The sequence below is a fragment of the Citrobacter sp. CK194 genome, from assembly GCF_030333395.1.
Classification (GTDB): domain Bacteria; phylum Pseudomonadota; class Gammaproteobacteria; order Enterobacterales; family Enterobacteriaceae; genus Citrobacter_B; species Citrobacter_B koseri.
The window spans coordinates 115,344-173,014 of the sequence record NZ_JAOWGA010000018.1; the positions used below are offsets into that span (position 1 = coordinate 115,344).

Consider the following 57,671-nt stretch of genomic DNA (forward strand, 5'->3'; position numbering starts at 1 on the left):
CGCCCGTAGCCGCGTTGCGTGGAATACGCCAGCGCCAGCAGATACCCTTCGTCGCCGCGCATCAGCTGTTGCAGGCGTGAGGAGCGCGAACAAGGGTAAACTGGCGGCGTGCGGGTGATGTCATCCGGCACGGCGCCGCTGTCTTCTTCACGCTTTGCCAGCCCCTGGTTCGCCAGCAGAGAAAAAACGTGCGGCGCGGCGTCCTGCATGGCGTCAGCGGTACGCAACGGCGGCGTTTCGCCGTTCGCCAGCAGGGTAAAATCGAGCAGGCGATGGGTGTAATCGTAGGTCGGCCCCAGCAGCTGCCCGCCGGGAATATCCTTGTAGACGGCGGAGATACGGCGCTCTAAACGCATCTCTGCGGTGTTCAGCGGCTCACTGACCGCCAGCTTTGCCAGCGTGGTGCGGTACGCGCGCAGCAGGAAGATGGCTTCGATGTTATCGCCGCTGGCCTGTTTTAAGGCGAGCGCGGCCAGTTCGCGGTCGGCGATGCCTCCTTCGGTCATCACGCGATCCACGGCCAGGTTCAACTGTTGCTCGACTTGCGCCACGCTCAGCTCGGCGAGGGTGTCGTCGCCCCGGCGTCGGTTTTCCTGCAACGCGTGGGCGTTGGCTATCGCCTTTTCGCCCCCTTTGACGGCTACGTACATCAGCACACCTCCACATGGGTGGTTCGCGGAATCGCCAGCAGTCGCTCGCCGCAGGTGAGGATGAGATCGACCCCCAGCGGGAACGGGTGCGGGCGCTCAGTCAGTTCATGGATGAGGCACTCCGGCAGTTGCGGGGCAATCATGCGTTCTTCGGCGATACCCGCCCCGGTCAGGCGCAGCATACGTCCACCGCTCAGGCTGGCGACCTGGACGATCAGGGTGGCGCTGGTTTCCGGCGCGACGGCGCTTCCGGCGGAAAGGGCGTTTAGCTGCTCGCTGCTGATGCGTTCATCGGCGACGGCAAAAGCGGCCTGCTGCGGCTGTTCAACCAGCGGCGCGCTGGTGTGAAAGCGCAGGTTCTGACTGGCAATGTCGTTGTTGATGGACGGCGCGAGCCATACCGGGGTGTCGCCGTCGACCAGAGTGAGCAATACGCTGGTGGTGGCCAGATTCAGCGGCTGCCAGCCGTGTTTCAGTTGATGCAGGGCGACAATCACCCCCGGCTCGCTCATCGCCTTCAGCAGGCGACGAAAACTCTGTTGCGCGTCCTGAACGGGCAGGGTAAAGGCGGTTTGTAGGGTCATGCGTTATCTCCGCGTACCAGCGTAAAGAAGTCGACCCGGCTGGCGTTTACTTCGGCGCGGCGAGCGGTAATGTGTGCGTCGCGTTCCGCCTCCAGCGGGGCAATTAAGGTTTCCATTAAGGTCTGGAAGTGAGTGTGCTCCTGCAACAGCGCGTCGATGACGGCACACTGCTCGGCGTGGTGTTTGTTGCGCCCCAGCAGGTAGCTGTAGCCCAGCGTGCCGCTCTTAAGACGCACCACCGCACGGGTCAGCGTGGTATCTCCGGCGAAAAAGCGGTTGCCGGTGCCGCCCATGCGGGCCTGAATCTGCATCAGCCCGGTTTCCGGGGCGCGAATCAGTTCATATTCCGGCGTGAGTTTCAGCGCCTGCATTTTCACGTTAAGCGCGTCGGCGTTGCTGTAAGCCAGCGCGCGCATCCAGCGCTGGCGAGTGGCGGTATCGAAGTGCATTCCGTCAGTGCTCCATAGTGAATTCGATCATGTCGGCGCGGGTCAGGCTGACGGAGTACTCCGTCGCGTTTTCCTCGCCGTCACGGTGGTTCAGCGTGCGCACGCACAGCAGCGGCGCCATGTTGGGAATTTCCAGCACCTTGCTCTCTTTGGCCTGCGCACGGCGGGCGCTGATGCGCGTCTGGGTGCGCTGTAGCGCCAGACCGCACTGCTCGCGCAGGTAGTCATGCAGCGAACCGTGGTTAAAGCCCTGCAACAGCGGCCAGAGGGCGAGGTCGGAAAAGTAATGGTCGATCAGGCACAGGGCGATGCCATTTACCCGGCGCAGGGTGCGCAGGTGGATGACGTTATCGCCCTCTTTGACGCTCAGCGCATCGGCGATGTGGCTGGATGCCGGGCGCAGCACTGCCAGCAGTTTTTCGCTGGTGGGATGACTGCCTTGTTCCAGCAGATTCTGGCTAAAGCGCGCCTGGGCATTGAGCGGGTAATCGAACGGGCGCATCAGCACCAGTACGCCGACGCCCTGGCGACGCTGCACCCAACCGCGCTCCACGAGCTGGTCGATGGCGCGGCGCAGCGTGTGGCGGTTCACCTCATAGCGGGCGGCAAGCTGATGTTCCGCCGGAAGGTAATCGCCGCAGCGGTAATGCTGGCGAAGCTCCTGCTCAAGTCTCGCGGCAATCTCCTGATAGCGCGTTGGGTAACTGGTCGGATGTGTAGACAAGTACATAGCCATCAATGCCTCGCTAATCAGATAAAGTGCTTACGCAAACGCTGGGAGAGGAAATCCAGCAGGCTGACGGTAATGATGATTAACACCATCAGGGCGCAGGTCTGCGGGAACTGAAAGCCGCGAATCGCTTCCCACAGCGTGACGCCGATGCCGCCTGCGCCCACCATGCCGACCACCGTGGCGGAGCGGACGTTGGACTCAAAACGGTACAGCGAGTAGGAGATGAGCAGCGGCATAACCTGCGGCAGCACGCCGTAGAGGATCTCTTCAATTTTGTTGGCGCCGGTGGCGCGAATGCCTTCAACCGGGCCGGGTTCAATGGCTTCCACCGCTTCGGAAAGCAGCTTGGAGAGCACGCCAGTGGTGTGGATAAACAGCGCCATGACCCCGGCAAACGGCCCGAGACCAACGGCGACCACGAACAGCATGGCGAAAACCATTTCGTTAATCGCGCGGCAGGCGTCCATCAGGCGACGCATCGGCTGGTAAATCCACCACGGCACGAGGTTATCGGCGCACATCAGGCCGCAGGGAATTGACAGAATGACCGCCAGCGCAGTGCCCCAGACGGCGATTTGCAGGGTGACGGCCATTTCGCCCAGATAGTGCTGCCACTGGCTGAAGTCCGGCGGGAAGAAGTCGGCGGCGAAGGTCGCCATGTTGCCGGAATCCTGAATTAGCGTGAGCGGGGCCATTTCGGCGCCCTTCCACGAAACGACCAGGACGGCGAAAAGGATGGCCCAGCTCAGGAGCGAGAACCAGCTACGCTTTGGCGGGGCGACGGTGATGCTTTGCATGTTTAGCTCCGTGCGTCGTTTATTGCCGGATGACGGCGCAAGCGCCTTATCCGGCCTACAGAACATCGTAGGCCCGGTAAGCGAAGCGCCACCGGGCATCAGGTTTACTGCACCGCTTTGGTGACGCTGGTCATCGCGCCCAGCGCGGCGGTCAGGCGGTCGAGATCGTCCAGCTGCGCTTTAATCGCGGAGGTTTTGCTGGTTTTTTCGCTCTCGTTCAGCCCTTTGTTGTCCTTCACGCCCTGCATTTCTTTAAACAGCGCCAGCTGGCGAATCGGCACCAGTTGCAGGTCGCTGGAGGGGCGGAATGGCGCCCAGCCCAGGCGTTCCAGCACGGTTTTCTCTTCCGCTGTTTTGCCGTAATTCATAAAGAAGTCGTACACCTTGTCCTTGGTGGTTTCGGAGAGATTTTTACGCCAGACGATCGGATCGCCCGGGATCAGCGGCGACTTCCAGACAACCTTCAGTGCTTTCAGCTTGTCCGGCGCGGAGGTTTTCAGTTTGTCGAGGTTTTCGGTGTTATTGGTTGCAACATCCACCTGCTTGTTGGCGACGGCCAGCGCGTTGGTTTCGTGGCTGGCGTTAACGGTGCGTTTGAAGTCGCTGGCGGAGATGCCGTTTTTGGCGAAGACGTAATAACCGGGGACGAGGAAGCCAGAGGTGGAGTTCGGATCGCCATTGCCGAAGGTGAGATCTTTACGTTTGGCGATCAGATCGCCCAGGTTATTGATCGGGCTGTCTTTGTTGACGATCAACACGCTCCAGTAGCCCGGCGATCCATCTGCGGCGACGGTCTGGGCAAATACCTGACCGTTAGCGCGATCCACGGCTTCCATCGCCGAGAGGTTGCCGTACCAGGCGATATCCACTTTGTTGAAGCGCATTCCCTGAATGATGCCCGCATAGTCAGGCGCGAAGAAGGCGTTCACTTTGACGCCCAGTTTCTTTTCCATGTCCTTCAGGAACGGGTCCCACTGCGGCTTCAGGTTTTGCTGTGATTCGGTCGAAATAATGCCAAAGTTCAGTGCTTTTTCCTGTTCTTCCGCATGTGCCGGGCTTAACAAGGTGCTGATGCTGAACATGCTGGTGAACGCCAGCGCGGCAACGGCTTTGTAGCTCATTTCCATTCCTCATTGTGGGGATGTTAAGCAGCCTGCGCGTTCTGTTCGACGCGGTTCATGCTGCGGTAGAGATGGTCAAAACGATCGTTATCAAAGTGCTGGCTGCTGCCGTCATAGAACACATGCCCCTGACGCAACGCCACAATGCGTTCGCAGTAGCGCAGGGCGTAATCCACCTGATGCAGCGTGACGACCACGGTGATGCCGTCGGTCTGGTTAATGTCGCGCAGGGTGTCCATCACAATGCGTGCCGACTCCGGGTCCAGCGAAGCGATCGGCTCATCGGCGAGGATCACTTTCGCCTGCTGCATCAATGCCCTGGCGATAGCAACGCGCTGCTGCTGTCCGCCGGAAAGCGTCGATACGCGCTGATGCGCGAAGTGCGCCATCCCGACGCGGGTCAGCGCCTGTAACGCGCGCTGCTTCTGCGCCTGGGTGAACCAGCTAAAACAGGTACGCCAGAACGGCGTGCTGCCGAGCGCGCCAATCAGCACGTTCTCCAGTACGGTCAGACGGTTCACGAGGTTGAACTGCTGGAAGATGTAGCCGGTGTGAGCGCGGCTTTTGCGGATGTCCCGCGCCAGTTTGCCCTCACGCTGTACCGTGCGGCCCAGCAGCTCGACATGGCAGCCCGGCGCTTTATCGCCGGTAATCAAACCGCTTAGGTGACGTAAAAGGGTGGATTTGCCGGAACCGGAAGGCCCAAGCAGAGCCACCATCTCACCGGAAGAGATGTTCAGATCAACCGCATGCAGCGCCTGATGCTGATTGAACGTTTTGGAGAGTTTCTCGACGCGAATAACCGTTTGCATGATGCGGCCTCCCTAAAAAAGTGGCCCCATCGTGGCGGATTAATGTGACGTTTTAGTTAAGGGATGGTTACTTGACGATGAAGAATTGAAGGGGCTTCGATGACAGCACGGGAGGGCGCGCCTCCCGTCGGTTTACTCTGTCGGCTGCGGCTGTTTCACCACATTGATCATCCACGGTACGCCATATTGATCGGTCACTTTCCCGAAACCGTGCGCCCAGAAGGTTTCCTGCCAGTCCATTTCGATTTGTCCCTGTGCGGCTAGGTTATCAAACCAGCGTTTCCCTTCGGCGACATCCTGCGTGTCGAGCACCAGCGTAAAGCCGGAGTAACTCGCGTTCCCCGACGCGACGGCGTCGCTCATCATGATGTCGCTGCCTGCAATGCGTACGTTGGCGTGGGCGATGGAGGTATCAGGGAATTGCATGCCTGACGGGCAACCGTCTTCGCTGCCCTGCTCAGGCGGGGGCATTTCACCAAAGGTGATTTTATAGAGGAGTTCCGCGCCTAACGTTTTGTGGTAGTACGCGATAGCGTCGGCACAGTGACCGGCAAAAGAGATGTAGGGACTTAACGGCATAATCGTGACCTCAGGTAAGAGAAGCCAGTTAAGTGTAGTTATCGTAGGCCCGGTAAGCGAAGCGCCACCGGGCAATAAATACCGGATGGCGGCGTAAACGCCTTACCGGGCCTGGAAAAATCAGTTCTTTTTCACGAACTCAGATTTCAGCTTCATCGGGCCAAAGCCATCGATCTTGCAATCAATGTTGTGGTCGCCTTCAACCAGACGGATGTTCTTCACTTTGGTGCCAATTTTCAGCATGGAAGAACTGCCTTTTACTTTCAGATCTTTAACAACGGTCACGCTGTCGCCGTCTGCCAGCAGGTTGCCGTTGGCATCTTTTACGATCAGCTCGTCGCTGTCCTGCGCCGGTTCTGCGTCGTTCCATTCATGGGCGCATTCCGGGCAGATGAACATGCCGTTATCTTCGTAGGTATATTCGGAGTTGCATTGTGGGCAATGGGGTAATGACATGTCGATTTCCTCAAAAAAGTCAGCAGGGGCAAAAGCGCCCAAAAAATGGCAGATTGCCGAAAAAGGCCGCAATTATACACAAAATCCTTAACGTTGTCGGGACTACTCGCAATTTAAGGATACGACAACCTGTGGCTGAAGGTTGCCGCCAGGGTAAGAAAAATGTCATGACTATTTTTTTAAGGGAAATTGCTACGTTTTACTATTTAAGATAAGGTGAGAGGAACGACCAGACGCGTTATAAATCTTTATCCCTCTTACTTTTACACAGTAAGAGAGACAGGTGTGGTTGATAAAAATATCTCTAATATTAACAATAAGTTATTTTAATAAAATTATTTCCACACGTAATTATAAAAGCCGAAAAGCAAACAAATAAAATCATCCGGCTAAATAAAAGTAATAAAGTTTGCGTTAAGGAAAGATTTTCCATGTACACACAGACAATATATGAATTAAGCCAGGAAGCGGAAAGATTGTTGCTGCTTTCTCTGGAACATCTCCAGTTATTGCAACAACTGCCTGTGGCTTCGCTGGATGGCGCCGCTCAGGAAGGGGGGGAAGGGAATGAAAATACCCGGCCTCAGCCTGTTAGCGGGCGTGACGTGGAGGCTCAGCACGGCACGCTCAATAATGAGCTACGTAAAATAACGCGCCTGGAGATGGTGCTGGCGATTGTCGGGACGATGAAGGCTGGGAAGTCGACGACAATTAACGCCATTGTCGGAACCGAAGTCCTGCCCAACCGTAATCGGCCGATGACGGCGTTACCGACGCTGATTCGCCATACGCCAGGGCAGAAAGAGCCGGTGCTGCATTTTTCTCACGTTGCGCCGATTGATACGCTCATGCAAACGCTGCAACAGCGTATGCAGGCGTGCGATCGCCAGCATCTGACCCAGGTGCTGGAAATCGATAAAGACATGAATGCGCTGCTCCAGCGAATTGAAAAGGGCGTGGCTTTTGAGCGTCATTACCTGGGCGCGCAGCCCATCTTCCACTGTCTGAAAAGCCTGAACGATCTGGTGCGCTTGTCAAAAGCGCTGGGGGTCGATTTTCCTTTTGCGGCGTATGCCGCGATTGAACATATTCCGGTGATTGAGGTGGAGTTTGTGCATCTGGCGGGGCTGGAGAACTATCCGGGGCAACTGACGCTACTGGATACGCCCGGCCCTAATGAAGCCGGGCAACCGCACCTGCAAAAGATGCTTAATGAACAGCTGGCGCGCGCTTCTGCCGTACTGGCGGTGATGGATTACACCCAACTGAAATCCATTTCGGATGAAGAGGTGCGCCAGGCCATTGCGGCGGTGGGGAAATCCGTGCCGCTGTACGCACTGGTGAATAAGTTTGATCAGAAAGACCGCAACAGCGACGATGAAGAACAGGTTCGCGCGCTGATTTCCGGCACGCTGATGAATGGCAGCATTACGCCCGGGCAAATTTTTCCGGTCTCTTCCATGTGGGGGTATCTGGCGAATCGCGCGCGTCACGAACTGCGGGTGCACGGGCGGTTGCCGGATCATCAGGAACAGCGCTGGGTGCAGGATTTTGCCGAGGCCGCGCTCGGCAGGCGCTGGCGGAGCGCCGATCTTGATGATATCGAACATATTCGTCATGCCGCCGATCTGCTGTGGGAAGATTCGCTATTTGAACAGCCCGTACAGCGACTGATTCACGCCGCTTACGCCAACGCCTCACTGTATGCGCTCCGGTCGGCGTCGCATAAGTTATTGAATTACGCACAGCGCGCGCGTGAATATCTGGATTTTCGCTATCACGGGCTGACGGTGGCGCATGACGCGTTGCAGGTCAATATTTCCCGCGTCGAAGAAGATATGCGACAGCTTCAGGTGAGCCAGGATCGCGTGAGCGATGAGGTTGGCCATGAAGTTGAACGGATGATGGAGGCGGCAAACACGTTCCTGAGCCAGCAGCAGGCCGATATTTTGCACCGCATCGCGCCGCTTTTTCGCGAAGAGAGCGTAGTGGCGTGGCTGCCGCGCGATCCCCTTTCCCCTGAGCAGGAGGCGGTGGTCGAGGGCGAAACGCTGGTGCTGCATAACGAAAGGCAGGCGCAGGTCGTTTTAAGCAAAATGCGTGCGTCATGCGAAGCGGTATTACTGGCGGCGCAGGAGAATATTAGCCGCGATCTGGCGCTGCGCTTCGAACAGCTCGAATCGACGCTAAGCCGGGTGTTAAATGACGCGATGCGGCCAATTGAGGCGCGGGTAAAAGACGATCTGAGCCAGGCGGGGTTCCGGGCGCGAATCAGCTTCCCGACGTTTCATGCCAGTATGTTTAACTTCAATACTCAACCGTTGTTTAGCGAGGCGGTCGCTCAGGAGAACCCGCCGGAAGGCGCCGCGCCTCGCGCGGGCGGCGTGCGCGACACCTTTGCGCGCTGGCTGAATCAACCGAACTGGGGATGGAATGATTATGTGGAAGCCAGGACACGCTATGTCATTGATATAACGGCATTGCATAACACTCTGATCCAGCATGTCAGCCATTTCTTCCAACAAATTCATAAAGCTTTAGATGCCCAGGTCGATGTTTCTGTTACGGCAGGTATGGCGACCTTTTTTGCCGATTTTTCGTTGTGTCTGTCGGGATTGCAGGAGAGCTTGCGCGAGAGTCTGGTGACGCGCCAGCAACATGAATCGGTTGTGAACAGACTGAGCCAACAGTTACAGCACAGTATCTCCGCCACCCGGTGGATTCATGAAGATTCCCGCCTGTTACGTGATGATATCCAGACCCTTTTTGCAGCCGAGCACTCATGACGAACGTGTTACTGGAAGGCCCGGGACGGATGCTGGAATGCATCCACCCGAAGTTTATGGTCGATCTGGTTCAGGGAGAAGAGCCGAAGCGACCTGGCGGCAACCTGCAACAGCAGCAGCGTTTTCGCGAACGCCTGACGCAAGAAATTCTGAGCCAGACGCAGCTTCGCGCCTGGGTCATGGCGGGCGTATTCAATGAGCATCTGATGATGCGTCTTAAGCTGGTGGAAAAACTGGCGGGGATGCTCGATCCCGGCCATCTGGCGCTGACGCGCATTTCCCGGCAATTGACCCTTCTGCAACAGACGGAAAGCCCCAGAGGGCAAGCTATTCCTGGCATCACGCAGCAGTTAGCGGCGCTGAGCGACGGGTTTGCCCGGCGCAGCGAACATAAAGAGAAGGCGCTGACCCGGCGTGGATTGACGGTGCAGGCGGGCGAACACAGCGAGCAGATTTTTACCCGCTGGCGCGCCGGAGCCTATGACGGCTGGTCATTGCCGGGGCGCTGTTTTGTCGCGCTGGAGGAGCTGCGCTGGGGGCCGTTTGGCGATGCCTGTCGGTTGGGCAATATGGAAGTGGTCGCGATGCTGAAAGATAATTTGCGCGCGATGGCTACCGATTATCTGGCGCACAGTATTCACGCCGCGCCCACCACGCGTCATTATTACCATCAGTGGCTTCATTCGCCCGCCGTGGCCGGCGCGGGGGAGCACAATGACATGTTGAGCTGGATTGGCGACTGGTGCGATCCCGATAAACATCCGGTGTGCTGGTCAGTGACCCAGCGCTGGCAGACGGTGGCGTTGGGGATGCCAAGGCTGTGTTCGGCACAGCGACTGGTGGATGCGATGATTGAGGAGATTTTTGCGCCGTCCCCTCTCGTGGGCTGAGAGGGGACGTATGACGTTTAGTGATGGAGGGATTCCGTTGGGTTTGCCTCCGCGTTGCCCGGCGCCGGGACGTTGCCGAAACGTTTTGCATACAGGGCGGTGATAATCGGAACCAGAATCGCCGTCACAATCACGCTGGCGGCAACCAGCGCCGTGGCGGACGCGGCGACGGGTTCAAACGCCGGGTTAATCTGCGCGATGATCACCGGGTTCGCTACCGCAGCGCCTGCCGCAGAGGAGGCCGCGACGCCCGCAGTGCCGTTACCGCCGCCAATGACGCGGTCTGCGATAATCAACGGGATACCGGTAATAATGATAACCGCGACACCCAGCAGGATGCCCAGCAGGCCGGTATCGACAATCACGCTCAGGTTAATGGTGTTACCCAGCGCAAAGCCGAAGAACGGGATCAGCACCGGCGTAGCTTTGCTGAAGAATGCGCGCAGGTCGTGGTCCAGGTTGCCTAATGTGAAGCCAATCAGGAACGGCAGCACGGCGCCGACAAAGTGATGCGGTTCGAAAGAGGCGAGGCCTGCGGAACCCAGAATCACCATTGTCATCAGCGGGCCAGATTCCAGAGACATCAGGACGAACGCGCCGGACTCTTCTTTGGTGCCGTACTGGTTCATCAGGCTGGCGTACAGGCCGCCGTTGGTCATGTCCATTGCGGAGACGATCGCCAGTACGGACAAACCGGCGAAGAAACCGGTTTGAATACCGGTATCCGGGATAAACGAGGCGGCAATCATCGCGACCACCCACGCCACGGCTATTTTAGTAATAACCAGCGTACCCGATTTACGTAATACCGTCCCGGTAGCGCGCAAATCAATCGAGGCGCCAATACAGAAGAACCAGACGGCCAGAATCGGCACGGTGCCGCTGATCATGCCTTTTGTAAATGAACCAAAATAGGCGCCGGTATCCGGGGCCAGGGTATTTAAAATTGCGCCGAGCAGCAGAGGGATCAACATCATCCCGCCAGGGATGCGTTCAATCGTGGCTTTAATTTTCATAAAAGTCCTCACATCTTGTCGCGCGGAACTAACGGACAAGTCGATAAATATTATTTAATTTCAATTTGTTATTTCACAAAGAGAACGGCGGGAAACCCTCTTTCTCCCTGCGTGATACATAATCGAATGTGGCATACGTCTGTTTGTCACAATCCTCAGGGATGTTGCGTCGGGTGTTATCTTGCATTCAGTGGAATATTGATTCAATCAAAATAAAACACTGTTTTAGTTATCTTCATCACATATTTTGCGTAAAGGCCAGGGAACGCGATGATTATTAAAAATGCTGTAAATTGTTTGTGAAGAGTTATGGCGGATTTTTTGCTAGCAGCATAATAGTGACGGACGTGATATTTCGAAAAGAATAACGAAATCGCCTCTCATTTATTGTCAATAATGCGCTTTGCTGACAATGTAAAAATACAGATAAAAATGCCCTTATTTACGCCCGCTGACGAAACGGCAATATATGTGTGAAGTTGATCACAAATTTAAACACTGGTAGGGTAAAGAGGTCATTAACCGCCCAATCAGGCGTCAACAGGTTCGGTTGTACAGACCTTGACCAGTCAGTGTAAGTAAACCTGCTACGCTTGTTCTACGAGGAATTGTGCCCGCACGATTCCAACGCTCGACGGTGACGTTAGCGCTTTGTGCGCCAATGAATGCAGTATGTAGCGAGACAGGGCTTAGTCTACGAGGACAGCTATGCTGAAAAGGAAAAAAGTAAAACCGATTACGCTTCGCGATGTGACCATTATTGATGATGGTAAACTGCGTAAAGCGATTACCGCAGCCTCGCTGGGTAATGCGATGGAGTGGTTTGATTTTGGTGTTTATGGGTTTGTCGCCTACGCGTTAGGTAAAGTGTTTTTCCCGGGGGCTGACCCCAGCGTGCAGATGATTGCCGCACTTGCCACCTTCTCCGTTCCCTTCCTGATTCGACCGCTTGGCGGCTTATTCTTCGGTATGCTCGGCGATAAATATGGTCGCCAGAAGATTCTTGCCATCACGATTGTGATTATGTCGATCAGTACATTCTGTATCGGGTTGATCCCCTCTTATGCCTCTATCGGCATCTGGGCGCCGATACTGTTGCTGCTGTGTAAGATGGCGCAGGGCTTCTCGGTCGGCGGCGAATATACCGGCGCGTCGATCTTTGTCGCCGAATACTCGCCAGACCGTAAACGCGGCTTTATGGGAAGCTGGCTGGACTTCGGCTCCATTGCGGGCTTCGTGCTGGGCGCAGGCGTGGTGGTGCTGATCTCCACCGTTGTCGGCGAGGAGAATTTCCTCGACTGGGGCTGGCGTATTCCGTTTTTCATCGCACTGCCGCTAGGGATCATTGGTCTTTATCTGCGTCATGCGCTGGAAGAGACCCCGGCCTTCCAGCAGCATGTGGATAAGCTGGAGCAGGGCGATCGCGAAGGTTTGCAGGAAGGGCCAAAAGTCTCCTTTAAAGAGATTGCAACCAAACACTGGCGCAGCCTGCTGGCGTGTATCGGCCTGGTGATTGCCACCAACGTGACCTACTACATGCTGCTCACCTATATGCCGAGCTACCTGTCGCATAACCTGCACTACTCGGAAGACCACGGCGTGCTGATTATTATCGCCATCATGATCGGGATGCTGTTTGTGCAGCCGGTGATGGGGCTGCTCAGTGACCGTTTCGGTCGTCGTCCGTTTGTGATTATGGGCAGTATCGCGCTGTTTGCGCTGGCTATTCCGGCCTTTATTCTGATCAACAGTAATATTATCGGCCTGATTTTTGCCGGTCTGCTGATGCTGGCGGTGATCCTGAACTGCTTTACCGGGGTGATGGCCTCTTCTCTGCCAGCGATGTTCCCGACGCACATCCGTTACAGCGCGCTGGCGGCGGCGTTTAATATCTCGGTGCTGATTGCGGGTCTGACGCCGACTCTGGCCGCCTGGCTGGTGGAAAGCTCGCAGAACCTGATGATGCCAGCCTATTACCTGATGGCGATTGCGGTCGTCGGTTTTATTACCGGTATTACCATGAAAGAGACCGCCAACCGTCCGCTGAAAGGGGCGACGCCAGCGGCCTCGGATATCCAGGAAGCGAAAGAAATCCTTGGCGAGCACTACGATAATATCGAGCAGAAAATCGAAGATATCGATCAGGAGATTGAGGAGTTGCAGGCTAAACGTTCGCGGTTAGTGCAGCAGCATCCGCGTATTGACGAGTAAGCTTTAGCGCACCGCCTGATGGTGCTACGCTTATCAGGCCTACAGGCTGCGTTTATCAGGTCGACAAATCTTAATGTTCGCTTAATCTTCGTCAGGCATACTCTCCTCCAGACCATCGGAGGAGAGTGTGATGAAAACGCGAATGTATGAAAGTCTGACAACCCTGTTCAGTATGCTGATTGTCAGCAGTTTCCTGTATGTCTGGGTCACGACTTACTGATCTCTTTTCAACAGCACCCACGCGCGGGTTCCCGTCGTTCCCACACGGTTTTGCAAAAAGAATTGCCCGTGGTGCAGCTGCGTGATGCGGGAGACGATGCTCAACCCCAGCCCGATACCGCCATAGCGGCTGTCCATGCGGACAAACGCTTCACTTAACTCCCCGCATTTACTTTCATCAATTCCCGGCCCTTCGTCTTCGACGGCCATCATCGCGTCGCTTTCCGCATTATTGAGGATAATGGTGATGGTTGACCCTTTCGGACTGTAGCGGTGCGCATTTTCCACAAGATTACGCAACAGCATACGCAGTAGCGTGGCATCGCCGCGCACGGTGGCGTCTGCTGTGCTTTCCGGCAGTTGCAGCGTCTGCTGGCGTGTTTCCAGCATGGTGTTCAGCTCATCGTAAGAGGGCAGGATCACGTCATCCAGCAGCTTCACCGACTGGTAATTACCGGATGAGAACGACTGCCCCACGCGTGCTAATTGCAGCAGCTGCGAAACGCTGTCCATCATTTGATCAAGACGCGCAATCAGCGGCGTGACGTTAACGTTGTGCGCTTTCGCCAGCAGTTCCAGATGCAGACGCACGCCCGCCAGCGGCGTGCGTAGCTCGTGGGCGACGTCGGCGGTGAACAGGCGTTCATTCTCCAGCGTTGTCGTCAGGCGAGTGACCAGTTGGTTAAGCGCCGAGACAACGGCTTCAATTTCAATCGTCGAGCTGTGAATGTCGATGGGCGTCAGGTTATCGGCCGTGCGGGCTTCCAGCTCTTTTTGCAGGTCGGCAAGCGGGCGGGTGATGCGCCGGACGGCCTGATAGCAGATCAGCAGCGTCAGGCTGACCATAAACACGGCGGGAACGATCAGGCTGGCGACCGCTTCGCGAACCTCATGCCTGATGTGCCGATCGTTATTCCTGTCCTCCAGCAGCGCCTGCTCGAAAAGCTCAATCTGTTCGGTGCTCTCGTGCCATAGCCAGAAGGTGCTGATCAGTTGCAGCACCAGCAGGATAGAGCCAATGGTCAGCATCAGACGCTGACGAAGGGTCATCGGTCTGTGCAGAAAACGCGTAAGGTTCACTTAGTTTTCCTCAACGGCAACCAGCATATAACCAAACCCGCGCACCGTGCGGATACGTGATTTCCCCACTTTGTCGCGCAGGTTGTGAATATGCACTTCCAGGGTATTGGTTGACGGTTCGTTATCCCAGTTATAGATGTCGTTATACAAGATTTCACGGTGTACCGGGCTGCCTGCTTTGAGCATCAGCCGCGACAGCAGCGCATACTCTTTGGGCGTTAAGATAAGCTCTTGCCCGGCCAGCCACACCTGACGACGCCCCAGATTCAGCATCAGATTGCCGACGGTCAATTCGCTTTCACCCTGATTGTGATGACGACGCAGCAGCGCGCGAATACGCGCATGTAACTCCTCCAGCGCAAACGGCTTTACCAGATAATCATCCGCCCCGACATCCAGCCCGGTGATGCGGTCGTTGAGCGTGTCGCGGGCGGTGAGGATCAATACCGGAAGGGTGTATTTTTTCTGTCTTATTCGCGTCAGAAAATGCAGACCGTCCTCATCAGGCAACCCAAGATCCAGCACGACCAGGCTGTAATGCCCTGTTTCCAGACAGTGTTCCGCCGCCCGGGCGGTAGAAACGCCGTCGCAGGCGTAACCCTCCGTTTGTGCAGCAAGTATCAGTCCCTGTAATAACAGCGTATCGTCTTCAACAATCAGAATTTTCATTCAGTTAGCCTCCTGCAAGGTTGCAGAATATCGTCTGCGGCCTGGTAGTTCCTGGTCTGTACGCCCGTTAATCCGAGCATGGTTGAGAAAAGGTTGTCCTGCGAGAAATCCTCCTGGGCTGCCCGCTTTTGCAAACATGTCAGGTCTGTCCGGTAACGTTTCTGATAATCCTCCGAGAGCCAGAGGAGCATCGGGATATGCTTTTGCGCATCCGGCGCAATGGCGTATGGCAGCCCATGCAAATAGACGCCATTTTCTCCTAAAGATTCACCGTGGTCGGAAAGATAGACCAGGCTGGTGGTGAATTTATCCTGATGCGCTTTTAATATATTGATTGCCTTATCAACAATATAGTCCACGTACAGTACGGTATTATCGTAAGTATTCACTAACTGTTGCTGCGAACAGGTCTGAATTTCATTGGTGTCGCAGGTCGGGGTAAATTGCGCAAACTGCGGCGGATAACGGTGATAATAGGTCGGGCCGTGGCTGCCGATGGTGTGCAGCACAATGACGCCGTCGCCCTGGAGTTTATCGATGTATTCCTCCAGCCCGTGAAAGAGCACTTCGTCGTAACATTCGCTGTTAATGCACTGACCCGGCAATTTCAGCGCGGTCATATCCTGATGCGGCACGCGATCGCAGGCGCCTTTACAGCCGCCGTCGTTATCGTTCCACAGCACGCTAACTCCGGCTCGCTGAATGATGTCCAGCAACCCTTCCTGATGGTGCGCCAGCCCTTCGTTGTAGTGTTTACGCGGCATACCGGAAAACATGCAGGGAACCGAGATCGCCGTTGCGGTGCCGCAGGAGGTGGTGTGCGGGAAGTAGACCACATTATCCTGCGCCAGACGCGGGTTGGTTTGCCGTGAATAGCCAGACAGCGAGAAGTTATCCCCACGCGAGGTTTCGCCGACGATCAGGATGGTCAGATTATGCCGTTTTTCTTTCAGCATCGCGGGATTGCGATGCGCATCTTCGCCAATGCGTACCAAAGGCAGGTTGGCGAGTTGCTCATGTGAATACCACGACCAACTGGCGACCAGGCTGTTCGACGGGCTGAGAGACTTGATCAGCTCTTTGTTATTGCGAAAAAGCGAGGCGTAATCTTTGTAGAAGCAGGCGGCGACCAGCACGATCAGCAGAAGCGAAGCCAGCACGTTGAGGGCGCGATACGCGCCGCTGCGTAATGTCAGAGAGGTCGGTTTGATTTTGATGCTACAGGCGATTACCGCCGCCAGAAGGCCGCTTAATCCCAGCGTAAGCGCCATTTGCGGCGTGACCAGCGCGAACGTTTCTGCCGGTGTGGTATCCATCATGTTGGCGATCATGGAGCGGTCCATGACGATGCCGTAGGTCATGATGAAGTATTGCGCGGCGGCGCCCGTCAGAATAAAGAGGCAGGCCAGCGGGCGGTTAAGCCACAGGAACGACGCCAGCGTCAGTACGATATTGATGACGCTAAACGCGACAAGCGGCATGGATAAAAACACCAGCACGTTGTGCATTGAATCCAGCGGCAGGGCTTGCATCACCTGCTTGTAGAAAGCGATGTTCAGACAGACGGCGATGTAGAATGAAAGGAGTAACAGCCAGGTAATGTGTCCGAGGGTCGGTCTTTTTAAAACGCGCTTCAGCATTATGGTATGTCCATCAACTAAGTGCGCCGATCCTCGCAAAGCAACATTAAGCCAACCTTAAGTTTTTAAGGTTGTGGGGCGACCTGCGATCGTCGCCACAGGACTGATAAACGTAGCGCCATCGGGGGTAAACGGCGTATCCGCCATGCTGTAAATAAAGGGAAAAACGGCCCGACAGGATCGCCGGGCCGGGCAGGTTATTTCGCGCAGTTCGCGCACTGTTTGCTGACAATCTGCTGGAAGAAATCGTTGCCTTTGTCATCCACCAGGATAAACGCCGGGAAGTCTTCCACTTCGATTTTCCAGATCGCTTCCATACCCAGTTCCGGGTACTCCACGCACTCCAGATGCTTGATACTCTGTTGCGCCAGCACCGCAGCCGGGCCGCCAATGCTGCCCAGATAGAAGCCGCCGTATTTGTGGCAGGCGTCGGTGACCTGCTGGCTACGGTTGCCTTTCGCCAGCATGATCATGCTGCCGCCGTGAGATTGCAGCAGGTCAACGTAGGAGTCCATGCGTCCTGCGGTGGTTGGCCCCAGAGAGCCGGACGGGTAGCCTGCTGGCGTTTTCGCCGGGCCTGCGTAGTAGATGGGGTGATCTTTAATGTACTGCGGCAGACCTTCGCCGGATTCGATGCGCTCTTTCAGCTTCGCATGGGCGATATCGCGACCGACGATGATGGTGCCGCTCAGCGACAGGCGGGTTGATACCGGGTACTGTGAAAGCTGGGCGAGGATCTCTTTCATCGGCCGGTTGAGGTCAACTTTCACCACTTCGCCTTCACCGGCCTGACGCAGGGCTTCCGGGATGTACTGCGCGGGATTGTGTTCCAGTTTTTCGATCCAGATCCCTTCACGGTTGATTTTGGCTTTGATGTTGCGGTCAGCCGAGCAGGAGACGCCCATGCCGACCGGGCAGGACGCGCCGTGACGCGGCAGGCGGATTACCCGGATATCGTGCGCGAAGTATTTACCGCCAAACTGTGCGCCGAGGCCGAGCTTCTGCGCCTCTTCCAGCAGTTCCTGTTCCAGTTGAATATCGCGGAAGGCCTGGCCGTGTTCGTTACCTTCAGTCGGCAGACCGTCGTAATAATGCGTACTGGCCAGCTTCACGGTTTTCAGCGTGCTTTCCGCCGATGTCCCGCCAATCACAAACGCGATGTGGTACGGCGGGCAGGCTGCGGTGCCCAGAGTGCGCATTTTCTCAACGAGGAAGTTTTTCAGCTTGCCGGGCGTCAGCAGCGCTTTGGTTTCCTGATACAGATAGGTTTTGTTCGCCGAGCCGCCGCCTTTTGCCACGCAGAGGAACTTGTATTCATCGCCATCAACCGTGTAGAGGTCGATTTGCGCGGGCAGGTTGGTGCCGGTGTTGACCTCTTTGTACATATCCAGCGCGGCGTTCTGCGAATAGCGCAGGTTGTCTTCGATATAGGTGTTGAACACGCCTTTGGAGAGCGCGGCTTCATCGCCGCCGCCCGTCCAGACGCGCTGGCCCTTTTTACCGACGATAATCGCCGTGCCGGTATCCTGGCAGGTCGGCAGAACGCCTTTAGCGGCAATTTCGGAGTTGCGTAAAAATTGCAGCGCGACGTACTTATCGTTTTCGCTGGCTTCGGGGTCATGGAGAATGGAGGCGACTTGTTGCTGGTGCTCCGGGCGGAGCATAAAGGAGGCATCGTGGAAGGCTTGCTGGGCCAGGAGCGTCAGGGCCTGTGGCTCAACCTTCAGTATCGACTCTCCTTCAAATTCGCCAACGCTAACGTGATCGGAGGTCAGGAGATAATACTCCGTTTTGTCTTCCCCCATCGGGAAAGGCGCCTGATATATAAATTCTTTATTCGACATATGCTTCCAGCCTTTTTAATTATCCTGAATTATTTGAATTGTATAGATGGCGTGCCGCGCGATAACGGGCGGCACGCAAGGTGCTGTTACAGGAACCCGTACATGGCGGCGAAGATCCAGCCAAATACACAGGAGACGCTTACGCCAATCAAACCGGGCAGAATAAAGCTGTGGTTAATGACGAAGCGACCAATGTGGGTGGTGCCGGAACGGTCGAACTGAATCGCGGCCAGATCGCTCGGGTAGGTCGGCAGAATGTAGTAGCCATAGCACGCCGGTGCTGACGCCACGATGTAAGCCGGGTCTACGCCGATAGCCAGTGCTAACGGAACAATCGCCGCCAGCGCCGCCGCCTGGGAGTTTACAAACTTGGAGACCAACAGCAGAACAATCGCATAGGCCCACGGATACTCTTTCACCATTTCGCCCAGCACGCTTTCGATTTCAGTCATGTGCGCGCCGAACATGGTTTCCGCCATCCAGGCAATACCGTACACCGCCACAATCGCGATCATACCTGAACGGAAGACTTCATTTTTTGAGATAGAAGCAGGATTGGTTTTTGTCAGGATAATAATCAGCGCGCCGGTCAGCAGCATGAACATCTGAATGACCAGTACCATCGACAGCGGTTTGCCGCCGAAGACCGGACGCAGTTCAGAGAAGGCGCCTAACAGAGCGACAACGGCGATGGCCGACAGGAAGATCCACATGGCCAGCCAGTTGCTTTTCGGCAGTTTTTTATCCAGCAGCGTGGCGGTGTCGCCATACACGTAGTGGTAGTTTTCCGGGACGGAGATGAACTTCTGGAACTCTTCGTCTTTATCCAGATCTTTACCACGGAACCAGCTGAAAATACCGATAGCCAGGATACCCAGCAGGGTCGATGGAATGGTGATGGAAAGCAGGTCAAGGAACTCCAGATGCTTACCGTTAAAGGTGAAGTTACCCAGCATCGCGACCAGCGAAACGACCGCCACAGAAACCGGGCTGGCGATGATCCCCATCTGCGCGCCGATAGAACTGGCTGCCATAGGACGTTCCGGGCGAATATTGTTCTTAATCGCGACGTCGTAGATGATGGGCAGAATGGTGTACACCACATGGCCCGTACCGCACAGGATGGTCAGCGTGCAGGTTACAAACGGGGCGACGATGGAGACGTATTTGGGGTTGCGACGCAGCAGCTTCTCGGCAATCTGCAACATCACATCCAGGCCGCCGGAGGCCTGTAGCGTAGCGGAGGCGGCGACCACGGCGATGATCACCAGCATTACGTCGACGGGCGGTTTACCCGGCTGGAGGTGGAAAACAAAGACCAGAATGACCAGACCGATACCGCCTAATAAACCCAGCGCGATACCGCCTTTTCTGGCGCCATAAAACAAACACACTAATATTATGATAAGTTGTATACTAAATAACATTTATCTACCCTCGCGATAAACCTGTTTAATTTTTGATAAATAGATCACAGTCATGTTCTGTTTTTTGTGAATTGTCCTCAGAGCCTGACGAATATTCGCTTTGTCTGTATTGATGATTAATCTCTAAACATGAAATAAGAATTTTTCAGTAAATCATGAGTCATTCTTGGCTTCTGTTTATGGCGTATTCAGAGAACGAAGCTCCCTGGCGATGGGCTGGTTGACAAAGAAGAGCAGGGCAGGTTGTGTGTTTTGTATTCTATGTCACTGAATTTCAGGAACATATCGTCTGCTCACAAAAATAGCATTATTTTAATTTTTTTTATGTGTCCGGTGAATCCCAGACTACTCCTTTATAGTTAAAAATACACACTCTACGAGTCACATAATACTTAATTAACTTTTGTTACCGTTTTTGAAATTAAAAACAATGTGACGCTTCTGAATAATAAGATGATGAATTAAAACATATTTGTGTTCATATTTGATCTGGCACAAATTCTCTATTTTTGAGGGTGTAACTTGTGCCTTTGTTATTTTTCATTATTGTAATAATTGTTACCTTTATATAACGCATAATGCGAAGCGGCTTCTTTTCTACTGGCAATATTGCTTAAGTAAAGAATAATGTTCGGCCTGAATACGATAACGGTAAACCGGTCTGCCGGTCACGCCATAATGGATGCTGGTAAACAGAATATGGCAATTGACCAGCCAGATAAGATATTTACGGCAGGAAACGCGGGAAATATTGACCTCATTCGCCAGCTCGTCAGTTGAAAATTCCTGGTCCTGGTGCGCATCGATCCACTGACACAGGGTGCGCAGCGTTTGCGGCGTCAGCCCTTTAGGCAGGCGTCGGGTATCCGGCTCATTGGATGCACTGCCGTGAATCAGCCGATCCAGCTCTGATTGTTCATAATACTGGTGTTTCTCCATCGCCGTTTTCTTTTGCAGCCAGCCGGTCAGCGCCTCTTCAAAGCGGGAAGCCTGAAACGGTTTGATCAAATAATCGACCACGCCGTAATGGAGCGAATCTTTGATGGTGGTGGCGTCGGCGGCGGAGGAGATAACGATGACGTCACATTTGCATCCGGCGCTGTGCAGGACGGGCAGCAGGTCCAGCCCGTTCTCCTTCTGCATGTAAATATCCAGTAAAATCAGATCAATATGGTTTTCGCCATCGAAGATAAACGCTTTTGCTTTCTCCAGCGTAGACGCGGTGCCGCAGCAGTGAAAGCCAGCGATCTGCGCAACATAGCGGCGGTTTAACTCTGCTACCATCGCATCGTCATCGACAATTAAAACATTGATCATATGCTGGTCCTCTCCCCGTCCCAGGGTATTTGAACAAAAAATTGTGTGAAGATCCCGGGTTCCGATTCGACGGTAATATTGCCGCCGATACTCTCAACTTGCTGTTTTACTATCGCCAGACCGACGCCACGCTCCGTTCCCTTTGACGAAACGCCTTTGTCAAAAATTTGCTCTATGCGTTCGGGGTCAATTCCCGGCCCGTCATCGTTGACTTCACAATGCAACCAGCCATGCCGATAATGCAAGGATACGCTGATTTCACCGCCGGGTTGTTGACCTAGCGCCTCCAGCGCGTTTTCAATTAAATTGCCCAGAATGGTAATCAATACGGTGATTTGATCTTCATTACGGCTGTCCGGTAATCGACTTTCATTGCTAATCACCAGGCTGTGCCCTAAATCGGAGGTGCGATTAATCTTACTGAGCAAAAAGCCTGCGATAACGGGCGACTTTATTTTCCCCAACAGTGAGCCGATCTCTTCCTGATAGTTATTAGCCGTCTTAATAATATAATCTTCAAGCTGCTTATAACTCTTCAGATGCAATAATCCCAGAATGACATGTAATTTGTTCATAAATTCGTGGGATCGTTCACGGAGTGCATCCGCGTAGTTGACCATTCCGTCCAGACGCTGCATGAGCTGGCGGACTTCTGTTTTGTCCCTGAACGTGGAGATCGCGCCGATGATTTTTCCATTGCTGCGTACCGGAACGGTGTTGATAAGCAGCAGACGATCTTTAACGGTAATCTCTTCATCCCGGCGCGGCGTACCGTCGCGGAGCACGTCGTTCAGATTCACTACCTGCGACCAGGCGTGGCTAAGCGAGGATAAGTGCGCGTCATCCTGCGATTTGCGGTAATCGAGAAGTTCCTGCGCCGCCTGGTTGATTAACGTCACCTCGCCGCTGTCGTCAACGGCGACCACCCCCTCTTTGATGGATTGCAGCATCGCCTGGCGCTGCTCAAACAGCGTGGAAATTTCATACGGCTCCAGGCCGAACAGGATGCGTTTGAGCACCTTCACCAGCACGTAAGTGCCCAGCAACCCCACCAGCGCGCCGAACAGAATCGACCAGATGATGCTCCAGCGGCTGTTGTTGATCTGCTCCGTTACTCTGCTGAGCTCAAGGCCAATCGCCACGACGCCGATCTGCTGATGATTGTCGTCATAAATGGGCGTGAAAACCCGCAGCGCTTTGGCAAGAAAACCGCGATTGATGGCGACATTTTCATGCCCCTGTAGCGCCAGCAGGATGTCGTCGCCTTTAAACGGCTGGCCGATTCGCTGCGCTTCCGGGTGCGAATAGCGAATGCTTTTCATATCGGTAATTACGATAAATAACATATCGTTGCGTTTGCGAACCGCCTCGGCGATCGCCTGAATGCCGCTCTCTGTCGGCTTTTGCTTCATACGCTGGCGAATTTCCGGGGAGTCCGCCAGCGTACGGGCGACCGCCAGCGCTTTGTCTGCCAGCGCGTCGCGCGTCATGTGGCTGATCTGTGAGAAATAAATCAGATGGACGACGAGCAGCACGGAGAACAACACGGCGCTGACCATCAATATCACGGTCGTGCCGAGTTTCATCTGGCGTTTTCGTCCAGCGCGGCGTTGCAGAGAATGTTTCATCGCGATCCTGAGATTACACATTGTGTGGGTATTATCCCTGATGGGACGGGTAATTCAAAGGAGGTAGGGAAAGACAGGGGCATAAGCACGCTACCGCCCGGCAAACAGGTTAACAACCCGCCGCAATATAATCACCGTTCGCACTGATGGGGATCACCGTCAGAAACAGAATGAGGGCAAACAGCACCAGCGCCAGCCCGCCGATGATGCGGATAACCGGCCCCAGCCAGCGCAGGGGGGCATGGTTCCCGGCAAACAGCGCCTGGGTCTGGTTGCGTGCGTAACGTACCGCCAGCGACAGCCCCATAATCGACAGCGCCGTGCCGAAGGACATGGTCATGACGGCGGCAATCCCCCAACTGACAATACCGAGCGCGTTGGAGAACAGTAAAATCATGATTGCCCCGCTACAGGGGCGGGCTCCTGTCGCCAGAATCACGCCGAGGCGTGTTTTCCAGTTGCCGTCGGTGAGTTCTGCGCCCACGCCGTGATGCCCGCAGCCACAGTGTTCGTCGTGGCTGTGCGGCTGGGAGAAACGCGAGAAAATGGGCTTTGGACGCAGGGTTTTTAACGCCTGGTAGATGATAAATAGCCCGAACGCGCCAATCAGGACGGCGCTGATTTTCTCGACGTACCAGCGGCTGGTGCTGAGATCGCCGGCGGCCAGGTTGAAGCCGACCGCCAGAATAAACACGAACAGTATGGCGCTGACGCCCTGCATCAGGCTGCCAATAAAGGGCACGACCCGCGCGGCAAGCAGGCTCTCTTTCGTCGTACTCAGCCAGGTGGTGACGATAAATTTCCCATGCCCCGGCCCAATCGCATGCAGTACGCCATAGAAGAACGCGCCGGTCAGCAGCCATAGCCCGCCGGTGTACTGGTGGTTATTGAGTTGCAGCAAATACATGACCAGATAGCGGTGCAGGGTGATCTGGGCGGCGAGACACCACTGGATAAACGCTTCCCAATGGCTGTGCACGGTGAAACCTGCCCACAGCAGCGTCAACATCAGGAGTCCTGCCAGCGGTAAACGCAGGGAGGGAAGCTGTTTTGGTGCGATCATGATTCCGCCTGGTAATGAGTTTTGCGGAAAGTATAGCCTGAGGAAAGCGATTCTCCGCAGAATTGTCTGCCGGATAAGGCGAAGCCGTTATCCGGCATTTTCCGGTTAAGGCGCGAGGAAGATCTGCGGTCCGCCGCTTGTCGGGTGTGTTCCGATGTGGACTTCCGCGCCGTACCAGCGGGTTAGCGTATCGGCTTGCAGAACCTCGGCGGGTGCGCCTTCGGCAACGATGTTGCCGCCATGCAGCAACACGATTCGATCCGCCCACAGGGCCGCCAGGTTGAGATCGTGCAGCACGATGCAAACATGCAGATGGCCCTTACGGGTCAGCGTTTTCAGCAACCGCAGTAAATGCTGCTGATGGAACAGATCCAGCGCGGAGGTGGGCTCATCAAGAAAAAGCCAGCCGCGTGGGGAGCCGTCGCACCATAGCTGCGCCAGCGCGCGCGCCAGCTGTACGCGCTGCTGTTCGCCGCCGGACAAGGAGGCGTAACGTCTTCCCGCCAGCGACAAACATTCCGTAAGCTGCATCACCTGATGAATCACCGCCGCTTCGGGCTGCTGCGTCCAGGGCATTCGCCCCATGCCGATTACGGCCTCAACGGGCCAGTCGAACCCCATTCGCGTTTGCTGAAGCATGACCGCGCGGTAGCGGGACAGCGTCTGCGCAGGCCATTGCTCAAGCGGTTTGCCGGCCAGCAGGCAACGTCCGTCTGCCGGAGTGAGATAACCGGTGAGCAGCCTTAACAGCGTCGATTTCCCGGCACCGTTGGGGCCAATTAATGCCAGCAGTTCTCCCTGGGTCAGGGAGAGCGAGATATCGCGAATAATTGTTCTGCCCGCAGCGGCGTAGCTGACGCTGTCAGCGAGAAAACGTTCAGCCATACTGACCTCCCCGGCGGAAAATAAGCCACAGGAACCACGGCGCGCCCAGAATACTGGTCAGCAGCCCGACGGGCATTTCAGCCGGGGCAACCAGCGTTCGGGCGATGGTATCGGCAATCAGCAGCAGAAAGGCGCCCGCCAGCACGGAGCCGGGGATTACCGCACGATGGTCTGCCCCTAACCACATTCGTATCAGATGCGGCACGACCAGACCGATAAAACCGATCACGCCGCTGACGGCGACAGCCGCCGCCACCAGCAACGCGCTACAGATCAGCAGGATTCGCTGAACAACCCGGACATCGACGCCCAGGTAATGCGCCTCTTCCTCTCCCAGTTGCAGCAGGTTAAGCGCGCCAGCAAGACGCCAGATGAGAAATACCGTTGGGATCATCAAAGAGGCGACCGCCAGCAGCGTTGACCACTGCGCCTGGCCAAGGCTGCCCATTCCCCATAGCGAGAGCTGGCGTAGCTGCGTGTCATTGCTGATCCACGACAACACGCCCACCGCCGCGCCGCATAGCGCATTAATGGCGATGCCGACCAGCAGCAGCCGGGAGAGCGAACTGTCCCGCTGTCGGCTGAGCAGGAAAATAACGACCGTTGCGATGAGCGCGCCAATGAATGCCGCCAGCATCGGCGCATACAGCATAATAAGGGGAGGCAGCGTGAGCGGAAGGACGACCCACAGCGCAACGGCTAACGCCGCGCCGCTGCTGATGCCGAGTAGTCCCGGATCGGCGAGGGGGTTGCGAAAGAGCCCCTGCATCACGCACCCGGACAGCGCCAGCGAGCCGCCAATCACCAGCGCGAGCAGAACCCGGGGCAGACGAATGTTGAACCAGATCTGGCGTAACGCGTCGTCGCCGTCATGCCAGAGCAGGCTGAGCGGCAGGCGTAATGCGCCAAAACCGCTTGCCACGACCGTCACCACTGCCAGCATCAGCGCCAGCGTATACAGAGAAAGCGTGATCCGCCGTGGCATCAGGGCAATGACTCCGCTTTCGCGCGTAGCTGCTGAATCGCCTGAGGCGTACGCACGCTAAAACCGAGCAGCGCCATATCATCGACCGCGAACACCTGCTTATTGCGCCCGGCAGGGGTCTGCGCCAGTCCCGGTAACTTCCAGAGATTCTCTTCGCCGCCCATCGCCGTTAATCCCTCCTGGGGAATCACCACCAGATCGGGCTGGCTGGCGATCACGCCTTCCTGTGAGAGCGGCTGATAGCGGGAGACGCCCTGCATCGCATTTTGTAGCCCTGCCGCGCGAATGGCGGCATCCGCGCCCGTTTGCTGTCCGGCGGCCATCGCGCTCATTCCGCCGTGGTTAAGAATAAACAGCACCCGCTTATTGAGCGGCGTGGTCGGCAGCGCGGAAATCTCTTTATTCAGCGTCTGGCGCAGCGCCTCGCCTTCAGCCACCCGGTCGGTGGCGTTGGCGATGACCTGCACTTTCTCGTCGATGACGCGCAGGTCGTTGCGGCTCGGTACGGTAATGACCCGAACATGACTTTGCTCGACCTGTTTGAGTACCAGCGAGGGCTGAGCCTGGCTGCTTGCCAGCACAAGATCGGGACGCGTGGCGAGGATACCTTCGGCATTTAGCTGGCGCAGATACCCCACATCCGGCAGGGCAGTGGCCTCCGGCGGCCACTGGCTGGTGCTGTCGCGGGCGACCAGCGAAGACTGTGCGCCGAGCGCGTACACGATCTCGGTGACATCTCCGCCGAGCGCGACGATCTTATCCTGTTTCGCGGCAAGAACCGTCAGCGGCAGGGCGGCAATCAGGGCAAGCAGTTTTTTCATGCCGCCAGCCCTTTTGGCATCAGCGCCTCAATCTGTTTGCGCCACTGTGTCTGTTCTGGTTCGCCTTCCGTACGCTGACCGTAAAGCTGAGCGATTTGCGTGCCGTCATGCGCAAAGAGTTCCAGACTGGTGACGTGGCCGTCTGCGGTAGGTTTGCGGGTTATCCAGGTCTCGGCAATCGTCTCTTCCAGCAGGTGCAGCGTAAACGTCGGGTTGAAAATATTCAGCCAGCCTTTCATCGGCACGACTTTTTCGACCACGCCGGTGAAAATTTGCACGCAGCCTCTGTTGCCGACGAACACCATGATTTCATTGCCGTCTTTAAGGGCAGCGTCGAGGAGCTGCGCCAGCGCGCCGTTCGGCACCTTGCAGGCCAGATCGTCAGCGACCCGTTCAAAAGCCTGCTGGCGGGTCAGGTTGTGGCGCTTGAGCAGCGTGAAGAACTGGTGAACGTCGGTCATCGCGCGCCACTCTCTGTCAACGGTCACGGCATCGGCAGCCGTTTCGTTAACAGGGGTTTCAGCCGCTTTCAGCGCCAGCGGCGCATTCTCGGTCACGATAAAATGTTGCAGAAGCTCGTCCCAGGCGGCGGTATCGGTGTTGTCCGTGGCATACACCTTCAGGAGCGCATCGCCCTGATGATCAAAGAACTGAATGCTCTGGCGCTCGCCGCGGGCGGTCGCTTCCTTAATGTGGAACACGCTGGCCCATTGATTTAAAAATAAGCGCAGATCGAGCGCGCGTGGGTTCAGTACCAGCCCGGCGTGACCGCTCAGGTGTTGATTGGTGAATGCGCCGACCTGCTCGTGTACCGCATACTCGTTGCGGCAGATGCATTTTGTTTCGCCAACGGATTCCAGCGCCGCGAAAATTTCACGCGTGTCGCCGCGCAGCCGCCATGCGTCATGACCGACGCGGGCAAACGTCAGCTCCGCCTCGCTGATCCCCAGTAAACCAGCGATGTCACGCGCGTACTTACCAGGATGTTGTTCTTTTAGCTCAAGCCAGCGTGTGTAGTGGTTCATTGTCTCTTCCTTCCAGTATTTGCCCCGGCGAACCGGGGCGGGTGATTACCATTGATAGCTCACGAAAATCTTGCCGTTGCGCCCGTCCTGCGGGATGCCCTGCGGCGACCAGTACTCTTTATCGAAGGCGTTACCCAACACCAGCGTGGTGGTCATGCCTTTCAGCGCCTGCTGTCCCTGGTAGCTAACGTAAAAGTCGTTGACGGCATAACCCGGCTGTTTGCTGTATTCGCTGCTGATATGCGTTGAGCGATCGGCAAACGTTCCTACCCAGCCAACGGAGAAGCCGCTCTGCGCGACGGGAATATTCAGCTTGCTGGTGACGGTATCCGGGTTAATGCTGGAGATATACTCTCCGGTATCCTTGTCTTTCCCACGGGTGCGGTTGTAGGCCACGTCGAGGCTGAACAGATCAGCGGTATATTTCGTCATCACATCCCAGCCCCAGATTTTGGCGTTCGGGACGTTGTAAGACATAGTGGTCGCGGCGGCGAAATCGACGGTCGTGGAGATGTAATCTTTTGCTTTGGTATCAAAGTAGCTGGCTTTGAACTCCAGCGCATCGTTGGACAGCATCAGATTGTCGAAACGCAGACCAAAACCGTACTCCTGCGTTTCGTTGGTTTCCGGGCGCAGGTTAGGGTTTGGCACCCAATAGTTAGTGTAGAAGCTGCCAATGGAGAAGTGTTTTGCGTCGTTATACATTTCACCCATTGTCGGCGCGCGGAATGCCTGGGCGTAAGAGCCAAACAGCATCAGCCAGTCCGTCGGGCTGACGGTTAACCCGGCGCGGGATGACCATTTATCGGCATCAACATCGTCATAGCCGTCGCTGCTGCCGCGGTAGTTGTCGTAACGCGTGCCGCCCAGCAGGGTGACGGGCAGGTCGCGAAGGGTGATTTCATCCTGCAACCAGCCGGAGCTGAAGTCGATTTTTGCTTCCGGGAAGCCGGTTGTCACGCCGCCGGGTTTTTGCTCCTGACGGTAATACTCTCCGCCGTACGTCAGCAGGTGAGAGGCGAAAGCGTCGCTGAAGAGGCGCGTGCGGTTTTCAACTTTTCCGCCTTTGGTGGTTTGTTTGCGAAATTCGCCCGTGTTATCGACGTTCTGGGCGTTGATGCGCGCTTCAGACCAGTATACTTTGGCATCGGCATTCAGCCAGTCGTTGCCCTGCGGCGCGATCCTGTAAGAGAGCTGCATGTCACGCTGGATGGTCGAGCGATCCACAAGAGGGTTGCTGGTGGAGGCATCAATTGTTTGCGGGTTCTTCGGCTCTTGCGCGTCGTTGTTGTAGTAACGTAATGACCCACTCAGCGCCTGCGCATCGTTAATATACCAGGTGCCTTTTGCCAGCATGTTATTGATCGATTCATCATTTGGCGCCGTAGAACCATCGCCCTGACGCAGGTCGCCACGATCGCGGCTGGACCATGCCACCAGTCCATCAAGGTTATCGGTTCGGCCAAAGGCGCTGGCGCCCATTCCCAGACTGTGATCGCCGGTGCTGCCAGTACCAAAGACGCGGAAACCGCTGTTCTGGCCTTCCTGAAGCAGATCTTTCGCATCGGCGGTTTCATAAGAGATCACGCCGCCCAGCGCGCCGCTGCCGTACAGCAGTGCGGAAGGGCCGCGAACGATCTCAATACGTTTGATCAACGCCGGATCGAGGAAGGTGCTGTTGAGGTGCCCGGTATCGGTTCCCTGACGAACGCCGTCCACCAGAATCAGTACGCCGCGACGATCATAGCCACGCATACTGATATCCTGGCCGTTGGTTCGCCCGCTTCCGCTCAGGGTGATCCCTGGAACAGGACGCAGCAGATCGGCTGCCGAGCTGGCGGTCTGGTTTTCGGGATCGGACGTATCGATAACGCTCACCATCATGGGGGCTTCAAAGGTGCTGCGCGCATTACCGGTCGCAGTGACGGTGATATCGTCTGTGGTCGCGTAAGCCGCTCCTGGCAGGGTGCTAACGATTGCCAGCGCCAGCAGAGATGGGCGCAAAGAGGCAGATTGCAGGCGTAACATAACAACTCTCCATAAGGAAATTGAAAAGTGCTGGCTGCCTGGGGGGAGACCTGGGTGGCTGGCGAAATTGGTTATTTATTTAGTCAGGATCAGTTTCCCGGATTGCGTCTGGCGGAGCAGATAATGTTCACCCTTATGCTCAATCAGTACCCAGCCTTCTTCACCGAGCAATACTTTGCTGTCTATCTGGCGTTTGGTGCCTGAAGGAGAAAGCGGAGCGTTGTTTTTTATTATTGCAGCCATAGTGTTATGCATAGCGGGCGCATCCGTTATGAAAATGATAATAAACATGATAACAAGAATGATTATCATCAAGATCAATTTTTGCATCAAGCGTTTTTTCGTAAAATAGCGTCTGGATCAACTTTGGTGAGAAAAGCGGTGATATTGAGGGGTACGGCAAGTAAAAACCCGCAAAATGGCGGGTTTTTTATCTCGTTACATCGTGATTCACAACGGACTTTATTTTTTCTCCAGCGCTTCCCAGAGACCTGACAGGTAAGTGACGCCGAGCGCGCGGTCGTAAAGACCATAGCCTGGGCGTCCCGTTTCTCCCCAGATAAAGCGACCGTGATCCGGGCGGATGTAGCCATCAAAGCCGTTATCGTGGAGCGCCTGCATTACGCGGTACATGTCCAGCGAACCGTACTGCGAAGGGTGGGCCGACTCGTAGAAGTCTTTATCTTTGATCAGCTTAATGTTGCGTACGTGCGCAAAATGGAGGCGCTTGCGACGCGTGAATTCAGCCAGGATTTCATAGACGTTATTTTCTGGATCTTCAGCGATCGAACCGGTACAGAGGGTGATGCCATTCGCCGGAGAGTCAACGGCATCGCAAATCATCGCCAGGTCGGCGTGGTTTTTGACCACGCGCGGAAGGCCGAAAATAGAATACGGCGGATCGTCCGGGTGAATGGCCATTTTCACGCCCACTTCTTCGCACACGGGAATAATCTCCCGGAGGAAATAAAACAGGTTTTCCCGCAGATTGTCGTCATCCACTCCACTGTAGCGCGCGAATAATTCCTGCACTTTAGCCAGGCGCTCAGGTTCCCATCCCGGTAATGCGAAACCGTTGGAGTTATCCAGAACCTCTTTTACGACCTCTTCCAGCGTCTTATCAATGCCATGTTTTTCAAAGGCCATCGTCAGAGAACCGTCCGGCAGGACGTAGTTCATGTCCGTTTTCATCCAGTCGAAGACCGGCATGAAGTTATAACAGATGACCTTTATGCCAAAGCCCGCCAGGTTGCGGATCGTCTGCTTGTAATTCTCAATATAGCGATCGCGTTCCGGGGTGCCGATTTTGATGTCATCGTGGATATTGACGCTTTCGATGACTTCCATCTTCAGGCCCGCAGCGTGCGCCTGCTCAACCAGCGCCTTAATTTTTTCAACCGGCCACACTTCTCCAGGGGCGACATCATAGAGCGCCCCGACGACGCCTTCTACACCCGGCACCTGGCGAATGTATTCCAACGGGATTTTGTCTTCCTGTGGCCCAAACCAGCGCATTGTCATCTGCATTCTTTGTCCGCCTTTCTTATCTTATTGCGTATTTCGTATATTTGACTTCATACCATACTAGTATTGACTAGCATATTCAGTAATGACAATTTGATCAACCTTACCGTAGAAAAAAGATTAAATGCCGTCAGGAATATACATTTCCGTTAAGGGGAAGCTTTTACTGGAAAGCTTATTTCCGGTAAGTGTTTTAATTTTGTAAAATATAATGATCAGTTTGTTCTTATTTGTCGTTTATCGTGAAAATAGCCGCTATCGCACAGGGATTAATACACGCCATTATGACTGAAAGTGATTTTTTTATTGAAAGTTGCATAACATGATTTAAGTCACAAATTTCTTAATTACACTTGTATGGTAGTAGACTTTAAATGGGCGGGAGGGGTAATGTCGGGGCTATTAAGTACCTGTCATACACCGATTTTAGCCTCAACCTGGGGACGTTTTAGCAAAAGCCATCCCCTTGTGCGGAGTAATTATGTCCATGATAAATCAAAGTTTTATGATAAATAACGAACCGGGTCAGCGGTTGTATTCTGAGCTGGCTAAGACGTTACCTATTATTGACTATCACTGCCATCTTGAAGCGAAAGCGATTTGGGAAAACAAACCTTTTGCCGATATTACCCAGCTTTGGCTGGAAGGGGACCATTATAAATGGCGGGCGATGCGCGCCAATGGCATACCCGAGCGGAAAATTACCGGCGATGCCTCTTCAGAGGAAAAATTTGAAGCGTGGGCGCAAACCGTTGAGGCCAGTTTTGGTAATCCGCTGTATCACTGGACTCATCTTGAACTGAAATATTATTTCGCGATTGAGGAAACGCTAAACAGTAAGAACTGGCGCACGATTATGGCGCAGTGTAATGAACAATTACGTCGCGATGATTTTTTACCGCAGGCGTTAATTACCCGTTCAAATGTTGAAGCGCTTTGCACAACCGATGGGCCGCTTGACGATCTGGAATATCATCAGCGACTGGCGGAAAAGCGTGATTTTTCAACGCTCGTGCTGCCGACCTTCCGTCCCGATGAACTGTTTGAAACGCATCCCGATCGTTTCCTGACGTTTGTTTCTCGTCTGTCGCAGAAAACCGGAAAAACCATTACCACTCTGAATGAGTTTCTCGCGGCGCTTGAAGCGCGCGTCGATTTTTTCCACAGCACGGGTTGCCGGGTGTCGGATCATGGGCCGCTGGCCGTTCGTTTTCGCCCGTTTGATGCTGCCGGGCAGGCCGCGCTGTTCCAGCGCCGACTGGCAGGTGATGCGCTGAGTGAAGATGAACTTCAGGCCTGGGATAGCCTTATTTTTGTCGCCTTAGCCAAAATGTACAAACAGCGCGACTGGGCAATGCAGATTCACTTTGGCGCGATTCGCAACAACAACACGCCAATGTTCGAAAAAATCGGCATTAACTGTGGCTTTGATTCCATTGGCGATCAGACGCACCTTGCGGAAAGCCTGAATGGTCTGCTGAACGCAATGGCGGAAAACAACGGTCTGCCGAAAACGATCCTCTACAACCTCAACGCCAGCTATAACGATGTGGTTGCCTCCACCATCGCTAATTTCCAGAGCGGTGAAGATGGCGTGAAATCCCCGCTGCAATTTGGCTCCGGCTGGTGGTTTAACGATACGCGACGCGGCATGGTGAATCAGCTCAATGCGCTTGCCGATCAGGGATTACTCTCTAACTTTATTGGTATGCTGACGGATTCCCGCAGCTTTGTCTCCTATACCCGACACGATTATTTCCGCCGAATCCTCTGTGATTTGATTGGCGGGTGGGTCGAAAGAGGGGAAGTGCCGGAGGACGATGCGATCCTCAATAACATGATTCGTGGCATCTGCGTGGATAACGCCCGCCGCTATTTCCGTTTTCGATAAGACTGATGCAGGAATAAACGATGACCCGTAAGAACAGAAAAGTCACCATTCCCGTCAGTATCGGCTACGGCCTGACGGATATCATGGGGGGCGGCGCATTTACCGTTATCGGTGCCTGGCTGCTTTTCTTCTATACCACCTTTGTTGGTCTGTCGCCGATTGAAGCGGCGTCTATTGTGGCGATCGCGCGTATTGTCGATGCGATCGTGAGCCTGTTTATGGGCAGCTTCACGGACCATTTCTATAAGCATTATTTGGGCAAGAAATTTGGCCGCCGCCGTTTCTTCCTGCTCATTGGCGCGCCACTCATGCTGGTTTACATCCTGTTATGGATGAACGGCATGAACTTCTGGTTCTATCTCGCTGTGTACCTGGCCTTTGAGATTATCGCCGCTATGGTGCTGATCCCGTGGGAAACGCTGCCGTCTGAGATGACCAAAGACTTCAATGACCGTACCAAACTGTCAACGTGCCGCATGTTCCTGTCGGCATCCGGGACGTTCCTTGCCACCTTTATTCCGGGCCTGCTGATCGGCTGGCTGGGTGAAAACAACGCGGATGCATATCTGATCAACGGCGTTGTATTTGCCGTGCTGTTTACGGTCTGTGTGTTTATCTCCTGGAAAGTGACCTGGGAACGTGAACTGACACCGGAAATGCTGGCGGAAATGGAAAAAGAGCGTCAGCCGATGACCGCTGGCGAAAAACTGGCGGCGTTTGGCAACCTGTTCAAAGAGTATGCCTCAACGTTAAAAGTGCGCGCGTTCCGTAAACATCTGGCGATCTATCTCTTCTCCTTTACCGCCAAGGATGTCTACAACACCGTATTCGTCTTTTTCTGCGTCTACTGCCTGAATGTTTCATCCTCGCTGGCGGGAACATTGCTGTCGATGAGTATCGTCGGCTTGCCGGTCACGCTGGCGGCGGGCGTGGCGATTATTAAATATGGCCCTTCTCGCCTCTATGTCTTCTCCTACAGCCTGATGATGCTGTGCCTGGGCGGGTTCTTCCTGGTTTACCAGTTCCCGACCGACAACAAAATCGTATTGTTGGTGATTCTCGCCGGGGTTTACCAGGTCGGGCGCTGCATTCTGGAGTTCACGCCGTGGAACGTGTTCCCGTTCATCCCGGACATTGACGAAATGATCACCCGTCAGCGCCGTGAAGGGCTGTTTGCCGCCGTCATGACGTTTTCCCGTAAGACAACGGTAGCTATTGCGACCTTTGCCGTGGGCCTGCTTCTGCAAAGCGGCGGCTTCGTGAAAGGCAGCCAGACGCAGCCGCAGGAAGCGATCACGACCATTGCCATGCTGCTGTTCGTTGGTACGGCCGGGCTTCTGATCATTGCACTGTGGCAAGCGCTGACCTTCCATCTGAATAAGCGCACGCACAAAATTTTTGTGGACGAAATTGAACGCCTCAAAGCGGACGGTCTTAAACAGGATGTGACGCCGGAAGCCCGCCATATTGTGGAAGACCTGACGGGCTACAGCTATGACTCGCTCTGGTGTCAAAGCGCGCCTGAACGGGTAAAGCCCGCTGAACCCACCTCCATACTGAGCTGATACAGCCTGGCGGCAGCAAGGGCGCAATAGGCCTGCTGCCGCCAATCCCTCTTTTTATACAGTGAGTAGAAAGATGCAAAATAAGCTATTACACGCGAAAGCCACCGTTCCGAACTGGGATCGCAACGCGCTGGTTCCGCGAATTGTTCACCTGGGATTCGGCGCGTTTCATCGTGCGCATCAGGCCGTTTATGCGGATATTCTGGCTGCGGAACACGGCAGCGACTGGGGATACACCGAAGTTAACCTGATTGGCGGCGAGCAGCAGATCGCCGATCTGAAAAATCAGGATCGCCTCTATACGGTGGCGGAAATGTCGGCCGATGCCTGGACCGCCCGCGTGGTTGGCGTAGTGAAGAACGCGCTGCATGCGCAGGTGGATGGCCTGGAAACGGTGCTGGCTGCCATGTGCGAGCCGCAGGTTGCCATTGTATCGTTGACGATCACGGAAAAAGGCTACTGCCACTCTCCGGCTACCGGCCAGTTGATGCTCGATCACCCGGCTATCGTTGCCGATCTGCAAAACCCTCAGCAGCCAAAATCAGCGCCGGGCGTTATTGTCGCCGCGCTGGCGCGCCGCAGAGCGGCGGGTCTCCCGGCGTTTACCGTGATGTCCTGCGACAATATGCCGGAAAACGGTCATGTCATGCGCAACGTAATATGCGCCTATGCGCAAGCCGTTGATGCCGGGCTGGCTGCCTGGATTGCGCAGAACGTAACGTTCCCCTCCACGATGGTGGATCGTATCGTCCCGGCGATGACGGCGGAAACGCTGGATAAGATTGAACAGCTTACCGGCGTGCGCGACCCGGCAGGCGTGGCCTGCGAGCCATTCCGCCAGTGGGTTATCGAGGATAACTTTGTCGCAGGCCGCCCGGAATGGGAAAAGGCCGGAGCCGAACTGGTGGCTGACGTGCTGCCGTTTGAAGAGATGAAGCTGCGTATGCTTAATGGCAGCCACTCTTTCCTCGCTTATCTGGGTTATCTTTCCGGCTATCAGCATATTAATGAGTGCATGGAAGATGAGCACTTCCGACGCGCCGCGAGGGCGCTGATGCTGGAAGAGCAGGCGCCGACGCTGAACGTGACGGGGGTGGATCTCACCCGCTATGCCGATATGCTGATTGCGCGCTACAGCAACACGGGGCTGCGTCACCGTACCTGGCAGATTGCAATGGACGGTAGCCAGAAACTGCCGCAGCGCATGCTGGATTCCGTTCGCTGGCACCTGGTTCACCACCATCGTTTCGATCTGCTGGCGCTGGGCGTTGCGGGCTGGATGCGTTACGTCGGCGGGGTGGATGAACAGGGAAACCGTATTGACGTTAGCGATCCGCTGTTGCCGGTCTTGCAGAATGCGGTGATGCAGAGCGCGGAAGGCGAGGCGCGGGTAAAAGCGCTGCTGGGCGTGGAGGCCATTTTCGGGAACGAATTACCGCATGAGCCGCTGTTTGTGGCGCAGGTAACGCAGGCTTACCTGTCGCTGCTGGAAAACGGCGCGAAAGCGACGGTTGCCCGCTATATCTCTGAACGGTAAAGCGTAAAGGAGTGCCGCCAGATAACGACGGCACTCCTGCGTTGACTGACGCCCCCCATTCACCAACCCTTTTCCTCTTTTTCTCTCCCGTCGCTTCCTTCTGCGCTAAACAGTGACTAAACAGCAATGATGTCGTTTTAACGATGTAACGCACCTGCGCGAATTAGCGATGTCCGCCACAAAATTCACATATCACTCCCACTGATGAAAGGAAGCGACTTGCTTTTGTACAGGGAGGCGGATAGTTTCTGTAACGTTACACTAAAACGTTACAGAAGAAACATACAGCAGTTTTTCTCATTTACTCTCCTGGCGATTTAGCGGTGCCAGACGGCGTTATCGCTACCCTAATGGTATGTGGAAGGACAATCATGATGGAAATAAAACAGCTTCGTTCGACCAGACGTTTTTTAGCTTTAGCTTGCTTAAGTACCGCGCTGATAGCGGGCAGTGTGGTGACTTCTTTTGCTCAGGCAGCGCTTAATTTTCGCGTTTACTCCTCTCTGCCCGGGGATGATTCCTCCGCGCACTATATCTGGTTTACCCGTTTTCAGGAGAACCTGAACAAAAACGAAAAATTGAAAGGGCAAATTAAGCTCAACTATTTCGCCAACGGGATGTTAGGAAAAGAGGCCGATGCCACGCAGCAGGTACGCATTGGCGCAATCAATATGATGATCTCCGGCACCTCGATTTGGGCCACGCTGGTGCCTGAAATCGGCGTTCTGGATCTGGGGTATCTGTTTAAAGATTACGACCAGGTTGGCAAAACGCTGGACGGAAAAGCGGGCGAGCAGCTTTCTGCGTTAATGCTGAATAAAGCCAACGTTATGGTGCTGGGTTATGGCTATAACTTAGGCGCGCGTAATGTGTATACCAAAAAGGCCATTGAAAAACCTGAAGATTTAAAGAATCTGAAAATCCGCGTTCTGCCGGTGCCTAACTTTATCGCCACGCTGAATCATATGGGCGCGGTGGCGATTCCGATGCCGGGCGGCGAGGTCTATTCCAGTCTGCAAATGGGCGTTATCGACGGCGTTGAACATGATGCGCCGACCATCTACTCCAGCAAATATTATGAAATTATCAAGAATGGCACCCTGACCCGCCATAGCTTTAACCCGCTGATGATTGCCATGAATAAGAAGAGCTTCGAGCAAATTCCAGAAGCGCTGCGGGCCGATGTCCTTGCGGCGGCGCAGGAAGCCACAGAGTACGAGCGCCAACAGGCAAGCCAGAAAGAGCAGGAAGCGATTAAAAACCTGGAAGCCAAAGGGGTGACATTCCGCGAGACCGATCGCGCGTACTTTGCGCAGCAGGTGCGCCCTTATGTTATCCACGCCAGTCGTTGGGTGCTGTTTCTGGTGTCGGTGGGGCTGGTGATTTCCAGCTATGACCTGGTGCAGGCCGCGCGGGTACAAACGACCGAGACCGGCCTGCCGCAGACGATTTACGTTATCCCGGTGTTGATCGGTTCCGTGGTAATGATGGTGGCCGCGCTGGAACATGCGCTGCATGAACGCGCGCGGGTTGTTCTGCTCAGCGGCGGCGGAATCCTGGTGCTGGCGGCGCTGGGGTATCTGAAACTCTCGCTGATGGCCGATCCGGCCAGCGCGGCGGCGGGGCTGATGCTGATCTGTTTTGCGCTGGGTATCCTGGCCGGTGTGCCTATCGCGTTTACGCTGGGCATGTCCGCAATGGTGTTCTTTATTTGCGATCCGTCGTTACCGTTTGTCTTTTTCTCTCAGCAGGTTGCCGCCGGGGTAGACCACTTCGTTCTGCTGGCGATTCCGTTCTTTTTACTTGCCGGGGCGGCAATGGAAATCAACGGGATGTCAACGCGTCTGGTTGAGCTGATTGTGCGCGGGATGGGGCGCTTTCGCGGCGGGTTAAACATGACGACCGTGCTGTCGATGGCCTTCTTCTCCGGGATTTCCGGTTCCAAACTGGCGGATGTCGCCGCGGTGGGCGGTGTCTTGATGCCTGCGGTGCGTCGCGCTAAGCAGGACAGCGAAGAGGCCGCAGGGGTGTTCGCCGCATCGGCGGTGATGGCGGAGACCATTCCTCCGTGCGTAAACCTGATCGTCATGGGGTTTGTGGCGAATATCTCCATCGGCGCGCTGTTTATCGCCGGCCTGGTTCCCGCCGTCTGCTTGCTGATACTGCTGATGATCGCGGCCAACCGTTTTGGCGGAAAAATTAACGTCAGCGAGGCTTACCCGGTTTTACGCCCGCGTGCGCAGCTCTACCTTGGCGCCGCCGTGGGGCTGGTCATGATCTTTATGATTGGCCGTGGGGTGATGATGGGGATTGCGACCTCGACAGAAATCTCTGCCTTTGCGGTGATTTACGCCATCGTTGTCGGTCGTCTGGCGTTTCGCGAGCTGACGCTGAAAGCGACGGTGAAAATGTTTATTGATATCGCGGCCATGTCCGGCGTACTGCTGTTCATCGTCGCCTGCGCGACCAGCCTTTCTTATGCGCTGACGATACAGATGATTCCGCAGCAAATTGCTGAACTGCTGGTGGGGATTGGGATGGAGCAGGGCGCCTGGCTGTTCCTGCTGTTGACCATTGTGATTCTGATTATCTTTGGCGCGGTTCTGGAAGGTGCGCCAGCGTTGATCATTTTCGCCCCTATCCTGGTGCCAATCGCCATTCAGCTTGGGTTTAACCCGCTGCATTTCGGTATTGTCATGATTCTGGCGATGGGCTTTGGCTTATTTTCACCGCCGATTGGATTAGGGCTGTATACCACCTGCGCCATCTGCGGCGTGGAGATGAAACATGTTATTCGGCCAATGGCGAAATATCTGGCGGTTGTTTTCGTCGGCATCATCATTGTGGCGATGGCACCGCCATTAACCACCTGGTTGCCTGGACTGGCAGGCTACTGATTATTCATTACGGATATTCGCCACGCTCAGTGGCGGGGATGTCCGCGCGCTGAAAATAGCAGTAACGCGACAGGTTATCGCCTGGCGATGTTTAAATCTGAATAAGTGGAGTATGAAATGGGATCATTAGTGGGTAAAAAAGTTTTTATTACCGGTGCGGAACAGGGTATTGGTAAAGAAACGGCCAGAAAATTAATTGAGGCCGGATGTGATATCTATATTCATTATTTCAGCGGCGAAGAAGGCCCACGAGAATTAATGGCCATTGCGGAGCAAAAGGGAGGCCGGGCGGCTTGCGGTTATGCTGATTTAACGAATGAGGAAGATGCCGCGCGGTGCGTTGCACAGGGCGCGGCGTTTCTTGGCGGCATTGATATTCTGGTGAATAACGTTGGTGGAATTATCGCCCGAAAATGGCTCGGCGAGATCGAACCACAGTTCTGGCGTACCGTTATTGACGTGAATATGACCACGATGCTCAATGTCACCCAGCAGGCGTTACCCTGGCTGAAAGCCTCGCCAGATGGGGCGAGCATTGTGAATCTGGCGTCATTAGCCGGTCGTTCCGGCGGCCATGCTGGCTCTCTGGTTTATTCCACCACGAAAGGCGCCGTCTTGACCTGGACGCGCTCACTTGCCGCCGAACTGGGCGAATCTGGCATTCGGGTGAACGCCGTGGCCCCAGGATTGATTCTGGGCACCCGTTTTCATAATCAGCATACGACGCAGGCCTCTGCCGACCAGACGATTCAGGCTATTCCTTTGGGGCGCGCCGGTACGCCTGAAGATGTCGCCCGGGTGATCTGTTTCCTCGCCTCTGAATATGATGGTTTCGTCTCTGGCGCGACGATTGATATTAATGGCGGTATTTATCGGGCGTAAAAGCGGGCGGGTTGTAAAACCCGCCTGAGTTAAAAGGGACTCTTTATGATAAAGTCAGATATTATTCATCCTGATTTATTACAGGCATTGGCGCAGTGCGGTCATAAAGCCAATATTCTGATCGCGGATGCGAATTACTCTTTCCTGACCAACTCGTCACCGCAGGCACGTATTATCTGGCTTAACTTTTCTCCCGGCTTAATTGGTAGCGTGATGATTCTGGAGAAAATTCTTGGCTATATTAACGTAGAGAAAGCGACGTTAATGACGAGCCCGGCTGAATTTGATAACACGATTGAGCGTGAATACCGTGGTCTGCTTTCAGAAATGACGGAACTTGCTCATGTTGAGCGAAATGCGTTTTACGCGCTGGCGAAATCATCGGATACGCTGCTGGTGATTGCGTCAGGCGAAACCCGCCGTTTTGCCAATATTCTCCTCACCGTCGGCCCGACATTACTCTGAGAAGACGAGAAGAACGCGACGTTCTTCTCGCGTTATTCTCATCGTATATTTTCCGCTTCCCGCACCGATTGTCGGCATACCAGGGAAGGGGGAAACAAAAATTCGTCGGGAGGGATTGCCGGAGTCTCTATTCGGGCGATCAGGCGCTCAACCATCACGTCCGCCATCTCCGTGAGCGGCGGCATAATAGAGGTCAGGCCGGGGTAAACCAGGCCAGAGAGTGAAATATTGTCGATACCGACGAGAGAGATCTCTTCCGGCACGCGGATGCGGGCTTCGTGCAAACCACTCATCAAACCAATGCCAAGCGCATCGTTAATGGCGACGATGCCATCAGGACGAAGGGATTGCTGGCAGAGGGTTTGCGCCAGAGAACGGCCCAGTTCGGTCATTTCGGTATCTCCGTAGGCGGCCATCGCTTTTCCTTCGATGATCATCCCTTCACGATACATGTCGTGCTGGCGTACCGCGCTGAGAAAGCCTTCTATTTTATGCGCGCGGCTGGGGGTCATCCCTGCGACGGTCGCAAACGCGAGGCGGCGACACCCGCGCGCGATAAGATGCTCTGCCGCCATTCGGCCCGCCTCAACGTTATCCATCGACACGCTGTCCAGCGCGAAACCGCCAGAGTCAACGCTTGCGGGCATACGGCCATCGTAGTTCACCATTATCATGCCCTGCGCCGCCGCGCGGGCGAAATGCGGCTTTTCGATATCACAGGCGGCCACAATAATTCCGCGAACGCCATGAGCAAACATATCTTCCAGAAACGCTTCTTCTTCTTCGATTTGGCGATAGGTGTTGCCGATCAGCACGCGGTAGAGGTGTTTTTTGGCGGCCAGATCCACTTCACGCGCCAGTGCCGCAAAGCTGGGGTTCACGATGGATGGCACCAGCAACCCGATCATTTTTGCCTGCCCCGTTTTGAGCTGCTGGGCGACCCGGTTGGGGAAATAGTTGAGCGTTTGCATGCTTTGCTGAATGCGCGCCAGCGTTTCCGGGCGCATTTGATCGGCGCGGCCGTTAAGCACATTGGACACCGTGCTGACGGAAACGCCCGCATGCTTTGCGACATCTCGAATGTTTGCCATACATCTCCTTTGCAGCAATCGGTGAATGGCGGCTCATTCAGTATCGCCATCTGGATAGCAGAGTATAAACTACAACGGTTTAGTGTAACGTTACAGCTAATCGTGTCAATGCCATAAATCCCGTAACCGTTGTTCACACAATGAAAAATCTAAATAACATTGATAATGAGTTTTACTCTCATTATCATGTTGGCTGTGCGGGTTTCGGTGATTATTCTTCGTATCAAGGATGGACACAGAACATATATATGGAAAACCCTTCCCATACATAAAACGAGCATTTTTGTTCGGGTTTCATTCAATAAAACCCCATTTTAAAGGGTTTTTTTCGTGTCCTTGTATTCATGAGATTAATGATGAAAAGCAGCGCAAAAAATAATTATTCTCTGCAAAAATCCTTGCTGGCATTCGCGATTGGTGCCGCCGCTCACGGTGTTTACGCAGCAGAAGACACTACCGGGAAAGAAGATACGATGGTCGTTGAGGCCAAATCCGCAAACAGTGGTTTTAAAGCCGGTGGCGACGCGCAGGTGCCCGCGTTCCTGGAGGGGCAGGTTGCCCACGGAGGACGACTGGGGGTTCTGGGCGAACAAAAAGCGATGGATGTGCCGTTTAACGTTATCGGTTACACCTCAAAACTGGTGGAAGACCAGCAGGCGAAGACCATCGGCGAGGTGCTGAAAAACGACGCCGCAGTACAGCCCGTACAGGGATACGGGAACTTCTCAGAAAACTATCGTATTCGCGGCTTTGAGCTGGCGGGGGATGACGTGACCTGGGGCGGTCTGGCTGGCGTGCTGCCGCGTCAGGTTGTGGATGCTTCGCTGTTTGAGCGCGTGGAAGTGTTTAAAGGCGCCAGCTCTTTCGTGAACGGCGCGGCAAGTTCCGGGGTGGGCGGTATGGTCAACATGGAGCCGAAACATGCTGATGACCTGCCGCTGACGCGCCTGGGAGTGGATTACACCTCTTCAACTCAGGTAGGTACCACGCTGGATGCCGGTCGTCGTTTTGGCGATAACAATCAGTTTGGCGCGCGAGTAAACATTCTGCATCGTGAAGGCGAAACCGCCGTTGATAACGAGAAAAAACGCACGACGCTGGCCGCCCTCGGGCTGGATTATCGCGGCGATAAACTGCGCTCCTCGCTGGATGTCGCCGCCCAGAAGAAGACGTTCCACGGCGGGACGATGGGGATTAACTTAAGCGGCGTCGATTTCGTGCCGGATGTACCGAACAACACGGATAACTACAGCCAGAAGTGGGGCTACAGTGATATCACTAACCAGTTCGGTATGGCGCGCGCTGAATACGACATCCTGAATAACTGGACGGTCTACGGCGGTGCCGGGGCGCAACATGCGCATGAAACCGGGATTTATACCGCGCCAAAATTACTGAACAGATCGGGTGATGCTGTCGTCGATGTGCTGTATACCAACCGTATTATTGACGCGTTCAGCAGTATGGCGGGTATTCGCGGCGAATTTGATACCTGGTCGGTCAGCCATAAGGTGAACCTGGGCTATTCGGCGGTGATCAAACGCGATAAAACGGCATGGCGTATGAACTGGGCCAACCCTGGCTCCATGACCAATATCTATGACAACCATGACGTGCCGATGCCGCAGTGGGATCTCGCCGGCGGCAACTATCACGATCCGCTGACAACCTCCCGAAACCGTACTCAGGGTTATCTCCTCAGCGATACGCTGGGATTCTTTGATGACCAGGTGCTGCTGACCGTCGCCGCGCGTAATCAGAAAGTGGTGGTGCGTAACTACAGCAATGCGACCGGTGAAGAAGACACTGACTCTCGCTATACGGAAAGTCGATGGATGCCGACCTACGGTATCGTATATAAGCCGTGGGACACGGTGTCACTGTATGCCAACCACACCGAGGCATTACAGCCGGGTGAAAACATTACCGATCAGGAGTCGCCGGATTACGGTAAAAGCATCGGTATTCTGCACTCTAAGCAAAATGAAGTGGGCGTGAAAATTGATTTCGGCACCGTCGGCGGTAGCCTGGCGCTGTTTGAGATTAAGAAACCGTCCGTGATTAAGAACGAGACGACGCAGGAATATTCGACCGATGGCGAGCAGCGTAACCGGGGTGTGGAAGTTAACCTGTTTGGTGAGCCGGTTTACGGTCTGCGTCTGAACAGCAGTGCGACCTGGTTACAGCCGAAACTGACCAAAACGCAGGATGGCGTCAACCAGGGGAATGATGCTTCCGGTACTCCACGTTTCACCGCCGTTCTCGGTGCTGAATATGATATCCGGCAGGTTGATGGGCTGACCGCTACCGCGCGACTGAATCACACCGGCTCGCAGTATGACGGCGCCGCCAATGAGAAGAAGCTGGACAGTTACACCACGCTTAACCTCGGCGTTCGTTACCGGATGCGCGTAAACCAGGAGCAGAATGAGATGGTATGGCGTTTAGGGGTGGATAACGTCACCAACGAGCAATACTGGTCTGGCGTATCCGACTACGATGGCGTGTATGTGTACCGTGGCGAACCGCGTACCCTGAAGCTGTCTGTTAATTATGACTTCTGAGTTAAAAACGGGCAGGGATGCCCGGTAGTAATGCCGGATGGCGGCTTCGCCTTATCCGGCCTACGGTATTACGGTGTGGTGCGGGTAATGCCGGATGGCGGCTTTGCCTTATCCGGCCTACGGTATTACGGTGTGGTGCGGATAATGCCGGATGGTGGCTTCGCCTTATCCGGCCTACGGTACTACGGTGTGGTGCGGGTAATGCCGGATGGCGGCTTCGCCTTATCCGGCCTACGGTACTACGGTGTGGTGCGGGTAATGCCGGATGGTGGCTTCGCCTTATCCGGCCTACGGTACTACGGTGTGGTGTGGGTAATGCCGGATGACGGCTTTGCCTTATCCGGCCTACGGTACTACGGTGTGGTGAGATTGTAGGCCCGATAAGCTTGCGCCATCGGGCAACCGAACCGGCTATGATGATTTCTGAAACTCGCTGACGGTTTCCCACGCAATCTGCTGCAATGCTTTTGCGGTGGCTGGGGTCATATCCGTGTCTACGGGCAACGCTCCGCCCACTGGCGACTGGTTATACAGCGTGGCAAAGAACACACAGGCGGCTAAATAGGTTCCTGCGATGGAAGGGTGTACGCCATCGTGGTAATAAAGATTAATTTCCGGGTGTGCTTTACGCGCTTTTTCAAAAGCCAGACCGACCGGCGCGACATAGCCGCCAGTTTTCTGCGCAATGGAAACATAGGCGTCAGCAAGTTTCTGTATATCCTCTGGTTGATCCCGCTTTGCCCAGGTCATGAAGTACACGACTTTTGAACCTGCCTGATGCGCCATATCCGCCATTTTTGTCGCGGATTCGATGAAATTCTGCCGGGTGCTCTCTTTCTGCGAAATCGTCTCCGTAGAGTTGCCCTGCAAGATGACAACGTCCCATTTTTGCAATGTATTCTGATAGGCGAGATTATGAATTTGCCAGCCTAAATGACCGCTTGAGATGGTGATCCCCCGATATTTATACCCTTTCGCGTGATTCGGTAGTAAAGAGCGCGTCAGATCTCGCAACCGGGTATTAATATTGTTGTTATAGAACGTAAAAGAGTTGCCATACAGCGCGACAATTTTATTATCCCCCTCTATTTTTGCATAGGGTGAGGGTGCTAATAGCGCATCAGCATGCACACATAAACTGCCAAATAAAAAAGTTGATGCAAGGGATAACTGCATTATTCTTTTCATAAATCACCTGTCAGAAGTCATAGCGGAGTCCAACGATGAGCGCGTCATCATTGACTTTTTGGTTTTTATTGGCGAAGGCTTTATCGTAAGTAAATGATAACCAGGTATCATCGGCTAATGTTATTTGTGTTTCGACACGCCAGTCCTCTTTTTCATAGACGGATTTATCTTTCTCATCCAGGAAACTGTAACCGGTAAGGAATTTAAATTTACCGTATTTCCAGGACAGTAATGAATCCATGCCTTTAAAGTCATTGTCGCTTTTATTATCGCGCGCAATGGATGTGCGTAATGCGGTGACGGCGGCTTCAACGTTCTTATAGCTGAGCTGCAAGCCTGCCATGATCTGGTCGTTTTGATTCCGGCCATCGGTGGTTTTTACGCCATCCTGGCGTTTATAACGGCTGGCGGCAATCGCCGGTGTGAGTCTGAAATCCCCCAGTCTGAGCGTGTTTCTGTAACTGGCCATTGCGCCATAATCCAGAGCTTCATTACTGCTGCCATTGCCCGCGACCCACGCCAGCTGTATCTCATTGCCTGCAAATTTAGCATTCCATTGTACGGTGCCGTCCTGGCGGTTGAACTGGTAGGAGTCATCAATGGTGGTGATGCCGTAGCTGTAAATATTCGGCGTAAAGTTTTTATATTTATCAGTCATTTTCATGACCTGATACAACGGGTTTTTAGTCCTGCCGACAATCAGTTCGCCCCAGGTTTTATTGGACAAACCAATATAGGAGTAGCGCGCTTTTAAATCGCTATCCCCGGTATTGCTGTCGTTTTTTTCGGTTCGCACCTGCCATTCCAGACGGCCCACGATCTTTGTCTCGGGGATAAAATCTAAATCCCGGGTGAGGTAAATCCCCAGACGGCCACCCAGATTCGTTCGTGTTTCGCTTCCGGCATAAGAGTTTTCTCCGCTGGCAATTTTACCTTCTACACGGCCATAAATATCCAGCGTATTTCCATCTTTATTATAGATACTCATCGCATATGAGGAGGTTGTCATCCCCGTCAGTAGAATGAGTGAAATCATTTTTATTTTCATAGCATCCCCAGAAAACAATAGTTAGCTTATTTGTCTGTTCGAGTGAGCGGTTTATCGCAGGAGGGATTGTTCTGGAAAAAAGGAAATTCATGATATGGGAATTATTTTTTCTCATTACAAAATGTGATTTTTAGCGCATAACGATGTCCTGTTTTATCGTGTTGCTAAATTTAATGATGATTATTTGCGAAAAGTTAAAGCAAAGCGAAATACGCGTTGCACTAACAAAGCAACTCATTGTGATAGCTATCTCATTTTTGTGTTTTTCGGGCGTTAAAAAGGGAAAACAAAATTCTCATGACGTATTTTATGAATGGGAATTTTATTTTCCCCTGTTAATCAGTTGGCCGATCCCGCAAGATTCATTCACGACCTTTTATATTAAGATACTTTATATTGCCGGAGAGTCGCAGTATGTACGGTAAGCAAACAACAGTGTTTGATTCTGACCTCTATTCATCGCTCTTTACCGAGAGTCGGATGCGGGAAATCTGGTCTGACGACAATCTGCTTCGCTGCTGGTTGACGTTTGAAGCAACGGTAGCGCGCGTGCAAAGCGAGCTGGGCATTATTCCTGAACAGGCGGCGATTGAAATCGAGCAGGCATGTCAGAACATCGAGATAAACTGGCCTGCCTTAGCCCAGGGAACGCAAACGGTGGGCATGGCGATTAAACCCTTGATCGACCAGATTTCGGCTGCTGGCTCTCCGTTGGTTAGCCGCTATCTCCACTGGGGATGCACCACCCAGGATCTGCTGGACTCCGGCGTGGCGATGCGATTACAGCAGACGCTGCAACGGGTATATCAGCAACTGATTGAGCTAGGGGAAGAGATGAAGGGCATGGCCTTAAAGCATGCCCGCACCGTTATGGTTGCGCGCACCAATTCGGTTGATGCTTCCGCCACGACCTGGGGGCTGCATGTCTCCGGCTATCTGGCGGAGGTGAATCGGCATCTGAACCGGCTGCAACAGCTCTATCCCCGGGCGATTACGGGTCTGTTTGGCGGCGCGGTGGGGAATCTTGCCTCCGTCGGTTCTCAGGGAATGGCGACGCGTGAGCGGTTGATGCGGGCGCTGGGGCTAAACGTTCCCTGTGGTATAAACAATGCCAGCCAGGATGCAATTGTTGAAGTGGTTCAATGCTTTGCGCTGATTCACGGTACGCTCTGCCGTCTGGCGAATGACGTGGAAACCCTGGGACGCACCCCCATCGCGGAAGTGCTTGAAGGCGAGGGCGGCGGAGGCTCCAGCACCATGCCGCACAAGGCTAATCCGCGCGCCAGCAATATGATTCAGACGCTGGCGAGGATGGGCTGGATGTACGCCTCCGGCGCGCCTGCGATGTTGGATCAGCAGGATGTGCGCGCGGCGTCGATGAGAGTATTGAACTGGACGATTCTACCCGAGGCGTCGAACGCCTTATCGGTCAGTCTTAGCCGGGCCAAAAAGCTGCTTTCCCACCTTATTGTGAATGAAGACAGAATGCGCGCTAATTTTGACTGCTCGAAATCTTTCATTATGTCGGAATCGATTACGATGAGTCTGGCGAACAAAATAGGGCGAGAATCCGCTTATAATTTAGTTAAAGCGCTGCTCAGTCAGGCGAATGGTGAGCAAAGTCTTATCGACATTGTCCACGCCAGCCCGGAAATTCGGGCGTCGTTATCCGCAGAAGAAATTGCCGATGCCTGCGAGCCGTTGTCTTATATTGGTTGCAACGATGCGCTGATTGCCGAGACCCTCGCGCGGTTTGATGAAATGAAAGTCATCGATATTGCGTAGCGCTTTATGTCGGGAGCGTCCCTCCCGACTCTGCTGGTCAGGTATTATGTGAAGAAGCGGAAAATGTCTCAAAGAAGAGAAACAACTCTTCCAGTTGGGCAAAGTTGCCTTCATTGTCACTCTTCTCATAAGCCAGATGCAGAATCAGTTCGATAAAAAAGAAACCGAGAATTCGGCTTTGAAAAATGGACTCCACGTCGCTTGGCAGTACAAACTGAAGATCGCAGAATTTACCGTAAGGATTGGCATCAGAATTGGTGATCAGCACGACGGTCGCATTTTTCTTTCTGAACCATTTCGCGATATTGAGTGCGACCCGGTTAAAGCGATAGTAGGAGAATACGATCAGAACATCATCTGGTTCGATGTTTATCAGGCACTTGGGCAGCTCGCTGATGTCGGTAGGCAGAAGAGTGATGTTGCTGCGAAAGTACTTTAACAACGTACAAAAATGCAGCGCCATCGCATGGGAGGAGGAAGGGCCGACCACATAAATATGGCGCTGGCTGTTGAGTACCAGTTCGATGAATTTATTCAGGCTATCGATGCTGATGGTCTGTTTAAAATCATTAAATAATGAAGTGACTTTATTATTAAAGGTCTCAACAATCTGTTCTGTTTTGGTGGTGTTTTTAGGCCGCTGGCGACTGTTTTTCTCAAAAGGCGCGGCGATTTTGTTTTTTGACAGCGTGGTATCCAGCGCTCTTCTGAAAGCCGCATAGCCGGTAAAACCAACTTTATTCAGAAAGCGCCCGATGGTTGCTTTGCTCACGGCGGCATTCTGGGAAAGATCGACAATCCCATGATAAGGTAATTCGCTGAAGTGTTTATTAATATAGTCATTAAGCCGACATTCAGACTCGGTCAGGTCACCAATATTTTGGGTGAGTGAATTATACTCATCCAGACTTAATGTGTTTTTTCTGTACATGTGCAGTACCCGGTGACGTTTTATATTGAGATTGTTATATGAAAAGATACCTCTGCCGTCAATCATTCCGTGGCTGGCAATTTAGTAAAACGTCTTATTTTCTGCGGGATCGCGCCCCATGTAGATAAGATGCGATCTTACTCACAAAAAAATATGGGAAAAGCCCTTTCCCATATTTTATAGCACGGTGGTTTATTACGATTAAATCGACAGTACAATTATTTAATACCGTGAACTGACGGACATATTCTCATGGCAATATGTATGAGCAGGTTTTTAGCTGTTGGTGAAAATGCTGCTTGCATAAGGCTGACATCTCTGATTTGTATGGTATAGGGATTGTTGTTATGACTGCATTTATTATAGCAATAGTGATAACAGTAATTGCCGCGTGGTTAATTGTGAAAAATTACCAGCCGCAAACTGTGTTATTATTCGCGGGGCTGGCGTTATTAACAGTTACCGTTCTGTTTTACCCAGAGAATAGTATTCTTTATGGTAAAGCAAAATCTACCGGGTCAACCTGGCTGGATATCTTCAGTTTTGCAAAAGAGTCTTTGACCACGCAAATCGCGGGTATCGGCTTAATTATTATGGCGGCGGGAGGATTCGCCAGTTATATGGATCACATCAAAGCCTCGAATGCGATGGTGAATATGTGTATTCGTCCCTTGCAGGTCATTAAAGCGCCTTATCTTATTCTTGCGCTGGGCTACATTTGCGCGCAGCTTCTGCATGTGGCGATCTCCAGCGCAGCCGGGCTGGCGATGTTATTACTGGTGACGTTTTTTCCCGTTCTGGTGCGGCTGGGCGTCAGTAAAGCGTCCGCTGCCGCGATGATCGGCCTGTGCGCGTTTATGGATCTTGGCCCGGCGGTTGGAACGGCGAATCTTGCGGCCAAACATGCCGGAATGGAAAGCGCGATTTACTTTGCGCACTATCAGATGCCGGTGGCGGTTGTGGTTATGCTGGCCGTCGCGGTGGTGATTTTCTTTACCGCCAAATATTTCGATAAAAAAGATGGGTTTGTTCCGGGGACGGAAGAGGTTGCCGAAGCGGAAGAGGAAGGACGCAAAGTGCCCGCCATTTATGCGCTGCTGCCTGTATTGCCCGTCATTCTGGTTCTGGTTTTCAGCCCGCTGGCGATCGCATCCATCAAAATTGACGTTGTGACGGCGATGATCCTCGGGGCGGTGGTCGCTTTTTTCTTCGAGCTGTTCACCACGCGTGATTTCCGCGCCTGTTGCAAAGGGTTGCAGGTATTTTTCAAAGGAATGGGAAGCATGTTTACCAGTATCGTTTCTTTACTGGTCTGTGCGGATATCTATGCCCAGGGGCTACAGAAGATCGGCGCAGTGGACTATCTCCTTCAGTCTGTACAAAGCGCTGGTCTGGGCTTTACCAGTATGACGCTGGTGATGACGGCGCTGGTAGGCGTTACTGCGGTATTAACCGGTTCTGGCGTGGCGGCATTCTTCTCCTTTTCCGGGCTGGCGCCCTCTATCGCGGCGAAGTTTGGTGAAAGCGCGGTCAATATGATTCTGCCTATGCAACTGATGGCGGGAATGGGGCGCTCTATTTCTCCGGTTGCAGGCATCATTATCGCCGTGAGCAAAGCGGGCGAATGCTCACCGTTTATGATCGTCAGAAGAACGCTGCTCCCGGCGCTGGCGGGGATTGCCGCGATGTTGATTGCCAACTATGTGCTGATTTAACGCTTTCTTATTACCGGGTTTAACTCATGGACAGCAACGTGACACACGATGTTTTATACGTCCCGTTTACGGGGAAACTGTTACTGGAATCGCCGTTATTGAATAAGGGGAGCAGTTTTACTCAGCAAGAGCGGAATGATTTTAATCTTAATGGATTGCTGCCCTGCGCTATCGAAAATATTGATGAGCAAGCGGAACGCGCTTACCAACAATATCTGGAGGCGGAGTCTGATAACGCGCGGCATATTTATTTGCGTAATATCCAGGATACGAATGAGACGCTATTTTATTACCTGCTGAAAAAACATCTCCCGGAAATGCTGCCGATTGTTTATACCCCGGTTGTTGGCGCGGCCTGTGAAAAGTTTTCCGGGATTTACCGTCGCGCCAGAGGGGTCTTTATTTCGTGGCCCGATCGCGAACGTATTGACGATATTCTGCATGATATCCCGAGACACGATATCAAAGTGATTGTGGTGACGGACGGGGAACGCATTCTGGGACTGGGCGATCAGGGCGTTGGGGGAATGGGGATACCGATTGGCAAACTGTCGCTGTATACCGTTTGCGGCGGGGTAAATCCGGCGCATACGTTGCCCGTTATGCTGGATGCCGGGACAAACAATCCGCGATTATTAGACGATCCCCGCTATATGGGCTGGCGGCATCCGCGCATCACCGGTGAAGACTACTTTGCGTTTATCGGTATGTTCATCGCTGCGGTGAAACGTCGCTGGCCGGATGTATTGCTGCAATTTGAGGACTTTGCCCAGCATACTGCGGTTCCTTTGCTGCATCGTTATCGTGATGAGCTGTGCTGTTTTAATGATGACATTCAGGGAACGGCGTCGGTCGCGCTGGCGACAATTTTAGCGGCCTGCCGCGCCAGCCAGCGTGATTTTAATCAGCAGACGATAGTCATCGTTGGCGCAGGGGCGGCGGGTTGCGGCATTGCCCGCCATATCATCGCCTGCCGGGTGGCCGAAGGTATGGACGCCGCAGAGGCCAGCAAAACGATTTTCATGGTGGATCGCGACGGCCTGGTGATGACCACCGCCTCGTCGCTGGCTGATTTTCAGGTTCCGCTGGCGCAGCCTCCTGAAATGCTATCTGGATGGGCATACGCTGGCGCGACGCCATCCTTGCTGGAGGTCATTCATAACGCGAAACCTGGCGTGATGTTGGGCGTTTCAGGGCAGGCGGGGCTGTTCACTGAAGAGGTGGTGCGCACGATGTATCGCCACTGCGAGCGCCCGATTATTATGCCGTTGTCTAACCCGACCTCCAGAATGGAGGCCCGGCCGCAGGACCTTATCCGCTGGACTGATGGACAGGCGATTATCGCAACGGGAAGCCCTTGTGAGCCGGTAGATTTTGCCGGACGTACGATACCGGTATCGCAGTGTAATAACGTGTATATCTTTCCTGCCATTGGTCTTGGCGCAATTGCCAGCGGTGCCAGGAGGATCACGGAAACGATGCTGATGGCGGCGAGCCGTGCGCTTGCCGACGCTTCGCCTTTGGTGCGTCATCATGGCGGAGGGCTGCTGCCGGAAATCAACATGATATGCGATGTAACCCGCCGTATTGCCTTTGCGGTGGGGAAGGCGGCGCAGCTGTCCGGCGTAGCGGATGCGCTGGATGATGCTGTGCTAACACAGCGCATTACGGCGCATTTTTGGCTACCGCACTATCGTCCTTATAAACGCCGTGCTATCTAGTTTTTGGCTATGAATGCCCCGCTTCGGCAGTCGCGCCGGAGCGGGGCCGGGCGTATTAATAAAAAATACAAGGCGATAAAAATAAAGGTAAGGAATAAAACTGACATCATAAGTTGAAAAATAAAACTTCATTAGCCTGCGATGCATTGCGTGGATTGTGCAACTTCATGATATGTATTTAATTATTTTTGAAAGCGGATGTGCGGCCTTATACAAGGTCAGATGGACGACGGTTAATTAAAATGCTGTTTTTATTTTATGTGGGGAAAACCTTATTCGGAGCGATCGAAATAAGTAAAGAATTGCGGATAAATGTCGTTATAACACTTATCCAAACCGATCGAGACCCTACCCCATGATGTGGAAAACAACTCAAGCCCGAGTGACACTCCTGCTTATAAGTTTTTTTGTTATATTACTGTTGGTTACGTTTGTTGTTATCAAACAATTTGTCTCTCCGCAGATTATTGCAACGGAAACCAGAAATATAAGAGCCACGGTCGAGCTGCAAAGTGACGCGATAAAAGAGCAAATGAACCGCGTTAAAGCGCAGCAGCGCACGATCACTGAACTGGTTTCCGGGCTTCAGAGCGATCAAATTGACGCGCTCTTGCCGCTGTTTGTGAACCAGTATGGCGATCTGAACGTTTTTGGCGGCGGCATCTGGCCATTACCCGGGCTGCGCGAGCCGGGCCGCGACAAATTCAGCACTTTTTATGCGCGCGATGCCAGTGGCGTGCTCCAGCTTAATACGGTCTGGAACCAGCCGGAGTCAGAAAAATACTGGGAACAGCCGTGGTATAAAGACGGTATGGCTGCGCCAAAAGGTGAGTGTGCATGGGCCAAAGCCTACCAGGATTCGGCCAGCCCGCAGCCGAGAACCAACTGCGCGATGACAATCTGGAAAGAGGGAAAGGCCTGGGGTGTCGCCACTATCGATGTGACGTTGGGCTTTTTTAACCAACTGGCAAAAGAGATGGGGAAGGCGGTTGAGGGAACCGTATTAATTGTTGAGTCTGATGGCAAAATTGTTGGGAACGGCGCGCCGACGCAAGGCAATACCGCATTGATGAATGTGCGTGATTTGAATATTCCGTCAGCTTTACCGCTGCTCAATCTGCTGAGCCAGGGGCAAAAAGCGGAATATGAGGGCGGCTATGACGGCGAAGACGGCGCCCATTCGCTGTTTGTTTTGTCGATAGAAGGCAGCCCGTGGTATCTGGTGATTGATACGCCCAGCAGCAACCTGGTGCGCCAGTCTAATGCGATACTGACAACACTCACGCTCGTGCAGACGGTGATCGGCCTTATCATTGTTCTTGTCCTGATGCTGATTGTGCGCAACATTTTCAGGAATGTGACGCTGCTGAACAGGAACATAGAGGCGCTATCCGGCGGCGGCGCCGATCTCACGCAACGGCTTGTGGAAAGCAAAAGCCCGGAATTTAATGCCATCATCAATAACTTTAATAAATTCATCGCGTTCCTTCAGGATTTGATGCAGCAGGTTGGGCACAGCTCCTCGGCAATTTCTTCCGCTTCGCGGCAGATCGCCGGAGGCAACCTGGATCTCTCCTCCCGTACGGAAGAACAGTCCGCTTCCATTGTTGAAACGGCGGCGTCGATGGAGCAGCTCACCAGCACCGTACGGCAAAATGCAGAGAATGCGTTGCAGGCGAACAGGCTGGCGACACAGGCTTCCGACGCGGCGAAAGCGGGGGCTTCAGTGGTCAATGACGTGGTTGCCACAATGAGCAACATCAATGATTCATCCTCAAAAGTGGTGGAAATCATCAGCGTAATTGATGGCATCGCGTTCCAGACCAATATTCTGGCGCTGAACGCGGCGGTTGAAGCGGCGCGGGCCGGTGAGAATGGCCGTGGTTTTGCCGTCGTTGCCGGTGAGGTGCGTTCTCTTGCGCAGCGAAGCGCCCAGTCCGCGCAGGAAATTAAGAAGCTCATTGAAGAATCGGTCAGCAGTATTGAGCAAGGTAGCGGTCTGGTTCGCCAGGCGGGTACGACAATGGACGGCTTAATGGAGAAGGTTGAAGACGTGAGCGTTTTAATCTCTGAGATCAGTTCCTCAAGCGATGAGCAAAGTCGCGGAATTGAGCAGATTAATATCGCAATTACTCAGCTTGATAGCGCGACCCAGCAGAATGCGGCGCTGGTAGAAGAGGTTGCCGCAGCGGCCCAGTCAATGGAATCGCAAACCGAGATGCTTGAAAAAGTGGTCGGCAGCTTCAAACTCTGAAAAGCGGTATAACGAAACGCGCAGCATGATGGGGTTAGCCCTTCGCCGGACCGTGGAACACGTTGGTCTCAGAAAAGTTATCCCTTGTCATGCGGCGCTCTATGAAACCAGTAAGGCGCAGCGTGCGTTCAGCGAGGTGCGGGATGTTTCGGTAAAAATTGCTGGATTATCTCCGGCAGACGATCGTGAGTGATGGGCGGCGAGAAAAGATAGCCCTGAAAGCGGTCAACTCCCAGCGCTTTCAACTGATTGAATTTCTCCAGACTATCGACGCCTTCGGCAATACAGCGGCTCTGCGTCAACTGGCAGTAATAGAGCAGACTCTTTATCAGCGCCAGTGCATGTGGATCGCGTTGAAAATCATTCACGATACTCATATCCAGCTTGTAGCCGCTAAAGCGGATTGTCCTGACGGGAAACATTACGCTGCTGTGTGAAAAGCAGTCATCGAGGAAGATGCGAAAGCCTTGCCGTTGGATTTTGTCCATATTTTCTGCTGTTCTTCCTTGCTGATGCAGATCGACCGTTTCTGCAAATTCCAGCACTAATCTACCCGACCATTGCGGCTGCTGTAGCTGCTGGCGCGCCGTTTCCATCATCCGCAGCAGGTTTTCGTGGTTGGCGATGCAGGGTGGAATATTTATTGAGAACCAGAACTTACCCTGGTGTTGGTTAATGTTCTGGATTGCTATTTGTAGCACAAAGGCCGTGAGCAGAAGCCAGGCGTATTCGGCGTGGATCTGCGGCAGAAATTCGCCGGGAAGCAATACGTTGTCGCCTCTTCTCCAGCGGGAAAGGATTTCAACCCCCTGCAACCGCAGGTGGCCGTCGGTTATGGGTTGAAATACCGGGAATACCTGTTGGCTATGAATGGCATGGATAAATTCGCGCTCAAAGGGAGATAGCGCGGCGATGAGCTGATTGTTGTGAGTCTTGCTCTGGCTTCCAGGAAAGCGGGTAATCAGATGCGGGTGAGACGCCACCATCTTTTTTAGTCCTGACGTTCTTTGATTATAAAGTGTTTTCTGGCTCACACCGCGGATCTTCGCCTGTGTGTTGATGCTGTGCCCGTACAGAAGAGAGAGGGTGGCGCTCAATTCCGTTTTACTTAACCCTGCTGCCGGTTTGCCCTGTATCTGCGCGTCTAAAAAGGACAATTGCTGGAGTTTCGGGTATTGCAGGAAGTCCCCCTGTAGCAGCGCTGCCAGTTGTTTCCCAGGAAGGTCGGAGGCGACCGCCCGGACGGCGGTAAGTTGCCGTTTATCAGGAACATGGTAGAGCAGCGTTTGCCATAGCCAGGCGGATGGACTACGGCTAAGGATCAGCATGGGCAACGGTGTTTCTGCCTCAGCAAGCAGGAAGGCGGCTTCCCTAAGAATAAACAGCAGCCAGTAAGGATCGTCAGGGAGAAAAACGACAATCCTTCCGACCTCGGATGTTAGCTGTAGCGAAAGGCGCTCCTGCGTCTGGTGTTGCAGCAGCACCGGTCGCCGTTGACCGCAGGTCATCATTCTGGCGAGTCCTTCCGCCGCCATTGAACAGGGAGACAGGATATAGTCCACCCTTGTTTTCTCCAGCGGGGAGGGAGGGTTACTGGTAAACAAATGTCACCCCGATGATCGACTGTACGTTGCCCGCCGTGACCTGGCCGCTGGTGCGCGCGTAGGTTGCGGTTAAGCCAAGATTTACCGGCGATGTGCCGACCGTGCCCAGTGCTACGGTGTTGTTAGCGGGAACAACACTACCGTATCGGGTCATCTGAACGCCGATACCCTGCGCCGCTGAGGAGGACGCGGTGTTGCTGAAGATAGAGTTGGCGGCATCGACGGTCGTACCTGAAAGGTAATAGCCAAGGTTCTGGTTTTGCGCACAGTGGACAGTGACCGGCACGGCCATTGAGCCGGGATAGTCTGGAAGCGTCACGGTGACATCACGCGCTGATACGTCGCATCCCCCAGTAGGGACAACAACATTATTGTTGGCGTAAATATTCCAGATGAAATTATTCGGGTTTCCGTCGCTGGCCACTTTATGCATATTCAATTGCGCGATGAGTTCGCCAGAGTTGATGACGACGCCTCCCGCTGCTCCGGTCGCGGTCAGATACATGCGCAGTGGCAATCCGCGATAATCCGTATGAGTGATGGTATAGACGGATGAATTACCGTTCATCGGCAAAGGATACGTATTCCCCGCCCAGTAAACGCTCCCCGTAAACGCCGCAAGCGCGCCACCGAAGGCGGAACCGCTGGTTAAATTGATGTAGTCAATGATAGAGCCGCCGGAGGAGTCGTTTTTACAGGAAACTGAAGAGGATAAATCTACGACCAGGTTTTGACCCACTCCAACAGATGGCGTCAGGTTTACATAGACATTCGCTGACCCTGAGGTCATGGTCTGCCCGGTATCATTGACTTTACAGGTGAATGCCGCAGCATCCAGCGACCAACCCATCAGCAGCAGCGTGGTGAATAGCGCGATGATTTTTTTCATGACAAACTCTCCTGACTCAGGCGTAGGTATAGGTGACGCTAATCACCGCCTGAATAGTTCCCTGGGTGGCGCCGCCGTTGACCGTTAACGCTCTGACCTGTAACGGAAAGCGGGTGGACTGCGTTGAGTCATCCACCTGAACGGATTTCGTGGCGCCATTGTTTAACGTGGTGCCTGCGTCATCCTGCAATTCGAGCTGAATATTGCCGGCGGTCCCCTGGTTTTTGTAATAACCGGTGCTGTCTGCGGTTCCGCTAAAGGTTGCGATGACCCGGGAGGTGCCGATCGGACAGTTAGTGAGTTCCAGCGCGGTACTGTGCCAGGCGGAAGCCGAACCTGCGGTCACCAGGCTGAAGGTATACAGGTCGCCGAGGTCAACGGCGGCATTGGTGGTAGACACCGTGC

Annotated in this window: 48 protein-coding genes (2 of these 48 cut by a window edge); 16 read left to right on the forward strand and 32 right to left on the reverse strand. The window is 54.0% G+C overall.

Translation table 11 applies throughout. The features are described 5' to 3' along the window. The 9 genes from OGX80_RS12295 to OGX80_RS12335 form a co-directional block, all read right to left on the reverse strand. Positions 1-650, reverse strand: partial view of a carbon-phosphorus lyase complex subunit gene (locus tag OGX80_RS12295; protein WP_115182200.1) — the 5' portion only. Its footprint begins 418 nt before the window's first position; only the first 650 of its 1,068 coding nucleotides appear in the window; the start codon lies at positions 648-650; the stop codon falls past the left edge of the window. Further along, on the reverse strand, positions 650-1,234 hold the full coding sequence (gene phnH, locus OGX80_RS12300; RefSeq protein WP_012134542.1) for a phosphonate C-P lyase system protein PhnH: 585 nt from the start codon (positions 1,232-1,234) through the stop codon (positions 650-652). The genes OGX80_RS12295 and phnH overlap by 1 nt, the downstream gene beginning before the upstream one ends. Beyond that, the gene (gene phnG / locus OGX80_RS12305; RefSeq protein WP_012134541.1) at positions 1,231-1,683 is read right to left on the reverse strand and encodes a phosphonate C-P lyase system protein PhnG; all 453 of its coding nucleotides are present in this window, start codon (positions 1,681-1,683) and stop codon (positions 1,231-1,233) included. The genes phnH and phnG overlap by 4 nt, the downstream gene beginning before the upstream one ends. A gap of 4 nt (positions 1,684-1,687) precedes the next feature. Beyond that, positions 1,688-2,413, reverse strand: coding sequence for a phosphonate metabolism transcriptional regulator PhnF (gene phnF, locus OGX80_RS12310; protein WP_115182199.1), 726 nt, complete (start codon positions 2,411-2,413; stop codon positions 1,688-1,690). Between the two features lie 20 nt (positions 2,414-2,433). Next, positions 2,434-3,213: a phosphonate ABC transporter, permease protein PhnE gene (phnE, locus tag OGX80_RS12315; protein ID WP_115182198.1), complete on the reverse strand. Its 780-nt coding sequence runs from the start codon at positions 3,211-3,213 to the stop codon at positions 2,434-2,436. Between the two features lie 104 nt (positions 3,214-3,317). Then, positions 3,318-4,334, reverse strand: coding sequence for a phosphonate ABC transporter substrate-binding protein (phnD, locus tag OGX80_RS12320; protein WP_115182197.1), 1,017 nt, complete (start codon positions 4,332-4,334; stop codon positions 3,318-3,320). A gap of 23 nt (positions 4,335-4,357) precedes the next feature. Beyond that, positions 4,358-5,146 (reverse strand): phosphonate ABC transporter ATP-binding protein, encoded by a 789-nt coding sequence (phnC, locus tag OGX80_RS12325; protein WP_012134537.1) that lies wholly within the window; start codon positions 5,144-5,146, stop codon positions 4,358-4,360. A 132-nt stretch (positions 5,147-5,278) separates the two neighbouring features. Further along, a complete protein-coding gene (gene yjdN / locus OGX80_RS12330) occupies positions 5,279-5,725 on the reverse strand; it encodes a VOC family metalloprotein YjdN (protein WP_047459584.1) in 447 nt (148 codons plus the stop codon). Between the two features lie 120 nt (positions 5,726-5,845). Continuing rightward, complete coding sequence (locus OGX80_RS12335) at positions 5,846-6,181, reverse strand: zinc ribbon domain-containing protein YjdM (RefSeq protein WP_003031835.1); 336 nt, start codon at positions 6,179-6,181, stop codon at positions 5,846-5,848. A gap of 431 nt (positions 6,182-6,612) precedes the next feature. Between OGX80_RS12335 and crfC the strand changes: the two genes are divergently transcribed. Both crfC and OGX80_RS12345 read left to right on the forward strand, forming a co-directional pair. Then, on the forward strand, positions 6,613-8,967 hold the full coding sequence (crfC, locus tag OGX80_RS12340) for a clamp-binding protein CrfC (RefSeq protein WP_115182196.1): 2,355 nt from the start codon (positions 6,613-6,615) through the stop codon (positions 8,965-8,967). Continuing rightward, entirely contained in the window at positions 8,964-9,857 is an 894-nt protein-coding gene (locus OGX80_RS12345) for a diguanylate cyclase regulator RdcB family protein (protein WP_012134530.1), read from the forward strand. Before crfC ends, OGX80_RS12345 begins: the two co-directional genes overlap by 4 nt. A gap of 17 nt (positions 9,858-9,874) precedes the next feature. On the opposite strand, the gene kdgT is transcribed toward OGX80_RS12345, so the two are convergent. Beyond that, positions 9,875-10,873 carry a 2-keto-3-deoxygluconate transporter gene (gene kdgT, locus OGX80_RS12350; RefSeq protein ID WP_012134529.1) on the reverse strand — a complete coding sequence of 333 codons (999 nt, stop codon included), beginning with the start codon at positions 10,871-10,873 and terminating at the stop codon, positions 9,875-9,877. Between the two features lie 708 nt (positions 10,874-11,581). On the opposite strand from kdgT, the gene proP reads away from it, so the two are divergent. Next, positions 11,582-13,084, forward strand: coding sequence for a glycine betaine/L-proline transporter ProP (gene proP / locus OGX80_RS12355; protein WP_047459579.1), 1,503 nt, complete (start codon positions 11,582-11,584; stop codon positions 13,082-13,084). A 130-nt stretch (positions 13,085-13,214) separates the two neighbouring features. Continuing rightward, positions 13,215-13,304: an LpxT activity modulator PmrR gene (gene pmrR, locus OGX80_RS12360; protein WP_052194426.1), complete on the forward strand. Its 90-nt coding sequence runs from the start codon at positions 13,215-13,217 to the stop codon at positions 13,302-13,304. Here the strand turns inward: pmrR and pmrB are convergent. The 15 genes from pmrB to uxuA form a co-directional block, all read right to left on the reverse strand. After that, a complete protein-coding gene (pmrB, locus tag OGX80_RS12365; protein ID WP_024130816.1) occupies positions 13,298-14,383 on the reverse strand; it encodes a two-component system sensor histidine kinase PmrB in 1,086 nt (361 codons plus the stop codon). The two genes, pmrR and pmrB, sit on opposite strands and share 7 nt — an antisense overlap. Next, positions 14,384-15,052: a two-component system response regulator PmrA gene (gene pmrA / locus OGX80_RS12370; protein WP_012134524.1), complete on the reverse strand. Its 669-nt coding sequence runs from the start codon at positions 15,050-15,052 to the stop codon at positions 14,384-14,386. After that, positions 15,049-16,692: a phosphoethanolamine transferase EptA gene (gene eptA / locus OGX80_RS12375; protein ID WP_115182195.1), complete on the reverse strand. Its 1,644-nt coding sequence runs from the start codon at positions 16,690-16,692 to the stop codon at positions 15,049-15,051. The genes pmrA and eptA overlap by 4 nt, the downstream gene beginning before the upstream one ends. A 197-nt stretch (positions 16,693-16,889) precedes the next feature. Next, entirely contained in the window at positions 16,890-18,536 is a 1,647-nt protein-coding gene (fumA, locus tag OGX80_RS12380; RefSeq protein WP_047459573.1) for a class I fumarate hydratase FumA, read from the reverse strand. A gap of 86 nt (positions 18,537-18,622) precedes the next feature. Then, positions 18,623-19,963, reverse strand: coding sequence for an anaerobic C4-dicarboxylate transporter DcuB (gene dcuB / locus OGX80_RS12385; RefSeq protein WP_012134520.1), 1,341 nt, complete (start codon positions 19,961-19,963; stop codon positions 18,623-18,625). Between the two features lie 597 nt (positions 19,964-20,560). Beyond that, positions 20,561-21,280 carry a two-component system response regulator DcuR gene (gene dcuR, locus OGX80_RS12390; protein WP_012134518.1) on the reverse strand — a complete coding sequence of 240 codons (720 nt, stop codon included), beginning with the start codon at positions 21,278-21,280 and terminating at the stop codon, positions 20,561-20,563. Further along, on the reverse strand, positions 21,277-22,908 hold the full coding sequence (locus OGX80_RS12395) for a sensor histidine kinase (protein ID WP_047459570.1): 1,632 nt from the start codon (positions 22,906-22,908) through the stop codon (positions 21,277-21,279). The genes dcuR and OGX80_RS12395 overlap by 4 nt, the downstream gene beginning before the upstream one ends. 109 nt (positions 22,909-23,017) lie before the next feature. Next, positions 23,018-23,971: a nickel/cobalt transporter gene (locus OGX80_RS12400; protein ID WP_049011927.1), complete on the reverse strand. Its 954-nt coding sequence runs from the start codon at positions 23,969-23,971 to the stop codon at positions 23,018-23,020. Positions 23,972-24,076: 105 nt separating this feature from the next. Further along, positions 24,077-24,856, reverse strand: coding sequence for a heme ABC transporter ATP-binding protein (locus OGX80_RS12405; RefSeq protein WP_115182194.1), 780 nt, complete (start codon positions 24,854-24,856; stop codon positions 24,077-24,079). After that, the gene (locus OGX80_RS12410) at positions 24,849-25,841 is read right to left on the reverse strand and encodes a FecCD family ABC transporter permease (protein WP_012134514.1); all 993 of its coding nucleotides are present in this window, start codon (positions 25,839-25,841) and stop codon (positions 24,849-24,851) included. Before OGX80_RS12410 ends, OGX80_RS12405 begins: the two co-directional genes overlap by 8 nt. Further along, complete coding sequence (locus tag OGX80_RS12415) at positions 25,841-26,662, reverse strand: heme/hemin ABC transporter substrate-binding protein (RefSeq protein WP_012134513.1); 822 nt, start codon at positions 26,660-26,662, stop codon at positions 25,841-25,843. The genes OGX80_RS12410 and OGX80_RS12415 overlap by 1 nt, the downstream gene beginning before the upstream one ends. Beyond that, the gene (chuS, locus tag OGX80_RS12420) at positions 26,659-27,687 is read right to left on the reverse strand and encodes a hematinate-forming heme oxygenase ChuS (protein ID WP_012134512.1); all 1,029 of its coding nucleotides are present in this window, start codon (positions 27,685-27,687) and stop codon (positions 26,659-26,661) included. The genes OGX80_RS12415 and chuS overlap by 4 nt, the downstream gene beginning before the upstream one ends. Positions 27,688-27,732: 45 nt before the next feature. After that, positions 27,733-29,715 carry a TonB-dependent hemoglobin/transferrin/lactoferrin family receptor gene (locus OGX80_RS12425; RefSeq protein WP_115182193.1) on the reverse strand — a complete coding sequence of 661 codons (1,983 nt, stop codon included), beginning with the start codon at positions 29,713-29,715 and terminating at the stop codon, positions 27,733-27,735. Between the two features lie 75 nt (positions 29,716-29,790). Further along, positions 29,791-30,027 carry a hemin uptake protein HemP gene (hemP, locus tag OGX80_RS12430; protein WP_077956852.1) on the reverse strand — a complete coding sequence of 79 codons (237 nt, stop codon included), beginning with the start codon at positions 30,025-30,027 and terminating at the stop codon, positions 29,791-29,793. 150 nt (positions 30,028-30,177) lie between these two features. After that, positions 30,178-31,242 (reverse strand): mannonate dehydratase, encoded by a 1,065-nt coding sequence (gene uxuA / locus OGX80_RS12435; protein WP_115182192.1) that lies wholly within the window; start codon positions 31,240-31,242, stop codon positions 30,178-30,180. Between the two features lie 478 nt (positions 31,243-31,720). On the opposite strand from uxuA, the gene uxaC reads away from it, so the two are divergent. From uxaC to OGX80_RS12465, 6 genes are all read left to right on the forward strand, one after another. After that, positions 31,721-33,130, forward strand: coding sequence for a glucuronate isomerase (uxaC, locus tag OGX80_RS12440; protein WP_115182191.1), 1,410 nt, complete (start codon positions 31,721-31,723; stop codon positions 33,128-33,130). A 20-nt stretch (positions 33,131-33,150) separates the two neighbouring features. Beyond that, positions 33,151-34,695 carry an MFS transporter gene (locus tag OGX80_RS12445; RefSeq protein WP_047459551.1) on the forward strand — a complete coding sequence of 515 codons (1,545 nt, stop codon included), beginning with the start codon at positions 33,151-33,153 and terminating at the stop codon, positions 34,693-34,695. Between the two features lie 73 nt (positions 34,696-34,768). Continuing rightward, the gene (locus OGX80_RS12450) at positions 34,769-36,232 is read left to right on the forward strand and encodes a mannitol dehydrogenase family protein (RefSeq protein ID WP_012134505.1); all 1,464 of its coding nucleotides are present in this window, start codon (positions 34,769-34,771) and stop codon (positions 36,230-36,232) included. Between the two features lie 371 nt (positions 36,233-36,603). Then, positions 36,604-39,129 (forward strand): TRAP transporter large permease subunit, encoded by a 2,526-nt coding sequence (locus tag OGX80_RS12455; RefSeq protein ID WP_286471239.1) that lies wholly within the window; start codon positions 36,604-36,606, stop codon positions 39,127-39,129. A gap of 117 nt (positions 39,130-39,246) precedes the next feature. Further along, positions 39,247-40,011 carry an SDR family NAD(P)-dependent oxidoreductase gene (locus tag OGX80_RS12460; RefSeq protein ID WP_012134502.1) on the forward strand — a complete coding sequence of 255 codons (765 nt, stop codon included), beginning with the start codon at positions 39,247-39,249 and terminating at the stop codon, positions 40,009-40,011. A gap of 45 nt (positions 40,012-40,056) precedes the next feature. Then, positions 40,057-40,476: an RbsD/FucU family protein gene (locus OGX80_RS12465; RefSeq protein ID WP_012134501.1), complete on the forward strand. Its 420-nt coding sequence runs from the start codon at positions 40,057-40,059 to the stop codon at positions 40,474-40,476. 38 nt (positions 40,477-40,514) lie between these two features. Here the strand turns inward: OGX80_RS12465 and OGX80_RS12470 are convergent, their stop codons facing one another. After that, the gene (locus OGX80_RS12470; RefSeq protein ID WP_340157725.1) at positions 40,515-41,582 is read right to left on the reverse strand and encodes a LacI family DNA-binding transcriptional regulator; all 1,068 of its coding nucleotides are present in this window, start codon (positions 41,580-41,582) and stop codon (positions 40,515-40,517) included. Between the two features lie 341 nt (positions 41,583-41,923). Here OGX80_RS12470 and OGX80_RS12475 point away from each other — a divergent pair, with 341 nt between their 5' ends. Together OGX80_RS12475 and OGX80_RS12480 are read left to right on the forward strand one after the other, a co-directional pair. Beyond that, a complete protein-coding gene (locus OGX80_RS12475) occupies positions 41,924-44,131 on the forward strand; it encodes a TonB-dependent receptor (RefSeq protein WP_058669139.1) in 2,208 nt (735 codons plus the stop codon). A 30-nt stretch (positions 44,132-44,161) separates the two neighbouring features. After that, complete coding sequence (locus tag OGX80_RS12480) at positions 44,162-44,506, forward strand: hypothetical protein (protein ID WP_115182189.1); 345 nt, start codon at positions 44,162-44,164, stop codon at positions 44,504-44,506. A gap of 36 nt (positions 44,507-44,542) precedes the next feature. On the opposite strand, the gene OGX80_RS12485 is transcribed toward OGX80_RS12480, so the two are convergent. Further along, on the reverse strand, positions 44,543-45,319 hold the full coding sequence (locus OGX80_RS12485; protein WP_012134496.1) for an SGNH/GDSL hydrolase family protein: 777 nt from the start codon (positions 45,317-45,319) through the stop codon (positions 44,543-44,545). A 10-nt stretch (positions 45,320-45,329) separates the two neighbouring features. After that, the gene (locus OGX80_RS12490) at positions 45,330-46,367 is read right to left on the reverse strand and encodes a porin (protein WP_012134495.1); all 1,038 of its coding nucleotides are present in this window, start codon (positions 46,365-46,367) and stop codon (positions 45,330-45,332) included. A gap of 414 nt (positions 46,368-46,781) precedes the next feature. Between OGX80_RS12490 and OGX80_RS12495 the strand changes: the two genes are divergently transcribed. After that, a complete protein-coding gene (locus OGX80_RS12495) occupies positions 46,782-48,152 on the forward strand; it encodes a class-II fumarase/aspartase family protein (protein WP_115182188.1) in 1,371 nt (456 codons plus the stop codon). Between the two features lie 37 nt (positions 48,153-48,189). Here the strand turns inward: OGX80_RS12495 and OGX80_RS12500 are convergent, their stop codons facing one another. Further along, positions 48,190-49,083 (reverse strand): MurR/RpiR family transcriptional regulator, encoded by an 894-nt coding sequence (locus OGX80_RS12500; RefSeq protein WP_115182367.1) that lies wholly within the window; start codon positions 49,081-49,083, stop codon positions 48,190-48,192. A gap of 347 nt (positions 49,084-49,430) precedes the next feature. On the opposite strand from OGX80_RS12500, the gene dcuC reads away from it, so the two are divergent. The 3 genes from dcuC to OGX80_RS12515 all read left to right on the forward strand — a co-directional run bounded on the left by dcuC (position 49,431) and on the right by OGX80_RS12515 (position 54,773). Beyond that, on the forward strand, positions 49,431-50,798 hold the full coding sequence (gene dcuC / locus OGX80_RS12505; RefSeq protein WP_047459531.1) for a C4-dicarboxylate transporter DcuC: 1,368 nt from the start codon (positions 49,431-49,433) through the stop codon (positions 50,796-50,798). Between the two features lie 26 nt (positions 50,799-50,824). Beyond that, the gene (locus OGX80_RS12510; RefSeq protein ID WP_115182187.1) at positions 50,825-52,519 is read left to right on the forward strand and encodes an NAD-dependent malic enzyme; all 1,695 of its coding nucleotides are present in this window, start codon (positions 50,825-50,827) and stop codon (positions 52,517-52,519) included. Positions 52,520-52,874: 355 nt separating this feature from the next. Then, positions 52,875-54,773, forward strand: coding sequence for a methyl-accepting chemotaxis protein (locus OGX80_RS12515; RefSeq protein ID WP_115182186.1), 1,899 nt, complete (start codon positions 52,875-52,877; stop codon positions 54,771-54,773). A 128-nt stretch (positions 54,774-54,901) separates the two neighbouring features. Here the strand turns inward: OGX80_RS12515 and OGX80_RS12520 are convergent, their stop codons facing one another. The 3 genes in view from OGX80_RS12520 to fimG are tightly spaced (at most 28 nt apart) and all read right to left on the reverse strand, a layout consistent with a single transcriptional unit that may run on beyond the window. Beyond that, complete coding sequence (locus OGX80_RS12520) at positions 54,902-56,335, reverse strand: EAL domain-containing protein (RefSeq protein ID WP_369701229.1); 1,434 nt, start codon at positions 56,333-56,335, stop codon at positions 54,902-54,904. A 28-nt stretch (positions 56,336-56,363) separates the two neighbouring features. After that, positions 56,364-57,266 (reverse strand): fimbrial protein, encoded by a 903-nt coding sequence (locus tag OGX80_RS12525; protein WP_058668445.1) that lies wholly within the window; start codon positions 57,264-57,266, stop codon positions 56,364-56,366. A 16-nt stretch (positions 57,267-57,282) separates the two neighbouring features. Next, positions 57,283-57,671 carry the 3' portion of a type 1 fimbrial minor subunit FimG gene (gene fimG / locus OGX80_RS12530; RefSeq protein ID WP_058668446.1) on the reverse strand. 115 nt of this gene lie beyond the right edge of the window, so 389 of the gene's 504 nt are visible here — the last part of the coding sequence; its start codon lies beyond the right edge, outside the window; the stop codon is at positions 57,283-57,285.

What these genes read in the sequence shown, in the direction of transcription:
- phnH (WP_012134542.1), bottom strand. Translation starts at nt 1,234, where the DNA reads ATGACCCTACAAACCGCCTTTACCCTGCCCGTTCAGGACGCGCAACAG.
- kdgT (WP_012134529.1), bottom strand. Translation starts at nt 10,873, where the DNA reads ATGAAAATTAAAGCCACGATTGAACGCATCCCTGGCGGGATGATGTTG.
- OGX80_RS12485 (WP_012134496.1), bottom strand. Translation starts at nt 45,319, where the DNA reads ATGAAAAGAATAATGCAGTTATCCCTTGCATCAACTTTTTTATTTGGC.
- uxuA (WP_115182192.1), bottom strand. Translation starts at nt 31,242, where the DNA reads ATGCAGATGACAATGCGCTGGTTTGGGCCACAGGAAGACAAAATCCCG.
- OGX80_RS12415 (WP_012134513.1), bottom strand. Translation starts at nt 26,662, where the DNA reads ATGAAAAAACTGCTTGCCCTGATTGCCGCCCTGCCGCTGACGGTTCTT.
- OGX80_RS12395 (WP_047459570.1), bottom strand. Translation starts at nt 22,908, where the DNA reads ATGAAACATTCTCTGCAACGCCGCGCTGGACGAAAACGCCAGATGAAA.
- phnE (WP_115182198.1), bottom strand. Translation starts at nt 3,213, where the DNA reads ATGCAAAGCATCACCGTCGCCCCGCCAAAGCGTAGCTGGTTCTCGCTC.
- OGX80_RS12405 (WP_115182194.1), bottom strand. Translation starts at nt 24,856, where the DNA reads ATGGCTGAACGTTTTCTCGCTGACAGCGTCAGCTACGCCGCTGCGGGC.
- pmrR (WP_052194426.1), top strand. Translation starts at nt 13,215, where the DNA reads ATGAAAACGCGAATGTATGAAAGTCTGACAACCCTGTTCAGTATGCTG.
- OGX80_RS12445 (WP_047459551.1), top strand. Translation starts at nt 33,151, where the DNA reads ATGACCCGTAAGAACAGAAAAGTCACCATTCCCGTCAGTATCGGCTAC.
- OGX80_RS12490 (WP_012134495.1), bottom strand. Translation starts at nt 46,367, where the DNA reads ATGAAAATAAAAATGATTTCACTCATTCTACTGACGGGGATGACAACC.
- phnC (WP_012134537.1), bottom strand. Translation starts at nt 5,146, where the DNA reads ATGCAAACGGTTATTCGCGTCGAGAAACTCTCCAAAACGTTCAATCAG.
- OGX80_RS12450 (WP_012134505.1), top strand. Translation starts at nt 34,769, where the DNA reads ATGCAAAATAAGCTATTACACGCGAAAGCCACCGTTCCGAACTGGGAT.
- OGX80_RS12525 (WP_058668445.1), bottom strand. Translation starts at nt 57,266, where the DNA reads ATGAAAAAAATCATCGCGCTATTCACCACGCTGCTGCTGATGGGTTGG.
- eptA (WP_115182195.1), bottom strand. Translation starts at nt 16,692, where the DNA reads ATGCTGAAGCGCGTTTTAAAAAGACCGACCCTCGGACACATTACCTGG.
- dcuR (WP_012134518.1), bottom strand. Translation starts at nt 21,280, where the DNA reads ATGATCAATGTTTTAATTGTCGATGACGATGCGATGGTAGCAGAGTTA.
- OGX80_RS12335 (WP_003031835.1), bottom strand. Translation starts at nt 6,181, where the DNA reads ATGTCATTACCCCATTGCCCACAATGCAACTCCGAATATACCTACGAA.
- OGX80_RS12410 (WP_012134514.1), bottom strand. Translation starts at nt 25,841, where the DNA reads ATGCCACGGCGGATCACGCTTTCTCTGTATACGCTGGCGCTGATGCTG.
- uxaC (WP_115182191.1), top strand. Translation starts at nt 31,721, where the DNA reads ATGTCCATGATAAATCAAAGTTTTATGATAAATAACGAACCGGGTCAG.
- OGX80_RS12475 (WP_058669139.1), top strand. Translation starts at nt 41,924, where the DNA reads ATGAAAAGCAGCGCAAAAAATAATTATTCTCTGCAAAAATCCTTGCTG.
- chuS (WP_012134512.1), bottom strand. Translation starts at nt 27,687, where the DNA reads ATGAACCACTACACACGCTGGCTTGAGCTAAAAGAACAACATCCTGGT.
- OGX80_RS12425 (WP_115182193.1), bottom strand. Translation starts at nt 29,715, where the DNA reads ATGTTACGCCTGCAATCTGCCTCTTTGCGCCCATCTCTGCTGGCGCTG.
- OGX80_RS12495 (WP_115182188.1), top strand. Translation starts at nt 46,782, where the DNA reads ATGTACGGTAAGCAAACAACAGTGTTTGATTCTGACCTCTATTCATCG.
- phnD (WP_115182197.1), bottom strand. Translation starts at nt 4,334, where the DNA reads ATGAGCTACAAAGCCGTTGCCGCGCTGGCGTTCACCAGCATGTTCAGC.
- yjdN (WP_047459584.1), bottom strand. Translation starts at nt 5,725, where the DNA reads ATGCCGTTAAGTCCCTACATCTCTTTTGCCGGTCACTGTGCCGACGCT.
- OGX80_RS12515 (WP_115182186.1), top strand. Translation starts at nt 52,875, where the DNA reads ATGATGTGGAAAACAACTCAAGCCCGAGTGACACTCCTGCTTATAAGT.
- OGX80_RS12460 (WP_012134502.1), top strand. Translation starts at nt 39,247, where the DNA reads ATGGGATCATTAGTGGGTAAAAAAGTTTTTATTACCGGTGCGGAACAG.
- OGX80_RS12510 (WP_115182187.1), top strand. Translation starts at nt 50,825, where the DNA reads ATGGACAGCAACGTGACACACGATGTTTTATACGTCCCGTTTACGGGG.
- pmrA (WP_012134524.1), bottom strand. Translation starts at nt 15,052, where the DNA reads ATGAAAATTCTGATTGTTGAAGACGATACGCTGTTATTACAGGGACTG.
- phnF (WP_115182199.1), bottom strand. Translation starts at nt 2,413, where the DNA reads ATGTACTTGTCTACACATCCGACCAGTTACCCAACGCGCTATCAGGAG.
- OGX80_RS12455 (WP_286471239.1), top strand. Translation starts at nt 36,604, where the DNA reads ATGATGGAAATAAAACAGCTTCGTTCGACCAGACGTTTTTTAGCTTTA.
- hemP (WP_077956852.1), bottom strand. Translation starts at nt 30,027, where the DNA reads ATGATAATCATTCTTGTTATCATGTTTATTATCATTTTCATAACGGAT.
- OGX80_RS12345 (WP_012134530.1), top strand. Translation starts at nt 8,964, where the DNA reads ATGACGAACGTGTTACTGGAAGGCCCGGGACGGATGCTGGAATGCATC.
- phnG (WP_012134541.1), bottom strand. Translation starts at nt 1,683, where the DNA reads ATGCACTTCGATACCGCCACTCGCCAGCGCTGGATGCGCGCGCTGGCT.
- fumA (WP_047459573.1), bottom strand. Translation starts at nt 18,536, where the DNA reads ATGTCGAATAAAGAATTTATATATCAGGCGCCTTTCCCGATGGGGGAA.
- OGX80_RS12480 (WP_115182189.1), top strand. Translation starts at nt 44,162, where the DNA reads ATGCCGGATGGCGGCTTCGCCTTATCCGGCCTACGGTATTACGGTGTG.
- OGX80_RS12400 (WP_049011927.1), bottom strand. Translation starts at nt 23,971, where the DNA reads ATGATCGCACCAAAACAGCTTCCCTCCCTGCGTTTACCGCTGGCAGGA.
- crfC (WP_115182196.1), top strand. Translation starts at nt 6,613, where the DNA reads ATGTACACACAGACAATATATGAATTAAGCCAGGAAGCGGAAAGATTG.
- dcuB (WP_012134520.1), bottom strand. Translation starts at nt 19,963, where the DNA reads ATGTTATTTAGTATACAACTTATCATAATATTAGTGTGTTTGTTTTAT.
- proP (WP_047459579.1), top strand. Translation starts at nt 11,582, where the DNA reads ATGCTGAAAAGGAAAAAAGTAAAACCGATTACGCTTCGCGATGTGACC.
- OGX80_RS12465 (WP_012134501.1), top strand. Translation starts at nt 40,057, where the DNA reads ATGATAAAGTCAGATATTATTCATCCTGATTTATTACAGGCATTGGCG.
- dcuC (WP_047459531.1), top strand. Translation starts at nt 49,431, where the DNA reads ATGACTGCATTTATTATAGCAATAGTGATAACAGTAATTGCCGCGTGG.
- OGX80_RS12500 (WP_115182367.1), bottom strand. Translation starts at nt 49,083, where the DNA reads ATGTACAGAAAAAACACATTAAGTCTGGATGAGTATAATTCACTCACC.